The 56358-nt window shown below is 61.9% G+C and carries 54 protein-coding genes and 5 tRNA genes (2 of these 59 running past the window's edge); 21 read left to right on the top strand and 38 right to left on the bottom strand.

Features of this window, described 5'->3' with window-relative positions; genetic code table 11:
* Position 1, bottom strand: partial view of an ATP-binding protein gene (locus tag BLS51_RS15485; RefSeq protein WP_090184105.1) — a 1-nt sliver only. Its footprint begins 1559 nt before the window's first position; a 1-nt sliver of its 1560-nt coding sequence is all that appears in the window; its start codon straddles the left edge of the window (only 1 of its three bases is visible, at position 1); the stop codon falls past the left edge of the window.
* Between the two features lie 149 nt (positions 2–150).
* On the opposite strand from BLS51_RS15485, the gene BLS51_RS15490 reads away from it, so the two are divergent.
* Positions 151–235 (top strand) — tRNA-Leu (locus BLS51_RS15490).
* A 67-nt stretch (positions 236–302) separates the two neighbouring features.
* Here BLS51_RS15490 and BLS51_RS15495 read toward each other — a convergent pair.
* Entirely contained in the window at positions 303–1049 is a 747-nt protein-coding gene (locus BLS51_RS15495) for a substrate-binding periplasmic protein (RefSeq protein ID WP_090184102.1), read from the bottom strand.
* Positions 1050–1225: 176 nt separating this feature from the next.
* Here BLS51_RS15495 and BLS51_RS15500 point away from each other — a divergent pair.
* Positions 1226–1310: transfer RNA gene (locus BLS51_RS15500), tRNA-Leu, on the top strand.
* A 25-nt stretch (positions 1311–1335) separates the two neighbouring features.
* A tRNA-Leu gene (locus tag BLS51_RS15505) sits at positions 1336–1420 on the top strand.
* Positions 1421–1491: 71 nt separating this feature from the next.
* Here BLS51_RS15505 and BLS51_RS15510 read toward each other — a convergent pair.
* Positions 1492–2340 carry an SDR family oxidoreductase gene (locus BLS51_RS15510; RefSeq protein WP_090184099.1) on the bottom strand — a complete coding sequence of 283 codons (849 nt, stop codon included), beginning with the start codon at positions 2338–2340 and terminating at the stop codon, positions 1492–1494.
* A gap of 93 nt (positions 2341–2433) precedes the next feature.
* On the opposite strand from BLS51_RS15510, the gene BLS51_RS15515 reads away from it, so the two are divergent.
* From BLS51_RS15515 to BLS51_RS15545, 7 genes are all read left to right on the top strand, one after another.
* Positions 2434–2844, top strand: coding sequence for a winged helix-turn-helix transcriptional regulator (locus BLS51_RS15515; protein WP_090184095.1), 411 nt, complete (start codon positions 2434–2436; stop codon positions 2842–2844).
* 70 nt (positions 2845–2914) lie between these two features.
* Positions 2915–5119, top strand: a complete 2205-nt coding sequence (locus BLS51_RS15520) for an ATP-binding protein (RefSeq protein WP_090184092.1) — start codon at positions 2915–2917, stop codon at positions 5117–5119.
* 95 nt (positions 5120–5214) lie between these two features.
* Positions 5215–6372 carry a GGDEF domain-containing protein gene (locus BLS51_RS15525; protein ID WP_090184088.1) on the top strand — a complete coding sequence of 386 codons (1158 nt, stop codon included), beginning with the start codon at positions 5215–5217 and terminating at the stop codon, positions 6370–6372.
* Positions 6373–6375: 3 nt separating this feature from the next.
* Positions 6376–6585, top strand: coding sequence for a hypothetical protein (locus tag BLS51_RS15530; protein ID WP_090184085.1), 210 nt, complete (start codon positions 6376–6378; stop codon positions 6583–6585).
* A 72-nt stretch (positions 6586–6657) separates the two neighbouring features.
* Positions 6658–7209 (top strand): phasin family protein, encoded by a 552-nt coding sequence (locus BLS51_RS15535; RefSeq protein ID WP_090184081.1) that lies wholly within the window; start codon positions 6658–6660, stop codon positions 7207–7209.
* Positions 7210–7278: 69 nt separating this feature from the next.
* Positions 7279–8919 (top strand): VRR-NUC domain-containing protein, encoded by a 1641-nt coding sequence (locus BLS51_RS15540; protein WP_090184077.1) that lies wholly within the window; start codon positions 7279–7281, stop codon positions 8917–8919.
* Positions 8916–11243, top strand: a complete 2328-nt coding sequence (locus BLS51_RS15545; protein WP_090184073.1) for an ATP-dependent DNA helicase — start codon at positions 8916–8918, stop codon at positions 11241–11243. The genes BLS51_RS15540 and BLS51_RS15545 overlap by 4 nt, the downstream gene beginning before the upstream one ends.
* Here BLS51_RS15545 and BLS51_RS15550 read toward each other — a convergent pair.
* Together BLS51_RS15550 and BLS51_RS15555 are read right to left on the bottom strand one after the other, a co-directional pair.
* Positions 11212–11745 carry a hypothetical protein gene (locus tag BLS51_RS15550; protein WP_090184069.1) on the bottom strand — a complete coding sequence of 178 codons (534 nt, stop codon included), beginning with the start codon at positions 11743–11745 and terminating at the stop codon, positions 11212–11214. The two genes, BLS51_RS15545 and BLS51_RS15550, sit on opposite strands and share 32 nt — an antisense overlap.
* Before the next feature lie 10 nt (positions 11746–11755).
* Positions 11756–12910, bottom strand: coding sequence for a zinc-dependent alcohol dehydrogenase (locus tag BLS51_RS15555; protein ID WP_090184065.1), 1155 nt, complete (start codon positions 12908–12910; stop codon positions 11756–11758).
* Positions 12911–13222: 312 nt separating this feature from the next.
* Between BLS51_RS15555 and BLS51_RS15560 the strand changes: the two genes are divergently transcribed.
* Positions 13223–13678, top strand: coding sequence for a nuclear transport factor 2 family protein (locus tag BLS51_RS15560; protein ID WP_090184062.1), 456 nt, complete (start codon positions 13223–13225; stop codon positions 13676–13678).
* Here BLS51_RS15560 and BLS51_RS15565 read toward each other — a convergent pair.
* The 7 genes from BLS51_RS15565 to BLS51_RS15590 form a co-directional block, all read right to left on the bottom strand.
* Entirely contained in the window at positions 13672–14403 is a 732-nt protein-coding gene (locus tag BLS51_RS15565; protein WP_090184058.1) for a LytR/AlgR family response regulator transcription factor, read from the bottom strand. The two genes, BLS51_RS15560 and BLS51_RS15565, sit on opposite strands and share 7 nt — an antisense overlap.
* A gap of 4 nt (positions 14404–14407) precedes the next feature.
* On the bottom strand, positions 14408–15487 hold the full coding sequence (locus BLS51_RS15570; RefSeq protein WP_090184055.1) for a sensor histidine kinase: 1080 nt from the start codon (positions 15485–15487) through the stop codon (positions 14408–14410).
* The gene (locus tag BLS51_RS15575; protein WP_090184052.1) at positions 15487–16203 is read right to left on the bottom strand and encodes a LiaI-LiaF-like domain-containing protein; all 717 of its coding nucleotides are present in this window, start codon (positions 16201–16203) and stop codon (positions 15487–15489) included. The genes BLS51_RS15570 and BLS51_RS15575 overlap by 1 nt, the downstream gene beginning before the upstream one ends.
* Entirely contained in the window at positions 16200–16580 is a 381-nt protein-coding gene (locus BLS51_RS15580) for a LiaF transmembrane domain-containing protein (protein ID WP_090184049.1), read from the bottom strand. Before BLS51_RS15580 ends, BLS51_RS15575 begins: the two co-directional genes overlap by 4 nt.
* Positions 16581–16711: 131 nt before the next feature.
* Positions 16712–16870 carry a hypothetical protein gene (locus tag BLS51_RS29720; RefSeq protein WP_175472591.1) on the bottom strand — a complete coding sequence of 53 codons (159 nt, stop codon included), beginning with the start codon at positions 16868–16870 and terminating at the stop codon, positions 16712–16714.
* A gap of 153 nt (positions 16871–17023) precedes the next feature.
* Positions 17024–17905 (bottom strand): LysR family transcriptional regulator, encoded by an 882-nt coding sequence (locus tag BLS51_RS15585; protein WP_090184045.1) that lies wholly within the window; start codon positions 17903–17905, stop codon positions 17024–17026.
* 13 nt (positions 17906–17918) lie between these two features.
* A complete protein-coding gene (locus BLS51_RS15590) occupies positions 17919–18536 on the bottom strand; it encodes a PAQR family membrane homeostasis protein TrhA (RefSeq protein ID WP_090184675.1) in 618 nt (205 codons plus the stop codon).
* 254 nt (positions 18537–18790) lie between these two features.
* Between BLS51_RS15590 and BLS51_RS15595 the strand changes: the two genes are divergently transcribed.
* The 3 genes from BLS51_RS15595 to BLS51_RS15605 are packed head-to-tail and all read left to right on the top strand — an operon-like array spanning position 18791 to position 22936.
* Positions 18791–19180: a BlaI/MecI/CopY family transcriptional regulator gene (locus BLS51_RS15595; RefSeq protein ID WP_090184043.1), complete on the top strand. Its 390-nt coding sequence runs from the start codon at positions 18791–18793 to the stop codon at positions 19178–19180.
* A complete protein-coding gene (locus BLS51_RS15600; RefSeq protein WP_229207588.1) occupies positions 19164–20810 on the top strand; it encodes a M23/M56 family metallopeptidase in 1647 nt (548 codons plus the stop codon). Before BLS51_RS15595 ends, BLS51_RS15600 begins: the two co-directional genes overlap by 17 nt.
* Positions 20811–20812: 2 nt before the next feature.
* On the top strand, positions 20813–22936 hold the full coding sequence (locus BLS51_RS15605; protein WP_090184039.1) for a TonB-dependent receptor plug domain-containing protein: 2124 nt from the start codon (positions 20813–20815) through the stop codon (positions 22934–22936).
* Here BLS51_RS15605 and BLS51_RS15610 read toward each other — a convergent pair whose 3' ends face one another.
* A complete protein-coding gene (locus tag BLS51_RS15610) occupies positions 22937–23317 on the bottom strand; it encodes a hypothetical protein (RefSeq protein WP_139168709.1) in 381 nt (126 codons plus the stop codon).
* A 121-nt stretch (positions 23318–23438) separates the two neighbouring features.
* Between BLS51_RS15610 and BLS51_RS15615 the strand changes: the two genes are divergently transcribed.
* Entirely contained in the window at positions 23439–24545 is a 1107-nt protein-coding gene (locus tag BLS51_RS15615) for a patatin-like phospholipase family protein (protein ID WP_229207587.1), read from the top strand.
* On the opposite strand, the gene BLS51_RS15620 is transcribed toward BLS51_RS15615, so the two are convergent.
* On the bottom strand, positions 24542–26236 hold the full coding sequence (locus BLS51_RS15620) for an FAD-dependent oxidoreductase (protein ID WP_090184029.1): 1695 nt from the start codon (positions 26234–26236) through the stop codon (positions 24542–24544). The genes BLS51_RS15615 and BLS51_RS15620 overlap by 4 nt on opposite strands.
* Positions 26237–26313: 77 nt before the next feature.
* Positions 26314–26643 carry a hypothetical protein gene (locus tag BLS51_RS15625; protein WP_090184025.1) on the bottom strand — a complete coding sequence of 110 codons (330 nt, stop codon included), beginning with the start codon at positions 26641–26643 and terminating at the stop codon, positions 26314–26316.
* A gap of 113 nt (positions 26644–26756) precedes the next feature.
* Between BLS51_RS15625 and BLS51_RS15630 the strand changes: the two genes are divergently transcribed.
* Positions 26757–27833, top strand: coding sequence for a type II asparaginase (locus BLS51_RS15630; protein ID WP_090184021.1), 1077 nt, complete (start codon positions 26757–26759; stop codon positions 27831–27833).
* A gap of 2 nt (positions 27834–27835) precedes the next feature.
* Here the strand turns inward: BLS51_RS15630 and BLS51_RS15635 are convergent, their stop codons facing one another.
* On the bottom strand, positions 27836–28459 hold the full coding sequence (locus tag BLS51_RS15635; RefSeq protein ID WP_090184017.1) for a flavin reductase family protein: 624 nt from the start codon (positions 28457–28459) through the stop codon (positions 27836–27838).
* A gap of 109 nt (positions 28460–28568) precedes the next feature.
* Between BLS51_RS15635 and BLS51_RS15640 the strand changes: the two genes are divergently transcribed.
* Positions 28569–29018, top strand: coding sequence for a GNAT family N-acetyltransferase (locus tag BLS51_RS15640; RefSeq protein WP_090184014.1), 450 nt, complete (start codon positions 28569–28571; stop codon positions 29016–29018).
* On the opposite strand, the gene BLS51_RS15645 is transcribed toward BLS51_RS15640, so the two are convergent.
* Complete coding sequence (locus BLS51_RS15645) at positions 29007–29861, bottom strand: type 1 glutamine amidotransferase domain-containing protein (protein ID WP_090184011.1); 855 nt, start codon at positions 29859–29861, stop codon at positions 29007–29009. The two genes, BLS51_RS15640 and BLS51_RS15645, sit on opposite strands and share 12 nt — an antisense overlap.
* Before the next feature lie 97 nt (positions 29862–29958).
* On the opposite strand from BLS51_RS15645, the gene BLS51_RS15650 reads away from it, so the two are divergent.
* Together BLS51_RS15650 and BLS51_RS15655 are read left to right on the top strand one after the other, a co-directional pair.
* Complete coding sequence (locus tag BLS51_RS15650; RefSeq protein ID WP_090184007.1) at positions 29959–30858, top strand: LysR family transcriptional regulator; 900 nt, start codon at positions 29959–29961, stop codon at positions 30856–30858.
* Positions 30859–31008: 150 nt separating this feature from the next.
* Positions 31009–32961, top strand: coding sequence for a CocE/NonD family hydrolase (locus BLS51_RS15655; protein ID WP_090184004.1), 1953 nt, complete (start codon positions 31009–31011; stop codon positions 32959–32961).
* A gap of 294 nt (positions 32962–33255) precedes the next feature.
* Here BLS51_RS15655 and BLS51_RS15660 read toward each other — a convergent pair whose 3' ends face one another.
* The 3 genes from BLS51_RS15660 to BLS51_RS15670 form a co-directional block, all read right to left on the bottom strand.
* Entirely contained in the window at positions 33256–34893 is a 1638-nt protein-coding gene (locus BLS51_RS15660) for a methyl-accepting chemotaxis protein (RefSeq protein ID WP_090184000.1), read from the bottom strand.
* Positions 34894–35117: 224 nt separating this feature from the next.
* A complete protein-coding gene (locus tag BLS51_RS15665) occupies positions 35118–35426 on the bottom strand; it encodes a type II toxin-antitoxin system RelE/ParE family toxin (protein ID WP_090183996.1) in 309 nt (102 codons plus the stop codon).
* Positions 35423–35698 (bottom strand): ribbon-helix-helix domain-containing protein, encoded by a 276-nt coding sequence (locus BLS51_RS15670; protein WP_090183992.1) that lies wholly within the window; start codon positions 35696–35698, stop codon positions 35423–35425. The genes BLS51_RS15665 and BLS51_RS15670 overlap by 4 nt, the downstream gene beginning before the upstream one ends.
* 117 nt (positions 35699–35815) lie before the next feature.
* Between BLS51_RS15670 and BLS51_RS15675 the strand changes: the two genes are divergently transcribed.
* Positions 35816–36121, top strand: a complete 306-nt coding sequence (locus tag BLS51_RS15675; protein ID WP_090183985.1) for a hypothetical protein — start codon at positions 35816–35818, stop codon at positions 36119–36121.
* A 47-nt stretch (positions 36122–36168) separates the two neighbouring features.
* On the opposite strand, the gene BLS51_RS15680 is transcribed toward BLS51_RS15675, so the two are convergent.
* The 6 genes from BLS51_RS15680 to BLS51_RS15705 all read right to left on the bottom strand — a co-directional run bounded on the left by BLS51_RS15680 (position 36169) and on the right by BLS51_RS15705 (position 41510).
* A tRNA-Arg gene (locus BLS51_RS15680) sits at positions 36169–36245 on the bottom strand.
* 71 nt (positions 36246–36316) lie between these two features.
* Positions 36317–36393, bottom strand: a tRNA-Pro gene (locus tag BLS51_RS15685).
* A 65-nt stretch (positions 36394–36458) separates the two neighbouring features.
* The gene (gene glmM, locus BLS51_RS15690) at positions 36459–37808 is read right to left on the bottom strand and encodes a phosphoglucosamine mutase (RefSeq protein ID WP_090183980.1); all 1350 of its coding nucleotides are present in this window, start codon (positions 37806–37808) and stop codon (positions 36459–36461) included.
* Positions 37809–37831: 23 nt separating this feature from the next.
* Positions 37832–38671 (bottom strand): dihydropteroate synthase, encoded by an 840-nt coding sequence (gene folP, locus BLS51_RS15695; protein ID WP_090183978.1) that lies wholly within the window; start codon positions 38669–38671, stop codon positions 37832–37834.
* A 65-nt stretch (positions 38672–38736) separates the two neighbouring features.
* Positions 38737–40620 (bottom strand): ATP-dependent zinc metalloprotease FtsH, encoded by a 1884-nt coding sequence (gene ftsH / locus BLS51_RS15700; protein WP_090183975.1) that lies wholly within the window; start codon positions 40618–40620, stop codon positions 38737–38739.
* A 194-nt stretch (positions 40621–40814) separates the two neighbouring features.
* On the bottom strand, positions 40815–41510 hold the full coding sequence (locus tag BLS51_RS15705; RefSeq protein WP_090183972.1) for an RlmE family RNA methyltransferase: 696 nt from the start codon (positions 41508–41510) through the stop codon (positions 40815–40817).
* 43 nt (positions 41511–41553) lie between these two features.
* Between BLS51_RS15705 and BLS51_RS15710 the strand changes: the two genes are divergently transcribed.
* A complete protein-coding gene (locus BLS51_RS15710; RefSeq protein ID WP_090183968.1) occupies positions 41554–42018 on the top strand; it encodes a YhbY family RNA-binding protein in 465 nt (154 codons plus the stop codon).
* 33 nt (positions 42019–42051) lie between these two features.
* Here the strand turns inward: BLS51_RS15710 and BLS51_RS15715 are convergent, their stop codons facing one another.
* The 12 genes from BLS51_RS15715 to BLS51_RS15770 all read right to left on the bottom strand — a co-directional run.
* Complete coding sequence (locus BLS51_RS15715; RefSeq protein WP_090183963.1) at positions 42052–42531, bottom strand: DUF4149 domain-containing protein; 480 nt, start codon at positions 42529–42531, stop codon at positions 42052–42054.
* Positions 42531–43007 (bottom strand): transcription elongation factor GreA, encoded by a 477-nt coding sequence (greA, locus tag BLS51_RS15720; protein ID WP_090183959.1) that lies wholly within the window; start codon positions 43005–43007, stop codon positions 42531–42533. Before greA ends, BLS51_RS15715 begins: the two co-directional genes overlap by 1 nt.
* 100 nt (positions 43008–43107) lie before the next feature.
* Positions 43108–46326 (bottom strand): carbamoyl-phosphate synthase large subunit, encoded by a 3219-nt coding sequence (gene carB, locus BLS51_RS15725; RefSeq protein ID WP_090183956.1) that lies wholly within the window; start codon positions 46324–46326, stop codon positions 43108–43110.
* The gene (gene carA / locus BLS51_RS15730; protein ID WP_090183953.1) at positions 46327–47496 is read right to left on the bottom strand and encodes a glutamine-hydrolyzing carbamoyl-phosphate synthase small subunit; all 1170 of its coding nucleotides are present in this window, start codon (positions 47494–47496) and stop codon (positions 46327–46329) included. It lies immediately after the preceding gene.
* A 210-nt stretch (positions 47497–47706) separates the two neighbouring features.
* A complete protein-coding gene (locus tag BLS51_RS15735; protein ID WP_090183946.1) occupies positions 47707–48117 on the bottom strand; it encodes a GlcG/HbpS family heme-binding protein in 411 nt (136 codons plus the stop codon).
* A gap of 9 nt (positions 48118–48126) precedes the next feature.
* Complete coding sequence (locus BLS51_RS15740; RefSeq protein WP_090183942.1) at positions 48127–49050, bottom strand: patatin-like phospholipase family protein; 924 nt, start codon at positions 49048–49050, stop codon at positions 48127–48129.
* A 54-nt stretch (positions 49051–49104) separates the two neighbouring features.
* Positions 49105–51300: a glycoside hydrolase family 36 protein gene (locus BLS51_RS15745; RefSeq protein WP_090183938.1), complete on the bottom strand. Its 2196-nt coding sequence runs from the start codon at positions 51298–51300 to the stop codon at positions 49105–49107.
* 9 nt (positions 51301–51309) lie between these two features.
* Positions 51310–52398: an amidohydrolase family protein gene (locus BLS51_RS15750; RefSeq protein WP_090183934.1), complete on the bottom strand. Its 1089-nt coding sequence runs from the start codon at positions 52396–52398 to the stop codon at positions 51310–51312.
* A gap of 11 nt (positions 52399–52409) precedes the next feature.
* Positions 52410–53375: an N-acetylglucosamine kinase gene (locus tag BLS51_RS15755; RefSeq protein WP_090183930.1), complete on the bottom strand. Its 966-nt coding sequence runs from the start codon at positions 53373–53375 to the stop codon at positions 52410–52412.
* Complete coding sequence (locus BLS51_RS15760) at positions 53359–54543, bottom strand: SIS domain-containing protein (RefSeq protein ID WP_229207586.1); 1185 nt, start codon at positions 54541–54543, stop codon at positions 53359–53361. Before BLS51_RS15760 ends, BLS51_RS15755 begins: the two co-directional genes overlap by 17 nt.
* Positions 54537–55844 carry a D-tagatose-bisphosphate aldolase, class II, non-catalytic subunit gene (locus tag BLS51_RS15765; protein ID WP_090183922.1) on the bottom strand — a complete coding sequence of 436 codons (1308 nt, stop codon included), beginning with the start codon at positions 55842–55844 and terminating at the stop codon, positions 54537–54539. Before BLS51_RS15765 ends, BLS51_RS15760 begins: the two co-directional genes overlap by 7 nt.
* Before the next feature lie 2 nt (positions 55845–55846).
* Positions 55847–56358, bottom strand: partial view of an EamA family transporter gene (locus BLS51_RS15770; RefSeq protein ID WP_090183918.1) — the 3' portion only. Its footprint extends 406 nt past the window's final position; 512 of the gene's 918 nt are visible here — the last part of the coding sequence; its start codon lies beyond the right edge, outside the window; the stop codon is at positions 55847–55849.

The raw sequence follows: 56358 nt of genomic DNA on the forward strand, positions 1-56358 counted from the left end.
TCGCCTGCTCCAGTCTGATTGAAGTGACAGGAATCAAGCTTACGAAAGTGTCCCGCAACAGGCAAGCACCAAAAACACTTGCGAAAAACAAGTTATTGCCGTACTATGCTGGCCTCTGACGCACACAACGCGACAGAGCAAGCAGTAAATGCCCACGTGGCGGAATTGGTAGACGCGCATGGTTCAGGTCCATGTGCCGCAAGGTGTGGGGGTTCGAGTCCCTCCGTGGGCACCAAAAATTCCGTAAAGAAGCCGTCTGGCTGAGCGCATGCAAGTTCGCGCTCATGCCCAGACGGCTTTTTTCATTTCAGAACCTGCAAATACTCATCGTATTTCCCGCTATCCCGCAAGCGCCTCAGTCCCTTGTTGAACAAGGCCAGATAGCGTGGATTATCCTTGTTCAGCTTATTCAGCATCAGATGGTAGTGGGTGATGTTGTACGGATTCGGGTCCCAGGTGACCAGTTCGGCCTGCTCCGGCGTCAGCACATTGCGCATAATGGCCCGGCCCACATCCAGGTTGGCCGGAAACACATCCAGCCGCCCCGCCGCCAGCTTGCGGAAGTTCGCCTCATCGGTCACAGCCGTGCGGTCCATGCTGATGTACGGGTATTTGTCGAAGGCGTATTCGTAGCCCGCCGTACCACCCATGCGCACGCCCGCCAGCTGCGCATAGCCCTGCCAGCGGAACGGGTAGCTCTTCAGATGAAACAGCACTGACTGGCCGTCGAATACCACATCGCTGAAAATAAAGCGGCGCTGGCGATCGCTGTCGCGGCCCGACGTGCTCCACAAGATCGAACCGTGCGCATAGCCGGTGGCCGCCTCCGCATAGGCGCGCCCAAAGGGCCGGAACACATAGCGCACTTCCACGCCCTCCAGCGCAAACGCCTCGCTGACGATGCGCGACAGCGGTCCGTTATGCGGCAGCTGCTGCGACGTGTAAGGCACCCACTCGCTATTGGTCAGCGTGATGACTTCAGCGGCGCGCGCCCCAGCAGACAGCATCAACAGGCTGGCCGCAGCCAGTGCGAAGGAGAAAACGAACATTGAACGGTAAGTACGATGTTGATAGAAACCTCATTATGATTCAACTTGTCGTACAAGCTGCAATGAAATAATTTCACAAAAGCAGCAAAATGCTATTGACGGTTGTGTCCCCACCCCTTAAGATGCGTGCCTTCTGTTGCAGAACACGCAGCAGAAAGTAGCAGCAAGACATCAGCGCCCACGTGGCGGAATTGGTAGACGCGCATGGTTCAGGTCCATGTGCCGCAAGGTGTAGGGGTTCGAGTCCCTTCGTGGGCACCATGCGCTGATGATTGAAGTTACAAATGCCCACGTGGCGGAATTGGTAGACGCGCATGGTTCAGGTCCATGTGCCGCAAGGTGTGGGGGTTCGAGTCCCTCCGTGGGCACCAAAAATTCCGTGAAAAAGCCGTCTGGCTGAGCGCGCTCAAGATCGCGCTCATGTCCAGACGGCTTTTTTGTTTTACAGCGCCGCTTTCACTGCCGCAGCCAGCGAGATGGTCGGGCGACCGATCAGTTTGCCCAGGACTTTGCTGTCGTCGAACAGCGCGCCCCTGGCGGCCTGGGCGTCCGAATCAGCGATCAGTTCGGCCAGCGGTGCCGGCAGACCGATTTGCAGCAGCATGGCCAGGTAGTCTTGCTGTGGCAGGTTGTGGAACGGGATGTCCTTGCCGGTCTGGCGCGATACTTCGGCTGCCAGCTCTGCCAGCGTAAAGGCCTCGTCGCCCGCCAGTTCATACACCTGCTCCACCGCGCCCGTGCTGGCCAGCACCACCGCTGCGGCTTCCGCGTAGTCGGCGCGCGCTGCGGCGGCGATCCGGCCCTCGCCGGCGCCACCCGCCAGCGCGCCATGCGCGATCGCGCCGCCCAGCGCAGCAGTGTAGTTTTCCACATACCAGCCATTGCGCAGCAGGGTGTACGGCACGCCGGCGGCGCGCACCGCGTCTTCGGTGGCGCAATGCTCGGCGGCCAGCGACAGCGTCGACGTATCTGCATGCAGCAAACTGGTGTAGGCCAGCAGGCCAACCCTGGCGCGGGCGGCAGCGTCGATCACATTGCGGTGCTGCGGCACGCGGTTGCCCAAGTCGTTCGACGAAATCAGCAACACCTTGGTCGCGCCTTCGAAAGCCTTATCCAGCGACGCTGGATCATTGTAGTCGGCATGGCGCACCAGCACGCCCTGATCCGCCAGATCGGCCACCTTGCCTGGATCGCGCACAGCGGCGACGATCTGTTCGGCCGGCACGCGCTTCAGCAGTTCAGTGATGACGAGGCGGCCCAGTTGGCCGGAAGCGGCAGTAACGATAATCATGGAGTTCTCCTTAAAAGTGGATGAACCCATCATATAGGCTATACTTACGAATTGTAAGTACGCACATTTTAGTAAGTACCCAAGGAGCTCAGCATGACCAGCAAATCCCTGCGCAAAACCATCCAGCAGCTCAACCAGGACCCGCAACGCGCCCAGGTAATGGCTGCCGACTGCCCTTCCCGCGCCGTCCTCGGCCATATCACCAGCCGCTGGGGCGTGCTGGTGCTGGTGATGCTGCTTGAGCGCACCCACCGCTTCAGCGAACTGCGCCGCGCTGTCGGCGGCGTCAGCGAAAAGATGCTGGCGCAAACGCTGGACGCCCTCGCCCATGATGGCCTGGTGCTGCGCGTCGCCCACCAGGTGGTGCCGCCGCACGTCGAGTACAGCCTGACGCCGCTGGGCCGCGAAGCCGCCATCCGGCTGGAAGTGCTGGTCGACTGGATCGAAGAGAATTTCCCGCTGATTAAGCAAGCTCAGGACGCTGCCGCACTGAAGGCCGCATAAGCCCCTCCCGCGCGCGGCCATCTTGTAATACACTAAAGTTCACGCCGCACTGCGGAGCTGCCGCAAGCCTATGATGCCGCCGTATTCGTCCGATCAGCCGCACACCATCCTGATTGCCGCCAGCACGGCATATGATGCCGCTGCGCTCCGGCGCATGCTGGCACGCCACGGCTTCGAAGTCGAAGTGGTCAGCCGTGGCGATGAAGCGCTGGCCGCCGTCCGCAGCGGCAATGTCGCGCTGGCCTTGCTGGACGTCGCGCTGGCCGGCAGCGCCAGCCTGGAACTGTGCCCTCGCTTGCAGCAAGCCAGCAACCATCCGCTGCCGGTGTTCCTGCTGTCCACCCATCCGGGCGAAGACGAACGCCTGCGCGCCCAGGAGGCCGGCGCCACCGCCTACCTGCCGATGAGCTTCAACCGCGAAGACCTGGCGGAAAAAATCCTGCTGCACCTGCAAGTGATCTCGCCGGCGCCGGTGCTGGCCGGCATGCCGACCATGGCGACGCTGGAAGTCAATTACCACACCATGCTGGCTGGTTCGCCGGACGCCATCCTGCTGATGCAGCGCGGCAGCCACCGCATCCTCGACATCAATCTGCGCACGCGCCAGCTGTTCGGCATGACCGAAACCGAGCTGATCCAGACCGACCTGCTGTCGCTGTGCCCGCTGGTACAGCCGGACGGCCAGCCCACGGAACACGTCGTCGGCGTCGATATCGAACGCGTGATGTCCGGAGAGGCGCAAATGTTTGAACTGGAAATGCGCCACAGCTCCGGCCGCCCGATCTCGTGCGAGGTGCGCATGGTGCCGCTGACCACCGCCGAACACCGGCTGATGCATGTGCGCATCGTCGACGTTACGCCACGCAAGCTGGCGGCGGCGCTGCGTGATGGCAAGAACGACCTGCTGGAAATGATCGCCCGGGGCGCCCCGCTGCCCGCAACGCTGGACAAGCTGGTGCGCCTGATCGAAGCCCAGCTGGAAGGCGGCCACTGCACCGTGATGCTGCTCAACGCCGACGGCGTCACCGTCCACAGCGCCGCCGGCCCAACCATGCCACGCGACTACCTGGCAGCGCTGAACGGCCTGCCGATCGGCCCGGCGGCCGGCTCCTGCGGCACCGCCATGTTCCGCAAGCAGACGGTGATTGTCAGCGACATCCTCAACGATCCGCTGTGGGCGCCGTATCGCAACGCCGCCGTCCACTACGGCCTGCGCGCCTGCTGGTCGATGCCGATCCTGCTCGACAAAGACACCGTGCTAGGCTCGTTCGCCATGTACTACCGCGAGGTACGCGAACCCAACGAGGATGACCGCCGCCTGATCCACACCGCCAGCCACCTGGCCGGCATCGCCGTCGGCCGCACCCGGCGCGAGGAGGAGCTGCAACGCCACCGCGAGCACCTGGAGGAACTGGTGGCGGCGCGCACCGCCGAACTGCGCCGGGCCAAGGAGGACGCCGAGCACGTCAACGAAGAACTGAGCACCGCGCTGGACAACCTCAGCATGACGCAGGAAGAGCTGGTACGGCGCGACAAGCTGGCGGCGCTGGGCGCGCTGGTGGCCGGCGTCGCCCACGAGTTGAATACGCCGATCGGCAACGCCCTGACCATGGCCAGCAGCATGGGCGAGCGCACCGCCGAGCTGCGCCACGACCTCGACAGCGGGCTGCGCAAGTCAGTGCTGGAAAGCTATCTGTCGCAGGCCGCCAGCGCCGACGAAGTGGTGCTGCGCAACCTGAACCGCGCTGCGGCACTGGTCGATGGCTTCAAGCGCATCGCCGTCGATGGCGGCGACGGCCAGCGCAGCCGCTTCATGCTGGGCGACGTAGTGGCACAGCTGATGCAATCGGTACAGGCCGAGGTGCGCCAGCGCGAACTGGAACTGATCGAGGATGTCGAGCACTGGCTGGAAATGGACAGCTACCCCGGCCCGCTGACGCAGGCGCTGCACAACCTGATCGAAAACAGCCTGGTGCACGGTTTTGGCGGCCGCAACGACGGCCAAGGCAGCATTACGCTGTCCGCGCACGACAGCGGCAACGGCGAAATCGCCATCACGCTGAGTGACACCGGCGCCGGCATCGATCCCGCCAACCTGCCGCGCATCTACGATCCTTTCTTCACCACGCGCATGGGATCGGGCGGCTCTGGCCTCGGTTTGTATATAACACACAACATCGTCACCGGCGTGCTGGGCGGCCGCATCGAGGCGGCAAGCACGCAGGGACGCGGCACCAGCTTCATGCTGCGTCTGCCAAAGGTCGCACCACTGTAGCATCGGCGAACTTTTTTCCGCTCCGCAACTGTTGCAGTCGTATAATTACCGTAACAGACCGGCAAGGCAGCCGGCCGATTGCGGAGACTTGCTTCATGCCACCTGACCCTGTTTCGTCCAGGACAATCAAAGTTGCGCCGCTGCGCTGCGAATTCTGCGACATCACGACGGAAAACGATTTCCTTCAACACCAGCTGCGCATGACGCAAGGCCAGTTGCGCGTCACCTTCCTGTTCTGCGCGCTGTTCTACCTGTGCTTTGCGCTGACCGACCTGATCTGGCTGGGCTATGAGCTGAAAACCTGTTTGCTGGTCGGCGCCCGCGTGGCGGTGGCGGCCACGGTACTGACCTGTCTGGCGCTGCTCAAGCGGCGGCCTGACTCCATCCCGTTCACGCGGGTAGCGGCCAATATCGTCGAAGTAGCCGGCGCTGCCGGTTTCCTGCTGATCGCCGCGCTGCGGCCGACCGAGTTCTCGCTGCACGCAATTTCGATGTCCATCGTCATCATCGTGCTGTACATCTACATTCCCAACCGCCTGATCTATGCGGCGGCCATCGCGGCCGGCGCCACCGTGGTGTTCATCTGCCTGGCTTGGCGGCTGGGTGACGTAGGCGGCATCGAACTGCCGACCATGGCGGCGCTGCTGGCGCTGACGAATCTGTTCGGCTACGTGGCGGCGCGGCGCTACCAGATCCTGTGGCGCGAGGAATACAGCGCGCAGATGGTGCTGAAAAACCTGTCGGTGCGCGATCCGCTGACCGGCTGCTACAACCGCCGCCACCTGCACGAACAGCTGCTGGAAACGGAAATATCGCGTGCCCAGCGCTACCGGCTCAGCCTGACGGTCATCATGTGCGACCTCGACCACTTCAAGGCGGTCAACGATACTTACGGCCACCACGGCGGCGACGTGGTGCTGCAACGCTTCGCCGCGCTACTGCAATCGATGACGCGGGACAATATCGACAGCGTGGTACGTTACGGCGGCGAAGAGTTCCTGCTGATCCTGCCGGAAACCGACCTGGCCGGCGGCCAGTTGCTGGCCGAGCGGCTGCGGCAGACGCTGGCCACCACGCCAGTCGAGCACGCCGGCCAGCGCATCACTGTGACGGCCAGCTTCGGCGTCGCCAGCGTGGATTTTGCCAGCCCGGCGCGCACCGCCCACATTAACATGATCGCCGCCGCCGACGATTTGCTGTACGCTGCGAAAAACAGCGGCCGCAACCGCGTCTGCGCCCAACAACTGGTTTAAGGCATGAAAACGTTGAAAGTAAAATGCGCGCTGGCATTGGCGCTGATCCTCGGCTGCGTGCAGTTGGCTGCCGCGCCGGCGCCATGGTGGAAATGGCGCAGCAAGATCGATGGCACGCTGATCTGCTCGCAAACGCCGCTGGGGCCGGGCTGGGACAAGGCCTATGGGCCGTTCCGCGACGCGCGTTGCGAGAAGCTCATCGTTGTTAGATAATAAAACGCATAAGAACACGGTTGAACCGGAATCGCTGCAAGCTGTATCCCCCATCAATCATGAGGAGACTGTATGTTCACGAATCCCGAGCAATTTGCCAATGCCACCAAAACGCTGTTTGAATTTCAACTCGAAACCTTCAACACGCTGACCAGCAAAACCGTGCAGGGGGTGGAACAAGTGATTGCCCTCAACATGGCCACCGCCAAGTCGCAACTGCAAGGCGGCCTGGCTGCCGGCAAGGAGATCAGCCAGGCAACCGATCCGAAAGCCGCGCTGAAGGCCGCCGCCGAGCAGATCCAGCCAGGCGTGGCCAACGCCACCACCTACCATCAGCAGCTGGGCGACATCATTGCCGACATCCGCCAGGAGTTCACCCGCGCCGCTGACGCCCATGTGGTGGAGGCCAAAAACAATCTGAGCGCGCTGATCCACGACGTCACCAAAAACGTTCCACCCGGCTCGGAGAACGCGGTGCAGATCGTCAAAACCGCCATCGACAACGCCTTTGCCGGCTACGAGCAAGTGACCAAGGCCACCAAGCAGGCGGTCCAGGCGGTCGAAGCCGAGATCGCCAAAGCCAACGCCCTGGTGTCCCAGCAAGCTGCGCCCGCCAAGAAATAACTGTGCAAGCGGGACGTAACGCGATACACTGTACATAAATACAGTTAATCTCGCGTTCGTCCCGTTGCAATGATCAAAGTCCTGGAAAATCCGTTCTACTACCTGGAGAATTTTCACCAGGTACTGGCGTGGATCGGCGAACGCTACGACGATTTGCTGAACGCCGATGAGCGCCATTTCCTCACCACCTTCCCCGCCCTGCCACAATCCTCGCGCGCGCTGTTCGTGCGCATGGTAATGCGCAAGGGGACGGTATTTCGCGCCAGCAAACTGGTGTACGCGGAAATCGGCAGCACGCACGAGGCGGCGCGGCCGCTGGCGGAACTGGGCCTGATCGAGGAAGATCCGCAACTCTGCCTGGAAGAATTGTTCGACCTGCTGCAGAAGCCGGAAATCGTCAAGGTGTTCCAGCTGGGCGCACACGTCAAGCATCTGCGCAAGGCCGATCAGCTGGAGGCGCTGCGCGAGGAATACAGCGCCGGACACCGCTTCTCCGGCTGGTACGCCAACTCCGGCGACCATGTCTACCGCAACCTGACGCAGGAATTGTGCGACCGCCTGCGCCTGATTTTCTTCGGCAACTACCATCAGGACTGGACCGAGTTCGTGCTATCCGACCTCGGCATCTACCAGTACGAAAAAGTCGAGTTCTCGCCGGCCGCGCGTGGTTTCCGCAGCCGCCGCGATATTGACGATTTCCTCGCCATTCACCGTTGCCACGAGCGCTTTGCCGAAGGCGAAGAGCCGGCTGCGGTGATCGCCGACCTGCCCTCCTGTGCCGCAGACAACGAATGGCTGCGCAGCCGCCGCAGCAAACTGGTGTTCGCCATCGCCCAGCATGTCGAAAAACTGGCCGACTGGCCGGCCGCCCACGCGCTGTACGCCGATTGCGATTATCCGGGCGCCCGCGCACGCGCCATCCGCGTACTGGAAAAGAACGCCCAGCCGCGCGAAGCTTTCGAATTGCTGCAAACCGCGATGCTGGCGCCGGAAAGCGAGGCCGAGCGCCAACAGCTGCTGCGCATGGCGCCGCGCCTGGCGCGCAAGCTGGGCCACGTCAAGCCGGCGCCGGTGTCGCTGGCGCAGGCAGAGCGCATCGATCTGAGCCTGCCGCCGCCGGAAGAAGCCAGCTACGTCGAGTTTGTCGTCCGCGATCACCTGAGCCGTGACGACGCGCCGGTCTACTACGTCGAGAACTCGCTGATGAATTCCTTGTTCGGCCTGCTGTGCTGGGAAGCGGTGTTCTCGCCGATCCCAGGCGCTTTCTTCCATCCGTATCATCGCGGCCCGGCCGATCTGCACAGCGCCGATTTCCAGCGCCGCCGCGCGCTGCAATTCAGCACCGCGCTGTCGCAGCTGGACGGCGAGCATTACCGCGCCACCATCCGCGCCAACTATGCCGCCAAGTACGGCCTGCAGTCGCCCTTCCTGTACTGGGAGGCGATCGATGAAGACTTGCTCGACCTGGCGCTGGACTGCATCCCGCCGCTGCACCTGAAGCGCGCGTTCGAGCGCATCCTGCTCGACATCAAGGCCAATCGCAGCGGCTTTCCGGACCTGATCCAGTTCTGGCCGGCCGAACGCCGCTACAATATGATCGAAGTAAAGGGACCGGGCGACCGCCTGCAGGACAACCAGCTGCGCTGGATCGCATACTGCGCAGCACACCAGATGCCGATCTCGGTCTGCTACCTTCAGTGGGCAGCATGACGCAGGCCGCCCGCTATACCGTCGCCGTCCGCGCACTGTGCGAGTTCACCGCCAAGACCGGCGACCTCGACCTGCGCTTCACGCCCTCGCCCACCGCGCAGGAAGGCATTGCCGGCCATGGCGTGGTGACGTCGCGCCGCGATGACGATTACCAGACCGAGATCGCGCTGTCCGGCGACTTCGGCCCGCTGCACGTGCGCGGCCGCGCCGACGGCTACGACAGCCGCACCAACCGCCTGGAAGAAATCAAGACCTATCGCGGCGATTTGAAGAAGATGCCGGACAACCAGCGCGCGCTGCACTGGGCGCAGGTGAAAATCTACGGCCACTTGTTGTGCCAGGACCAAAGCCTGCAAACGATCCGCCTGGCGCTGGTCTATTTCGACATCGGCAGCCAGAAGGAAACCGTGCTGCACGAGGACCACACGGCCGCCGGCCTGCAAGCCTACTTCGAACAACAATGCACGCTGTTCCTGCAATGGGCGCAACAGGAAATGGCCCATCGCGCCGAACGCGACCAGCAATTGAAGGCGATGCGCTTCCCCTACGGCGATTTCCGTCCGGGCCAGCGCCAGCTGGCGGAAGCCATGTACCGCGCCAGCAACCGCCAGGTCTGCCTGCTGGCGCAAGCGCCCACCGGCATCGGCAAGACTGTCGGCAGCCTGTTCCCGATGCTGAAAGCCAGCGCCGAACACGGCGTCGACAAGATTTTCTTCCTTGCCGCAAAAACTTCGGGCCGGCAGATGGCGCTGGACGCGGTTGACCTGATACGCGAAGGTGCGCCGCTGCTGCCGCTGCGCACATTGGAACTGGCGGCCAAGACCACCGCCTGCGTTAACCCGGACAAGGCCTGTCACGGCGATTCCTGTCCACTGGCGCAGGGCTTTTACGACCGCTTGCCGGCCGCGCGCGATTCCGCACTGGCCATCATGGCGCCGTCGGCCAACGGCAGCGCGCCGCCAGCGCTGGACCGCGATACGCTGCGCACCATCGCCCTCGCCCACAACGTTTGCCCGTACTACCTGGGCAGCGAGATGGCGCGCTGGTGCGACATCGCCATCGGCGACTACAACTACTACTTCGACAGCAGCGCCATGCTGTACAGCCTGACGCAGCTCAACGACTGGAAAGTCAATGTGCTGGTGGATGAAGCGCACAATATGGTGTCGCGCGCGCGCAAGATGTATTCGGCCGACATGGAGCACGACAGCCTGCGCCTGCTGCGCAAGATCGTCCCTGACGAACTGAAAAAGCCGCTGGACCGCGTGCACAAGCAATGGAACCAGCTGGAAAAGGACCAGGCGTCCGAATACCAGTCCTACGCCGAGCTGCCGGAGAAATTCATGGGCGCCTTGCAGACCGCGTCCACCGCCATCTCCGACTATATGGCCGACCATCCTGGCTACGTCGAGACAGACCTGCAAAGCTTCTACTTCAACGCGCTGATGTTCACGCGGCTGGCGGAGACTTTCGGCGACCACGCGCTGTTCGATATCGAAAAGGCGGCCGGCGCGCGCGCCAGCAACAGCAACTCGGTGCTCTGCATCCGCAACATCGTGCCGGCGCCTTACCTGAAGCCGCGCTTTGACAGCACGCACACGACCGCACTGTTCTCGGCCACGCTCAGTCCCTGGAACTACTTCGGCGACATGCTCGGCATGCCGGAGACGACCGCCTGGGTGGATGTGGAATCGCCGTTCGTCGCCGAACAGCTGTCGGTGCAGGTGGCATCGCATATCTCGACGCGCTATGCGCACCGTCAGCAATCGCTACGCCCCATCGCGGAACTGATGGGCCGGCAGTACGCCACGCAGCGTGGCAACTACCTCGCCTTCTTCAGCAGCTTCGATTACATGGAGAAAGCGGCCAAGCAGTTCAGCGAACTGTATCCGGACGTGCCGGTATGGCGCCAGTCGCGCCGCATGGACGAGGCGGAACGCGCGCAGTTCCTCGACCGCTTCACACTGGACAGCGAGGGCATCGGCTTCGCTGTGCTGGGCGGTTCGTTTGGCGAAGGCGTGGACCTGCCGGGCGCGCGCCTGATCGGCGCGTTCGTCGCCACGCTTGGCCTGCCGCAAATTAATCCGGTCAACGAGCAGATACGCGCGCGCATGGAAACCATCTTCGGCGCCGGCTATGACTACACCTACACTTATCCGGGCATGCAGAAAGTGGTGCAGGCGGCCGGCCGCGTGATCCGCACCACCTCCGACCGTGGCACGGTCTACCTGATCGACGACCGATTCGGCCGTCCGGAAATCCAGGAGCTGATGCCGGCGTGGTGGAAGATCGCTACCGCGTCAGCCGCGCATTCCGGCGCTTGAGCAGGTAGCAAGCCAGTCCGGCCAGCGCCGATGCCACCACCACTTTGCGCACCAGTCCCGCCTTGTTGTGCTGCCATTCGGCGCGAATGCCCATTTCGGCAAAGATGTTCGGCACCCTGCCCTGGCCAAGATCCTGGCCCAGGCCTTCGATGACATTGACGCGGTCTGCCATCTGCAACATCAGCCAATGGCGGATATCGTTCTCGCTCAACTTGTAGGCGCCGCCGCGCAGCTTGCCGCTTAGTCCCGACGGTGGCGCGCTGCTGCCGAACAGCGGCGTCACGCCCGGCCGTTCGATCGAGTGGAACACCTGCACATTCAAAGGCTGGTCCTGCGGCCGTTCGGTGCTGGCGCCCTCCAGCCGGGGCGGTGTGCGCTCCATCGGATAGGCTGGACGGTTTTCGCGCTCCAGGTCCACGCCCCAGCCAGGAATGTGGGCGTAGTCTTTTTCATCCAGGCTGTTGGCGCGGCGGTGCTGGCCACTGTGGTCTCGTGTCTCCATGCGTTTCTCCTTATAGCGCAGCGCGCGGTGGCACCAGCACGGTCTTGATGCAGTGATCCAGCTTGCTGGAAAAGATGTGGTAGGCGTCTGCGACTTCTTCCAGCGGCACGCGGTGCGTGATGATCTGCTTGGGATCGATGCGACCAGCCTGGATGTGTTCAATCAGGCGCGGCAAGTGACGCTTGACGCTGGCCTGGTTCATGCGCAACGTCAGCCCTTTGTTGATCGCGTTCCCGATCGGCAAGGCGTTGAAGGTCGGGCCGTAGACGCCAACGATGGATACGTGCCCGCCCTTGCGCACGGAGTTGATGGCCCAGTGCAACACGGTGGCCGAACCAGCCTGCCATTTGAGATAACGTCCGGTCAGCGTCTGCATGGCGTTGCCAACTGCCTCGCAGCCGACGCAATCGATGCAGACATCGGCGCCCAGCCAGTCGGTCATCTTCTTGATGTGCACCGCCATGTCGTCCACTTCGCGGAAATCGATGACTTCACATTGCGCATACTTGCGCACGAAGTCCAGCCGGTATTCCACATGGTCGACCACGATCACGCGGCCAGCGCCCAGCAGCCACGCTGACTTGGCGGCAAAGATCCCGACCGGTCCGGCACCAAACACCACCACCGTATCGCCACGCCGTATGCTGCCCATCTCGGCGGCCTGATAGCCGGTGGGCAGAGCATCGGTCAGCAGTACCGCATCGTCCGGGTCCATGTCCGGCGGCAGCACAGTGGGACCAACATCCGCCATCGGCACGCGCACGTATTCGGCCTGGCCACCGTCGTAGCCCCCGGTAGAGTGCGAATAGCCGTAGATGCCGCCGACCGCACTGGCTTCCGGATTCGTGTTGTGGCAATTGCTGTAGAGCTCACGCTGGCAAAAGTAGCACGCCCCGCAAAAGATATTGAACGGCACCAGCACGTGATCGCCGACCTTCAGATTTTGCACACCGGGGCCGACCTGCTCGACCACGCCGGTGAACTCGTGGCCGAAGGTCATGCCCACACGCGTGTCCGGCATCATGCCATGGTAGAGATGCAGATCGGAACCACAAATACACGACCGTGTGACGCGCACGATGGCGTCGTTCGGATGCTCGATCTGCGGCTCAGGTTTCTGATCCGCCCTTACGCGGTAAGGCCCCCTGTAATTCATCGCTAGCATGATGTGGCGCTCCTGAATCGGAAAAGGTGAAACCATTGTACGCGCCGATCAGCGTTAAACCTGCGCGTAAATTCAGCCGTGCGCGCCAATTTACTCTGCTGCCTGAACAGTGGAAATTCCAGCGCAAGATGTTCGGCGGCGCGTGGCGGTGGCTCCATCATCTTCACTTCGACACCAGTGCGCCGGCCGCAGTTTCCATTAATCGGACTTAAACGCGATTCATCGCCCGCATTGCGCGATTCGTCGGAAAGGCCGGGCGCTGGCCGGCGAATCGCGTAAGCTCATCGGTATTGCAATCTTGGGGAGGCGGTCATGAAGAAGCTGGGAATCTTGTTGTTTGCACTGACGGGAATGGCACATGCGGCGGACGACGCCCTCACCGCCACTGTGGCAAAGCTGGACGCGGAGATGTTCAACGCCTTCAACACCTGCGACAAGCCGGGGCAGCTGGATAAATACGCCAGCTACTTCGATCCAAAGATCGAGTTCTATCACGACAACGGCGGCGTCACCTGGGAGCGCGACGTCATGATCGCCCAGACCGCCAAAAACGTCTGCGGCAAATACCGCCGCGAACTGGTGCCAGGAAGCCTGAAAGTAATACCGGTGAAGGACTTCGGCGCCATCGCCACCGGCTCACACACCTTCTGCCAGTTCGGCAGCAATAAGTGCGAAGGCATCGCTGAATTCACCCTCGTCTGGCGCCTGCGCGACGGCGTCTGGCAAGTCACCCGCGCCCTCAGCTACGGCCATCGCGCCAATCAGTGAATGACGGCACGGATTTTCTGGTAGCCGCTGCGGCTGATCGGTAGGCGGCTACCGTCTTTGAGCGCGGCGACATGGCTATCCTTGGTGGCCTGCTCGATGCGATCGACGAAAGCGATGTTGACGATGTAGGAGCGGTGGATGCGCAGGAACTGCTGGCCATCCAGTTGCTCCTCCAGTTCCGACATGCGCTGGTTCTTCAGGTAGGACTTGCCTTCCGAGCGTATCTGCACGTAGTCATCCTGCGCTTCGATATACTCGATCTTGTCGGCGGTGATGACGTGGACCTTGGCGCCATCGCGTATCAGCACCCGAGCCAGCGGCTTGTTGCGACCGGTGGCTTCGCGCACCATCTTTTCGACCGTCTCACCGCTGGCGCCGAGATTGGCGCGTGCATGCGCCAGCGCCTGGTCGAAGCGCTGTTGGCTGAAAGGCTTCAGCAAATAATCCAGCGCGTGAAACTCGAACGCCTTGATCGCGTACTGGTCGAACGCGGTGGCAAAGATGTAGCGCGTCTTGTTGCCCGCCAGTTCGGCCACTTCAAATCCATCCAGCTTGGGCATCTGGATATCCAGGAACACCAGGTCCGGCGAAAGTTCAGTGATCGCCTTGACCGCCTCGAAGCCGTTGGCGCATTCGGCCACCACCTCCACATCCGCGTGCTCGGACAGGTATTCGCGCACCACGCCGCGCGCCAGCATTTCATCGTCCACGATGATGATACGCATTGCTCTACTCTCCTTGTGCGCTTGTTTGCGCGGGCATCGTGATGTCCACGCCAAAGCTGTTTTCCTTGCGGCCCCAATGGATGCCGGCTTCGTGTTTGTAGGCGCCGGATAGACGCTGGCGCACGTTGCTAAGGCCTATGCCATGGCCTTCGCTGCGGATCGACGCGATATCTTCGTCGACCGGATTGCTGACGCTGATGTGCAGGATCGAGCCGGCACGCCGCGCGCTGATGCTCACCGTGCCGCCTTCAGGCATATTGCAGATGCCGTGCTTGACGGCGTTTTCCACCAGCGGCTGGATAATCATCGGCGGCACCAGGCACTGCGCCGCATCCTCGCCGATATCCTCTTCCACCTGCAGCCGCTCGCCGAAGCGCACCTGCTCGATTGCCAGGAAGTGGCGTATCAATACCATCTCCTCGCCCAGCGTGACCTTCTTGTGCGCTTCCATGCCCAGGCTCTGGCGGAAGAAGCTCGCCAGTTCCAGCGTCATGCGCCGTGCTGCTTTCGGGTCCTGCGAGGTCAACGCGCTGATTGAATTCAGGCTGTTGAACAGGAAGTGCGGATCGATCTGCGTGCGCAGCATGCGCAGCTCGGCCTCCTGTGCCATCAGCATCGATTCCAGCTCGCGCTGCTCGGCGTTCTTGGCACGGACAAATTCAATCACCAGATAATGCAGCGCCGCCGCAAAGCCATACAACAGCACGCCCAGCACCACGATCAGCACCGACAGTTGCGGCGTGATCGCAATCCCACTCCACTCGATATCCAGCGCCAGGCACAGCGCATTCCACAGGTTCCCGATAATTAGCCACAGGAAGCCCGAGGCCAGCGCCGCCACCGTCAGCACCAGTGCAATCTGCCCCGGTTGGCGGCTGCCCAGCGGATAGGCGCGGCACAGGTAGAACGCCGAATAGCCGGTGGCAAATGCATATTCCAGGTTCACTGGTATCGAGAACAGCATGGCGTTGGCCAGCGGCGTGTCGCTGGCCAACCAGATCACACCACCCAACGCCGCGCCAAGGAAAAGCCACACCAGCAGGTACAGAACCAGTCCGCGCCGGGTGGAAGACAGCTCCAGCATCAGTTGCGCACTTCCACGCCGCCCATGATGACGTAGCCGCGCAAGATCAGGCGTTTCGGCACGGCGCCGGCGGCAGGCGGCACGGTCTTCTCTTCAAAGCCGCCCATAATCGGCGTCCCTTCCAGCACCACCACCCAGTCGATCGGCACCTTGACGGTGATGCCGCCGCAGAAGGCGAACAGGTTGAGCACGGCGTCGCCGTTGATCGAGGCCTGGCGCAAATCAAGGTCGCTGCCGCCCATGATGGCGGTGATCTCGCCGCCACGGAAATCCTGCGACAGGATGCGGTTCTTGTGGGCGCCCATGATAGCCGTGATGTTGACCACCGAGTCGCTGCCATCCTTGTCCAGCGTGAAGCCTTCCTGCTCCAGCGTCTTGCGACGCGTAACGGACTTGAACACCACCGCCACGCCGGCGCCGATCAACAGCAGCGGCCACAAGGTGCGCCAGTCAATATGGAGGAAGCCGAGCGACTTCAGCATGATCAGCGAGCCAAACAAGATCATGAAGCCGCCGACGAACAGGCCGGACTGGGTGCGCGTTTGCAGCACTTTCAGGATGCCGACAGCAATCAGCACGGTCGGCACGATGTGGACGCGCAGGTCCAGGTCGAGCCAGCCCAGGTTATCCAGCAAAAACAGCATGCCGATGCCGATGACGAACAAGCCAATAATCATTTGCGTGGCGGGACTGCGCTCGCGGCGGCGGGTATTCATGCTTGCTCCTTGGTCGATGGCGGGAAGATATTGTCCAACAGGGGGCGCAGCATCATGCCGACGCCCCAGGCGACCAGCAGCGCCGGCCAGGTGTCGCCGAAGCCCAGGCCCCAGATGTGATTGAAGGAGACGTACCACCAGCCGGCGAAGAAGATCTCCCACCAGCCTTCGGTGAAGCGGCGCGAGCTGGTCGGAGGAATGATTTTGGTGATGCCGCTGATGACCACCAGCCAAGGCCAGTAGCGCCAGAAGTGCGCCGGATTCAGGTCGATGTCGAGGATATCGAGTTGCGCCAGCAGGATGACCGTGCCGGCGATGATCAGCGCCAGGCCCCAGACAAGCTGTTTGCGCCAGCGGTATGCAGTTTCTACGTTCATCTTAGTCCCCCAAGTCGGTATGCATAGAACAATACCGGGGAATGGGAGACGAGGAAACCGCTATTCGGCGAACGGCGGAAATGCGCCGGTGAATGGCGAAGAAGTCGGCCAATAGCGTGGCCGGGACGTGGTCAGTTGCGGCCGTTGCCGACTTTCTGGTCGAAGGCCGTCAGGCCCCAGCCAAGTTGGCGACGGATTTCGTCCGGCGTCGGCGGCGGTTTCACCTCGTGCGAACGGCGTTCCAGGTAGGCACGTACCAGGTATTTCGAGGGCTGAGTAGTTTGCGTCATGATGACCTCCATGCGGCGGCAACATCGTTGATCTGGTGCCGATACTTGAGGCTACCGGCTTACCTGCTGCCGAGCACTGACTGCTCCAAGCACGCAAGACCAGTGTAACGCCGCTCGGGGCGGGCCTCTGTACGGGCCCGCACACTGCACCAATCAGAGTTTTTGCTGCAAAAACTCCAGGAAGCAGCTGATGCGCTGCGCCAGCTGGGTGTTGCGGTAGTAGACCGCGTGGATCTGCTGGCGGTAGCCGGTATAGTCGGCTTCCAGGATCTTGACCAGGCGGCCGGCTTCGACATCGGCGCGGGTCATGAAGTCCGCCAGGCAGACGATGCCCTGGCCGGCCAGCGCCAGCTGGCGCAAGGTCTCGCCGCTGGAGGCGGACATCGTCGGCGTCACCGGCAAGCTGTTGCCGGCCGCATGGCGCAGCGGCCACTGGTTGCCCAGCTCATACTGCATAAAGCCAAGCAGCGAGTGCTGCGCCAGTTCTTCCGGCGTGGCCGGCGTGCCATGCGCCGCCAGATAGCCGGGGCTGGCCAGCACGTATAGCGGGCTGGAAGTCAGCGCGCGCGCGTGCAGCGTCGAATCATTCAGCGCGCCGATGCGGATGGCGATGTCGGTGCGGTGTTCGATCAGGTCGGTGATCTGGTCGTTGCTGCTTAATTCGAGGCGGATTTCCGGATACATGGCGCGGAACTCGGCCATGTGCGGCACCACGCAATGCAGCATGAACGGCGAGGCCGCGTCCACGCACAGGCGGCCGGCCGGTTTCTGACGGCGGATACGGATGGTTTCTTCCGCCTCTTCCATCGCGCCAAGGATGGCGCGGGCTTTTTCGAGGAACAGCGCGCCCTCTTCGGTCAGCTCCATGCGGCGCGTGGTGCGCGTCAGCAGCGAGGTGGCCAGCTTGTCTTCGAGCCGCGACAGCGCACGGCTGACGCCGGAGGTGGTCTGTCCCAGGTGGACCGAGGCGGCGCTCAGGGTGCCGCTGTCGATCACGGTGATGAAGGTTTTTAAATCGTCCGAATTGATTTCCACGGGTGTTCCATCCTTACGCCACGTACAGCAGCACCGCGCCGAAATGGCAGGCGCTGCCGCCCAACACAAACAAATGCCAGACACCGTGCCCATAGCGCCATTTGTGATCGGTGACGAAGAAGGCAATGCCCACCGTATAAACCAGTCCCCCGATCGCCAGCCACATGAAGCCATCCCAGCCCAGCGCGTCGATCAGCGGACCGGCGCCGATCACCCCGACCCAGCCCATCGCCACGTAGATCAGCAGCGACAGCACGCGCGCGCCCTTGGCGAACAGCAGTTCCTGCACGATGCCGATGATCGCCAGTCCCCACACCACGCCGAACAGCGTCCAGCCCCATGGCCCGCGCAGGCTGACGAGCGTGAATGGCGTGTAGCTGCCGGCGATCAGCAGATAGATGGCGCAATAGTCCATCTGCCGCAGCACGTCCTTGGCGCGGCCGCGCAGGCTGTGATACAGCGTGGACGTCAGGTACAAGGCCAGCAAGGTGGCGGCGTAGATGCTGCAGCTGACCACTTTCCAGGTGTCGCCGCTGCGGGCGGCCTGGATGATGAGCAACGTGCCGCCGATAGCAGCCAGCGCGGCGCCCACGGTGTGCGTGATGCTGTTAAAGCGCTCTCCGTAGTACATATCGAATTCCAATGCAGTGGTGGCTGCGGCTGGGATAGCAGCGGCCAACGGCATTGTATAGCGCTTAGACTGTTCTCGCCGCTATCCACACTTTCGTTGCTTGTTGTCAATTAGCAAAAACTCATCGTAGCAGATTTGGAATTTATTAAAAGCAATGTTACAAAATGATATAACTAAAGTGGATAGCGCTTGAGGGTTGACGCGATTGCGACATATGTCGCATAATCATCCCATTAGTCGCACAGGAGTACTACATGTCGGGTTTGATTCCTTCGGTCAGTGAACTGACTTTGCTGAAAGTGCTGTGGAAGCAGCAGCCATTGAGCGCACGCGAGATTCATGACGCGGCTGCCGATGAGCTGGACTGGTCGTTTTCCTCCACCCGCAAGACGCTGGACCGCATGCTGGAAAAGCAGATGATCGGCCTGCAGGCGGTACACGGCATCAATGTCTATAGCGCAAAGCTGGAGAAAGTGGGCACGCTGGCAGCGTTTGCCCACGATTTCGGCCGCCGCGTGATGGAGATGGATGCGCCGCTGCCGGTCGCCATGTTCACCGGCAGCAAGCTGGTCGACCAGCAGGAGTTGACGCAGCTGGAACAGATGCTCAACGACTGGCCGGCGGACGATGATGGGCACAGCTGAGATGATGATGGCGGCCTGGCTGCTGTCGGCAAAGTGGCTGCTGGCCAGCGCCGGGTCTGTGGCCGTCGGCCTGCTGGCGTGGCTGTTGCTGAGCGGCGCGGCGCAAGCATGGCCAGCGCTGCGCACGCGCCGTGGTGTGTGGCTGGCAGCGCAAGCCGTAATCGCCGCAGCCGCCCTGCTCCCCCTGCTGCCGCGCAGTCCCCACGTCGCACCGCAGATTGAACTCGCCATGGCGCCAGCCATCCCCACCACCGCTGTACCGCATGTGACCGGGGCCGAGGCGGCAACGCACGGCTCTACGGAGCTGGAACGCGCCAATGCGGCTGCACCAGCGCACGACACGCCGCCGTTGGCACATGCCGACACCGACGCTTCAGGTTCCGCCGCTCTCGATAACACTGCCAGCCTCGCTGCACAAGCTCCGACGCCGCGCCTCGCCCGCACGCTGCCGTTGCTGGCCGCGATCTGGCTGCTGGCCTATGTTGCTGGCCTGGCGTGGTCAATCGCCAAACTGCTGCGTGCGCGCCGCTTGTGGCGCGGGCTGCTGACAAGCGCACAGCGCTTCACGCCGGCCGAGCTGCAAGCAAATCCTGCATTCACGCCTGAACAGCGCCATCAGATCACACAGCGCGGCCTGACTGTCATGCGCACCGACGCTGCCGTCTCACCGATGCTGATCGGCGTGTTGCGCCCGGTCCTGCTGCTGCCCGCCCACCTGGACGCGCTCACCCGGGAACAGCAGCAAATGATCGTCGCCCACGAACTGCATCACTGGCGTGTCCGCGACCCACTGTGCCTGGCCATCGCCGCCACGCTGCAGACGGTTTTCTGGTTCAATCCGGTCCTGCGCTGGATGGCAAAGCAAATGGAATGGGCGCTGGAACTGCAATGCGATCAGCATGTCCTGACAGGACGTCCGCAACACCAGCGCAAGCAATATGCCGCTTCATTGCTCCAGCAATGGACAGCACCGATGGGCGTGGCGGCGTTTAACGGCGCCACCATCACCGCGCGGATTCGTCACATGCAGAAAAGCAGCTTGCCAACGCTCAGCACCGCCGCCACCTGGATCACCGCCTCCGTGTTGACCAGCGTATTGGTCGCCGGCGTCATGCTGCAACCGGCGCTGGCACTCACCGCGCCCCCGATGGCGGTAGCGGCGCCATTGCCGGCCGCTGAGGCTTGGCGCGCGCCGCTCGACAAGGTCCGCGTTACCAGCTTCTACGGCGTCAAGCGCAGCGTACCGCGCACGCCGCACAAAGGCATCGATTTCGGCGCGGCCAAAGGTACGCCCGTACACGCCACCGCCGGCGGCACCGTCATCGCCGCCGGCCCGATCGCCGAAAACGACGGCAAATACGGCAACACCGTCATCATCGAGCACGGCGCGCAGCGCTCGCTGTACGCGCACCTGAACAGCGTCAGCGTCAAACCCGGCCAGCGGGTACAGGCCGGCCAGTTGATCGGCGCAGTCGGTGAAACCGGCCTCGCCACGGGCCCGCACCTGCATCTTGAAGTCCGGCAGAACGGCCAGAACATCGATCCGGCCACCATGTTCACCAACCTCGACGCCTACGCCACCGCGCGCGCCCTCAAGGTCCGCCGCCAGCAACTACCCTCGAAGGAATAGCCATGCCAGTACCACGTATCACCAGCAGCCTGCTGCTGGCGGTGACCGCTTGCGCCTACGCATCCGAAACACCGGAGCCGCCACAGGTCCAGATCAAGGCCAGCCGCGACGACTTGCGCCAGCGTGAAACCACCACCGCCATCGTCATCCACCACGCCGACATCGTGCGCCAGGGCGACCAGACGCTGGCCGATGTGCTCAAGCGCCTGCCCGGCGTCAGCATTCGCGGCACGCCCGGCCAGGGCGGCGGCATCCAGATGCGCGGCCTGGGCAATGGCTACACGCAGATCCTGCTGAACGGCGAACCTGTCGCCACCGGCTTCTCGCTGGACAGCATCGCGCCGGAAACCATCGAACGCATCGAAATCCTGCGCAGCGCCACGGCGGAACTGAGCAACCAGGCGGTGGCCGGCGCCATCAACATCATCCTGAAGAAAGCCGCGACAAAAGGCCAGCGCTCGGTCAGCGCCAGTCTCGCGCGCCAGGCCGGCGCCAGCACGCCATCGGTCAGCGGACAAATCTCCGACCAGGACGGCGCCTTCTCGTACAGCCTCGCCGCGACGCTGACGCGCAAGCAAAACCGCAAGCCCTTTACCGACTGGCAGGAGCAACGCACGCCCGATGGCACACTCGCGCTGCTGCGCCGCACACCGCAAACGGAAAATGGCCGCACCGATTCGCTGACATTGACGCCGCGCCTGAACTGGAAGCTCGACGGCGGCGATACCCTGAGCTGGCAAAGCTTCGCCTACCTGCGCCGCATGGACAACCTGACCGTCGCTGATGAACAAGCGCTGCTCGGCGAGCATAGCGAATACCCGCACAACACGGCCAACTTCGTCGCCAACTTCGTTATGCTGCGCAGCGACCTGAATTGGACGCATCGCCTGGACAATGGCGACAAACTGGAAATGAAACTCGGCGCCAGCACCAATCGCCGCACCGGCACTTTCGATTTTCACGGCATGGATGCCGATGGCGCGCCGAAAAGCCGTCACCACGTGGATTCAGGGCCGGTGGAGAACACCGTCACCAGCACCGGTACCTATCGCCATCCAGTCGGCGAGACGCATGCGATTGCACTCGGATGGGATGTCAGCCATGGCGTTCGGCGCGAGGACCGCGACGAGACGCTATTCGATGCGGCCGGCGTGCAAATCAGCGCCAACAACGCCGATTATTCCGCGACCGTGAACCGTTTGGCGGTGTTCGCGCAGGATGAATGGCAAGTCACCAAGCGCTATTCGCTGTATCTGGGATTGCGCCACGAGCGGCTGGACACCGTCAGCCGTGCGGCCGCCGCCAATGCGCCGGACAAGCTGGACAGCAGCTCGGCAGTCTGGAGCCCTTCGCTGCAATCACGCTATGAGCTGGAGAACAAGGATGTGCTCCGGCTGGCGCTCAGCCGCACATACAAGGCGCCGCAACTGGTGCGGCTGGTGCCACGCCGCTACACCAAGGATAACAACAACAATCAGACCAATCCGGATGAACAAGGCAACCCGCTGCTGCGGCCGGAGCTGGCCTGGGGCCTGGATGCGGCGTACGAACATTATCTCGGCGATGGCGCGCTGCTCAGCGCCAGCGTCTACGCGCGCCGCATTCGCGATGTGACGCAATGGCGCTTGTTCGAACAGGATGGCATCTGGGTGACGGCGCCGTTCAACGACGGCAAGGCCAGCTCGCACGGCGTGGAGCTGGAAGCGAAACTGCCGCTGACGAAGGCGCTGGACCTGCGCGCCAACCTGGCGCGCAACTGGTCGCGCGTGAACAATGTGCCGGGACCGTACAACCGGCTGGAATCGCAGACGCCAGCCACCGCCAACATCGGCCTCGACTATCGCTGGTCACGGTGGGCGCTGGGCGGCAACCTGAATTACCAGGCCGGCGAGCGCGAACGCCAGTCAGCAGAAACGCTGAGCAGCACCAGCCCGAAACGGGAACTGGATCTGTACGCCGTGTGGAAATGGCAAGCCAGAACGCAGTTGCGTCTGTCCGCCAGCAATCTGCTGCGTCAGCAAGCGACGGAGAACTACAGCTACACCGACGCCAAGGGCGCCGTGCGCACCCAGCGCCTGACGCCAGGCTACGCCACCCTGCGTCTGATGCTGGAACATCAGCTGTAATTAGTGGACGTTGCGGGCGATGTAATACGTGGCGCCGACGAGGCCGGAGCCCGCCGCTGTCATCCATATCATCAGGCGCCAGGTCTGTGCTTCTATCGCTTTGTGGAGTGCTGTACGGACGGACTCAACTTCTGTACGGACGGACTCAACTTTCGCCTCGGTGGCGTAATACGTCATTCTCTCGTTGAGCGCCTTAAGCTCCGCCTGCATAACGCCGGTGGTAACGCGAAGTTCATTTTGTCCGTCGCGCAGCACAGCCACCTCCCGCGCCAGTGCTTGCTGTCCCTCCTGCATCAGCTTCAGCGTCGCCAGCATGGACTCATTCTGTATCTGCATTTGTGCCTGCATAACAGCCGTGCGCGTTAGCAAGGTCTGCAGCATTTCGCCCGTCGATGTGCCATGTCCGTCCATGCTTCACATAGTTTGCCTCAGGTGAAGATACGTCAAGCGGAACGGCGATCAGATGTCGAATAGCTCAAACTTCGTGATATCGTTGCGTTCTATGACGCAAGATTCGTATAAACCATATAAACGTTGCATGGTGCTGGGCGGTGGCGGCTTCCGCTTCGGCATCTATATCGGCATGTATGCCGCGCTGCGACAAGCCGGCAAGGCGCCTGATGTGCTGCTGGCCAGCTGCGGTGGCGCGATTGCCGCCGCCATCATCCACAACCTGCCTGATCCGGAAACACAGCGTCTTTGGCTGTCATCCGAAGAGATGTACGGCTTCTGGTGCAGCCTGCGGTCCACCGACCGTGCTGCGCTGGCCGGCACCTTGATGCGTGCGGCCGGGCGCAAGCTGTCCACCGCCCGCGCACCAGTGGTTCCTGACCTGTTCAACGATTACCTGTTCGAGATTCCGCCACAACTGCCTTTGCCTTCAGCGGTCGAGACGCCCGAAGTCGAGGTCGCCATCATCGCTGGCAAGCTGCTGTTCGGGCCTGAAGACGTCGGCCAGCGGCGCGGTCAGCGCAAGCTGTATGCGGAAACCATCTTCTGCAACGAACGCACCGCCAACGCGCTGCACGGCATGGACTCGCCACTGGCAGACGAACGCTGGGGCCAGCACGCCATCGCGCAGGCGATGCTGACCGACAGCACGGCAAGCGTCAACGAAGCCGCCCGCCTTTCCATCGCCGACATGATCTACTTCCGCAGCGCCCCCTATCGCGGCGACGAGTACATCGGCGGCGTGCTGGACCTGTTCCCGGTCGAAATCGCCCGCAGGCTGGGCAAGGAAGTCATCATGGAATTCAAGGAAGCCTTCGACCAGGTATTCTCGATTCCCGCCTGGCGCTCGGTGCTGGGCGTGGACGGCAACGCGCGTCTGCGCTACGCCAACTCACACCTGGCCGACATGCGCATCGACTCGTCCGACGTTTCGGTGGTGCTGGAAAAGCAGCAGCTACAGCAAAAGCTGGACTGGCTGCGCAACCGCATCGAACTGCAAATGCCGCCGAGCTACGACGTCTTCGCCCAGCACATGCGCGACCAGTGGCAGTACGGCTACGAGCGCGCACAGGAAGCGCTGGCGCGGCCGCCGCGCCAGCAGCCGCCAGTCCGCCGTGCCAACAAGTACAGCAAACCGCTGAGCAGCATCGAGCCTTAAAGGAAGTCCGACGCCAGCGCCTGGTGCAGCGAGGCCACCGCCGCCGAGCCTTCGCCTACCGCCGCCGCCACCCGCTTGACCGAGCCGCTGCGCACATCGCCAACCGCGAAGATGCGCGGACGGCTGGTTTCCAGGAAGTGGCGCGAACGTTCCAGCGGCCACTCGGCGGCCGGCACATCCGGCCCGGTCAGCACAAACTGCTTGGCGTCCAGCGTCACGCAATCCCCCAGCCAGGCGGTGCTTGGCTCCGCGCCGAGGAACAGGAACAGATGACGCGCCGGCGCCTCGCGCGGTTCGCCGCCCTGGCTTTGCCAGCAGATGCTTTCCAGCCGCTCGCCGCCGCGCAGCTCGACGATCTGCTTATGCGTGTGCAGCGTGATTTTCGGCGAGGCTTCGATGCGCTGGATCAGGTAGCGTGACATGCTGGCCGCCAGCCCGCTGGAACGCACGACGATGTGCACGTGTTTGGCGTGTGCCGACAGAAACACCGCCGCTTGTCCCGCCGAATTGCCACCGCCGACAATCACCACTTCCTCGTTGGCGCAAAAGTTCGCCTCCATGAACGAGGCGCTGTAGTAGACGCCCTTGCCTTCGAAGCGCTCCAGTCCCGGCAAGGCCGGCTTGCGGTAGCGCGCGCCGCTGGCGATGACGATCGAGCGCGCGCGCAGCTTCTCGCCGCTGTCGATATCGATGGCGTATTCCTGCTCGCTGCAATGAACCGCGCTGACCTTGACCGGCACCGCCACCTCGGCGCCAAACTTGCGCGCCTGCGACAGCCCGCGTCCCGCCAGCGCCTGTCCCGACACGCCGGTCGGGAAGCCGAAGTAATTCTCGATCTTGGAGCTGGCGCCAGCCTGGCCGCCGGGCGCCTTCGCATCCAGCACCGCCACCGTCAAGCCTTCCGATGCCGCGTACACCGCAGCAGCCAGCCCCGCTGGACCAGCGCCGACCACCACCACGTCGAACAGGCGGCCGTCGATGCTATCGGGGCTGATGCCAATGCCGTCCGCCAGCTGGCGCAGGGTCGGCTTGCGCAGCACGTCGCCGGACAGCGTGACCACCGCCGGAATATCCTGCAGCGTAATGCCGAAGCGCTCCATCAGCTTGTGCGCCTCTTCATCGTGCGCGTTCTCGGTATCGAAGTAAGCAGCCGGCTGGCCGTTACGATTGAGGAAATGGCGCAGCACCAGCGTCTCTTGCGAATCGCGTGCGCCGAAGATCACCACGCCGCCGCCGGTTTGGTCCTGCATGTAGGCGACGCGGCGCAGGATGTAGGCGCGCATGATGGTTTCGCTCAGCTCTGCCTCCGAAATCACCAGCGTGCGTAGCGCCTCCTCGCTGATGACGATCAGCTCACTGTCCGCCACCACGCGCGCGGTGGCGACAGCGGCGCGGCCGGCCAGCGCGCCCATCTCGCCGGTGAACATGCCTGGCCCATGTGTGCCCAGCATGCTGGCGCCCAGCACCGAGCCGCGCTCGATTTCGATCGCGCCGGAGATAATCACATACATCGGAATATGGCGGTCACCCTGGCGGAACAGCACCGTACCGGCACTGAAGTGCTGTCGTTCGCCGTAGCGCAGCAGCACGTCGAACTGCGCTTCGCTGAGTGTGGGGAAAATCTGATGGCGGCGGTTGCCGATGTCGGACGACGCCAGATGCGGGGCGGTGCCCCCGGTGTGCTGTTCCATGCCGTATCCTCGTTGAGTGATGCGGCCATCATAGCGCTAAACAGGCAGCGCGGTCGCCTACCCTTGTGGCAGGATCGTCAGCGGCATAGCTGCTGCCACTGCGCCTCGAATTCGTCCGGCGTTACATCTTGCGCCAGCAGCGTCAGGTCGCGCGCCACCGAGATGTAGCGCTGAAAGCCGATGTAGGCGCCAAAGGCATCCTTGGCGTTGACTTCGCCGCACGGCGCGCCGCCCTTGCCGATGAACTGGTTGCGGAACTGCGCATGCGCCGGCTCCAGCACCTTTTCCCTGACATATTTTTCGCCCTGGCTGTTCAACAGCGCCATATCCTCGCGCTGCTTCTGCTCGGCCGACTTGCCGCAGGCCGCCAGCGCCAGCATCAACGCTGTCGTGATTAGCAATCTCATATGTTTTTCTCTTTTATATCCTACATCCTGACTTAACGCGGCAACACCGCGCGTTGTTGACACACGGGCGATTTGTTAATATCCCATGCTTTACAGCTTGATCAGGAGACAATATGTCCAACCCAATTTCCGCCCGCTGGTTCAAAGCACTGCTGGCGTGCGCAATGTTGCTGAGTTCCTATGCCGGGGCAGCGGAAAAACTGGCCCACGTGACCATCCTGGCCACCGGCGGCACCATTGCCGGCAGCGGCGCCACCAGCACCACCACGGTCGGCTACACCGCCGCCACCGTTGGCGTGGACCGCCTGATCGCCGCCGTGCCGGAACTGGCCAAGGTTGCCGACGTCAAAGGCGAGCAGGTGTTCCAGATCGCCAGCGAAAACATGAGCAACGAGCACTGGCTGACGCTGGCCAAGCGCGTCAACACCCTGCTGGCGCAGCCTGACGTTGACGGTATTGTCATCACACACGGCACCGACACGCTGGAAGAAACCGCCTACTTCCTGGACCTGACCGTCAAGAGCAAAAAACCGGTGGTGCTGGTCGGCGCCATGCGTCCGGGCACCGCGCTGTCGGCTGACGGCCCGATCAATCTGTACAACGCTGTGCTGCTGGCCGCCAGCAAAGACGCCATCGGCAAAGGCGTGCTGGTGGCGCTGAACGACCAGATCCACGCCGCCCGCGATGTCACCAAAACCAATACCTCGACGCCGGACAGCTTCAAGACCCCGGAACTGGGCCTGCTCGGCTACATCCAGGGCAACAAGCCATATTTCTATCGCCAGTCGACCCGCAAGCACACCGCCGACAGCGAGTTCGACATCAGCAAGCTGACCGCGCTGCCACAGGTCGACATCGTCTACGGCTACGCCAATGTTAGCCCAGTTGCGCTGAACGCGCTGGTGGGCGCCGGTGCCAAGGGCATCATCCACGCCGGCGTTGGCGATGGCAGCCTGGCCAGCTCGGTCAAGGCCGGCCTGGTGGCCGCGCGCAAGCAAGGTGTGCTGATTGTGCGTGCCAGCCGCGTCGGCCAGGGCATCGTCGCCCGCAACGGCGAAGCCAACGACGATGAACTGGACTTCGTTGCCGCCGATACGCTGAACCCGCAAAAAGCCCGCATCCTGCTGATGCTGGCGCTGACCAAGACCAGCGACAGCAAGCAGATCCAGCAAATGTTCTACACCTATTGAGTCTACGGATAGCTGGGCCGCGTCATGCGGAACAGGCTGTCCGGCGTGATTTCGAAGTAATCGGCCGGGCCGCCGCCACGCAGGATGGTGTGCGAGCCGGCCGTATCATAAATGCCATCGCGCAGAAGCTCACGCGCGATGTGCACGCCCACCACTTCCCCTAATATCAGCCAGCTATTGGTTTCCACGCCGGACGCGCCGTGCAGGCGGATGATCTGGCTGCGCTTGCATTCAAACGCCACCGGGCTCTCCGCCACGCGCGGCACCGAGACGATGTTGGAAGGTTGCGGCGTCAGGCCGGCCAGCTGGAACTCGTCCACCTCTGGCGGCGCGGCGGCGCAGCTGGCATTCATCGCCTCGGCCAGCGGGCGGGTGGCGAGGTTCCACACGAATTCACCGGTTTCCTCGATATTCACCAGCGTGTCCTTGCGGCCCAGGCTGGCAAAGCCAATCAGTGGCGGCGTGTAATTGAACGCATTAAAGAAGCTATAAGGTGCGAGGTTCAACATACCGCTGGCGGAACGGGTGGAAATCCAGCCGATCGGGCGCGGCCCGACGATGGCGTTGAATGGATCATGCGGCAAGCCGTGGCCTTGTGCCGGCTGGTAGAAGTAGGGGTCGCTCATGCCTCATTGTCGCACAAGCTGTTAATGAAACAATTTATACAAAAAGAACACTTGCACCTTCGACGCAGGGGTCGCAGTATACGGGTATCACCTACTTGAAACACGTAAGATGGAACTCGATCTGCAATTTCGCTTGCTGAAAGCCCCGCCCGCCACCAAAGTCCTGATGGCGTTTCGCCGCGACGCGGACAGCGAAGGGGCGCTGCCACGGCCGAAGGCGGCTGACGCGCGCGGCACGGTGCAATGGGTGGCGGTCGAGCTGAATAAAAAGCAGATCGGCATCGCCCGCCTGGAGTTGGCGCCGCCGGAGTTTTGCTTTGTGTCGGAGCTGATAATACTGAGTCAATACCGCGGTCAGGGCATCGGCCACTGGATCATGAAGCGCATTGAACAATACTGCGCGGGCGCCGGCATCAAGCGCCTGCTGCTGGAGGCAGGCGAAGGCACCGACAATTTCTACAAATCGCAGGCCTTCGTTTCCGACCCGCTGATGCCGCGTTTGCTGCGCAAGGACATCAATCCCTTCCAGCGCAAGATCTTCTCTCCATTATTCCACTGACCAGCGTTTCAGCCGCGCCAGCAGTTCGTCCGCCGCCGCGTTGGCCGATGCCGGATTCTGGCCGGTGATCAGTTCCCGGTCCACCACCACTTTCGGCTGCCAGTTGGCGGCGCTGCTATAGACACCGCCCGCACGTTCCAGCGCCGTCTGCGGCGTGAACTTCATCTCGCCACCTTTCAGCATGGGCTTGGCGGCTTCCTCTTCCGGATTGCTAATCACCGTCATCTTGTAGCCGGCGTAAATCCAGCCGGGCGCCTTGGCGGCTTTGCCGTTCTCCAGCGTTTTGGTGAACTGCTGCGGCTGCCCCAGCGTCGACAGCAGTGCGATGGGGCCGTGGCAGACCAGGACAGTCGGCTTGCCATCCTTGTGGAAAGCTGCCAGCAGGCGGCCCAGCGGTGCGCTATGCAGCAGGTCCTGCATCGGCGCATGGCCGCCCGGCACGTAGACCGCATCATAGCGGGCGTAGCCGGTTTGTTCTACGCGCGCCAGGCTGATCACCGGTGAACTGGTGGCCGAGGTCAGCTGCAGTTTATCCAGCAGCGCCAGGTGCTGCTGCATCTGCGCCTCGTCATTCCCGAAGTACATTTTGTCCACCGAGCTGCGATCGACGGTCGGCGCCTTGCCCAGCGGCGTGGCGAACGTGACAGTGTGGCCGGCGTCGATCAGCTTTTTCACTGGCTGCATCAGTTCGTTGGCGTAGAAGCCGGTGTCGAAGCTGCGGTTGTCGCGCAGAGCCAGCTGGGATTCATCAGACAGTACGACCAGCACGTTGGCGGCGCTGGCAGTCAAAGCGGCCAGGCCGAGGACGGCGCCGGAGACGGCGTTGCGGAGGGTGTGCTTCATGGTGTTGCTCCTTTGTTTTCAATAGCAACAGTGTATTCATGCTTGCGATGTGTTTAAATAACCGGAAATTCAAATCATCTGTTCTTGAAAGGTATGAATGGCACGGCAATTCGATCACATGGCGGACGTGGAAGCCTTTGTCACCATCATCGACAAGGGCACCATCAGCGCGGCGGCGGTCGCGCTCGGCACCACGCCCTCAGTGCTGAGCCGGGCGGTGGCGCGGCTGGAAGCGCGGCTTGGCGTGCAACTGATGCGCCGTACCACGCGCCGGCTCAGCATCACCGAGGCTGGCACTCTGTATCTGGATCAGGCGCGCAGCGCTTTCGGGCTGATCGCTGATGCCGAACGGGCGATTCAGGGCCAGGGCGGCGCATTGTCCGGCAAGGTGCGCATCAGTGTGCCCACCACTTATGGGCACTACCGCCTGCCTGCCCTGCTGCGGCCATTCATGGAACAGCATCCGCAGGTGACGATAGAACTCAGCATCAGCAACCGCAATGTCGATCTGGTGGCAGAAGGTTACGACATGGCCATCCGCCTCGGCGAGTTGGCCGACAGTGGCCTGGCCGCCAAGCGTCTCGGCGATGAGGCCGTGTGCCTGGTCGCCTCGCCAGCCTATGTGGCGCACGCCGGCATGCCGCGCGACCTCGACCAGTTGTCCCGGCACGCCTGCCTGCCCTTCATCCTGCCGAGCACCGGCCGCCAGGCGCCATGGCTGCTGCGGGTGGACGGCCAGGATCTCGACTGGCTGGCGCCCGCCCGCATGCTGGTAACGGACGATGTGCTGGGCGTGGTGACGCTGGCGCAGCAAGGCCTGGGCATCTGCCAGACCTATCACTTCATCGCCGAAGAGCGGCTGGCCAACGGGCAACTGACCGAGGTGCTGCCGGCGTTGCGCGGTCGCAGCCGGCCGTTTTCGCTGATTTATCCTCCGCACCGGCGCATGTCGGCCGCCAGCCGCGCGCTGATCGACTGTCTTCCCTCAGGTTGTTAACATTTTCTGTGGATAAGGTTGTTAAGAAGCATTCTCAGCGGCTTCTAAGCCTTTGTTTTCAATGAACAAAATCCCGCTGCGCAAATTTTTTGCAGCGAGAGTTATCCACTCCAGTACACTAGCTGATTAGCCACTTATCCCCTGGACTTCATGAAATTGCGATACACCGCCCTTGCCTTGTCGCTGCTGCTGGGCGCCACCAGCCTCCACGCCAGCGCCGCCGAGGCTGATGCGCCGAAATGGAGCTTGCGCGAGCACTACACCAAATACGAATTCAACATACCGATGCGCGACGGCATCAAGCTGTTCACCGCCGTCTACGTCCCGAAGGACGCCAGCAAACCCTATCCCTTCCTGATCCAGCGCACGCCATATAGCGCCGGCGTGCAGGCGACCGGCGAATTGCATTACGGCGTGGATTTCTACCCGGAGCACATCGGCCCGTCGCAACAGTTCGAGGACAGCGGCTACATCTTCGTCAAGCAAGATGTGCGCGGACGGTATATGTCCGAAGGCAAATGGCAGGAAATGACGCCGCACAGTAATCCCAAGCGCGCCAAAGGCGAAGGCAACGAGAGCGAAGACATGCACGACACCGTCGACTGGCTGCTGAAGAACGTGGCCAATAACAACGGCAAGGTCGGCATCCTGGGGATTTCCTATCCCGGCTTCTACACATCGGCAAGCATCATCGATTCTCACCCGGCCATCAAAGCAGCCTCGCCGCAGGCGCCGGTGACCGATCTGTACATGAATGACGACTCCTACCATGGCGGCGCCTTCATGCTGGCGGCAAACTTCGACTTCTACTCAGCCTTTGTCGAAGCCGAAAACCCGACGCCGCTGCCGAAAACCTGGGACCGCTTCGACTACGGCAGCGCCGATGGCTACGAATTCTTCCGCAAGCACCTGACGCTGACCAACATCCTGGGCACGATGACCGCCAAACAGCGCGCCCTGCTACAGCCCACCATCGAGCACAGCAGCTACGATCAATTCTGGCAAAGCCGCAACATCGCCCCGCACCTGAAAAACATCAAAGCCGCAGTGCTGACCGTCGGCGGCTGGTACGACGCCGAAGATCCGCAAGGCCCGCTGACCACTTACGCCAGTATCAAGCGCAACAATCCTGGCATCTACAACGGCCTGGTGATAGGACCGTGGGTGCATGGCGGCTGGGCGCGCGGCGAAGGCAAGCGCCTGGGCTACGTCGATTTCAACAGCAAGACAGGCGACTATTTCCGCACGCAGATCCAGTTCCCGTTCTTCGAGCAGCACCTGAAAGGCACGCCGAACAAGAACGCCACCGAAGTCCACGCCTTTGAAACCGGCACCAACGTCTGGCGCACCTACGCGGCCTGGCCGCCGAAACCGGCGCAATCGCGCACGCTATACCTCGGCCCGAACGGCACGCTGGGCTGGAAACAGCCGGCCGCTGGCGACGCTTATGACGAGTATGTCGCCGATCCGCGCAAACCGGTGCCGTTCACCGCCTATCCGGTCACTGGCGTGCCGAAGGAATACATGGTCGGCGACCAGCGCTTCGCATCCACCCGCCCGGACGTGCTGACCTACCAGAGTGAGCCGCTGGAGGAAGACGTTACCTTCGCAGGCCCGGTCAAGCCCAAGCTGTTTGTCTCGACGACCGGCACGGATGCGGACTGGGTGGTCAAGTTGATTGACGTGTATCCGGCGGAGTATCCCAGCAGCGATGAAGAGCGGCGCGGTGGCGACGTCGGCAAGCCGCAGCTGCCGATGGCAGGATATCAACAGCTGGTGCGCGGCGATCCACTGCGTGGCAAGTTCCGCAACAGCTTCGAAAAGCCGGAGCCATTCACGCCGGGCAAGGTGGAGCCGGTCAGCTATAGCATGACCGACATTAACCACACCTTCCGCCGTGGACACAGAATCATGGTGCAGATCCAGAGTTCGTGGTTCCCGCTGGTGGACTTGAATCCGCAGACTTTTGTGGATATTCCGAAGGCCAAGCCGGAGGACTTCCAGAAGGCGACACAACGGGTTTATCACGCGCCATCAATGTATTCCGGCATCGAAGTGCAGTTGTTAACAAATTCTGTGGATAAGCTTGTTAACAAGCGATAAGGCCAAGCATTAAGTAACTGTTTTATTGGAATAAAATAGAGCTGCGCATTTTCTGCGCAGCTCCCAGCGCCTGCCACGGCAAACATTCCCGCGATTCACAAAATCCGAAATAAAGAAGACAATCTGGCCGCGATAAACGCCTCACGCCAGTATGCCGCTCATGCCGGCAATACGGCTACTGAATATAGCGAATAATGCGGTCCTAGCCTGGTGCAGGAGTACAGGCTATCGGAGCATGCCAGAATTGAGTGTTTTTCGTGCTAATTTTTAGCATGAGTCCGCAGCAACGACCACTCACCCGCTGACTACACGCAAGCCTCCACGCGCATTCAGGCGGGCAGTCGGCGCCGTCTTGGGCGGTAGATGGGAAATGCTAGCGGCCGATGGATCTAATTTAAACTGATCGACGATTTCACTTAAATGCGCGGCCTGATCTTTTAATTCATGCGCAGCAGCGCTAGCCTCTTCAACCAATGCAGTATTCTGCTGCGTCATGCCATCCATTTGGCCAATGGCCTGACTGACTTCTTGAATACCCACGCTCTGCTCTTCACTGGCATGAGAAATCTCAGCCATAATCTCAGTCACACGGCGAACGCTTGCCACCACCTCATGCATCGTATTGCCGGCTTTATCAACCAAATCAGAACCTGCGTCGACTTTATTAACCGAATCATCAATTAAAACTTTAATTTCTTTTGCCGCCTGCGCGGCACGCTGAGCTAAAACCCGCACCTCGCTGGCCACCACCGCAAAACCCCGGCCTTGTTCACCGGCACGTGCCGCCTCAACAGCCGCATTCAAAGCCAGAATATTCGTCTGGAATGCAATGCCATCAATAACCGAAATAATCTCAACGATTTTCTTGGACGAGTCATTAATCGATTCCATCGTATCGGTAACCTGGCGCATAACCTCCCCGCCCTGCTCCGATACCTCCGATGCCGATTGCGACAACTGATTCGCTTGCTGCGCATTGCTGGCGTTTTGCTTCACGGTCGACGTCAATTCCTCCATCGCCGTCGCCACGCGTTCCAACGACTGCGCCTGCTGCTCGGTGCGCTGCGACAAATCGACATTTCCCTCGGCGATCTCGTTGGACGCATTGGTAATCGACTCAGTACCATGTCGCACCTCGCTAACAATGCCAGCCAGACTGTCGCGCATGCTCTTGATAGCAAATAGCAAACTATCCTTGTCGGAGGGCGCCAATTGCACGGTGACCGCCAGATCACCTTTGGCAATGCGGCTGGCAATTTCCGCCGCATAGGCAGGCTCGCCACCCAGTTGCTTCAGCAGCACGCGCTTGATCAAGCCGGCAATCACCAAGCTCAGCACGAAAGCCACGACAGCCAGCGCCGTCACCAGGCGCTGCGCACCGGACGCGTAGTCTTCCACCACGGTGGTGGCGGTCTCGGATTCCTTCTGCGCAGCCTTGACCAGCACACCCATGTCCTCGACGATGCGGCGGCGCAGCGGACTGCACTCATTGACCAGGAAGCGGCCATATTCTTCCATCTTGCCGGCTTCACGAAACTTGCGCGGACGCTTTAGTTCGTCCGCCATGGCGAGCAAGCCATCCTTCACCTTGGCGAACTGCGGATCATTGGCGTAGGCCGGCCCCATTTTCTCGACCGCCGCCAGGTAGATGGCCTTCTGCTCATCGACGATATTCAGCTCCTTGGCTGCCTGGGCGTCATCTTCAAAAATATACGCATTGCGGGCCGCCAGTCCGGTCTGCGCCAGTGCCTCGCGCGCCATGTAGAGCGGCTCCAGCTTGTCCGACGAAATGCGGTTTTCCTCGTGAAACGCCTTCGACAGCGACGACACGCGCACCACCGAAAATACCGCCAGCACCAGCATCAGCGCCGTCAGCATGCCAAAACCCAGCGATAGCTGGGTACCGATTTTTAATTTTTTGAACGAATCCATGTGACGCTCCAATGAGTGGCTAACAACCAGGCTCGCGGACGCAGGGCGAAGAAGGGAGAACGTGTCGGGGCGGGGACGAAAATCAGGTGACGAAAGCGCCGGCTAGGATATGGGCGGCGCCTCGATGCATTGAGCAGTTAGCGCAACTATGCAACAAAAAATTCTTTAAATCAACAAAAATAAAACTACCAACATGCTATGTGTGGCTTTGGACGGCACTCAACTCATTTCAAGGCTGCAGTAAAATTCCGCCCACCGTAGAAGATGCCAATAATTGTGACGAGGTCTAAAGCGTCATCAACGGCAAATGCGATGACTGTGCTTTTCTTAAAGTTGGTAAGACGCAGACCGGAGCGAATATCCTCCCGCAGCCTTCCCCTGTAAGGAAAACGCTCGAATGTCACGCAATAATCAACGATAGCTTCCGTATATCGCAGCGCGGTCTCGTGCGAGACTCTCTCCGCAATATAATGGTAAAGCTCAGTAAGCTGAACTTCTGCTTCCGGTGCGAAGACGACCGTGTATTTTTTCACTTTTCCCTGGCTGCTTTTTGCTCAGCAACCAGCCTGGATCGGACAGCATCGACACTGACAGCGCGCGATGGATCGGCTTTTATGGCATCAAGCGCAGGGGCTACCTGCTCCCTCAACCACGTTTCCATCATGCGATCACGCGCCAGCAACACGCGCAAACCGTCACGAATGACTTCGCTCTCAGTCGCATACTCACCCGCCGCCACCTTGGCTTTGACCGCGTCCGCCATCTCCAACGGCAAGGTAATGCTGAATTGTTGAGTAGTGCGCATGATTTTGCTCCAGGATTAATGGGATTAAATCCTACTCTGATCTGAATATACTGGCTAGATTTTTTAGTGGCTTGACTGCCGTCATCCCGGCGTGTTGATCTCCGATAGAATAGCGGAATGTCAAAACCCCCTAAATTCCCCGGCCCGCTGACAGCGCGTGGTGCCGTCCTGGCGGTGTTACTGTCTGACGCTGACCAGACCGGTGCTGAGCCGCTGCAAGGCCGAACATCGCTTGCCGCCATCGTCAAAACACTGAAACGCAAATACCATTGGCCCATCGAGTCCAGCAGCTTCCCTTCCAATGCTGGCGATGGCCGCGCCACGTGGGCGACGGTGTACAGTCTTCCGGCACCAGTGGTGGCAAAAGCGTTGGACAGCGGCGGCAGGGAGTGGCTGGAGCGCCGGGCAGGTGCACGGGCGTGAAGTAGCAGTATTGCCGGTGGCGGGGCGCAGGAACGACATTGATTTTATGGCCTGCCCAGCTGGGTTCGAACCAGCGACCCTCAGCTTAGAAGGCTGATGCTCTATCCAACTGAGCTATGGGCAGAGAAGACGCCGCAGGAATCTGCGGCGGAAATGAAAAACGGGCTGTCTTTCGACAACCCGTTTCCGAATTTTTGGTCGGAGTACAAGGATTCGAACCTTGGACCCCCTGGTCCCAAACCAGGTGCGCTACCGGGCTGCGCTACACTCCGAAGACCAGTATTCTACTAGCACTTCCGCAGAACGTCAATCAAAGCGACTGATTTATATTTCAACATCAGGCAGCAAGCTGGCTTTCCACTTTGTCGGCAATGCGGCGTGCCATCGATTGTGCGGCGTCGGCATCGCGCGCCTCGACCATCACGCGGATCAGCGGCTCGGTGCCGGAAGCGCGAATCAGCACGCGGCCGCTGTCGCCCAGTTCGGCCTCGACCTTGTCTTTCTCGGCCACCATGGCGGCGTTCTTGGTCCAGTCGAAGCCTGGCGCCACGCGCACGTTGATCAGCGTTTGCGGGAAAATGGTCAGGTCGGCACAGCATTCTTCCAGCGACTTGCCAGCGCGCTTCAGCGCCGACAGCACTTGCAGCGCGGAGATGATGCCGTCGCCGGTGGTGTGCTTGTCCAGCGCCAGCAGGTGGCCGGAGCCTTCGCCGCCGAGTATCCAGCCCTTGTCCTGCATGACTTCCAGCACGTAGCGGTCGCCCACCTTGGCGCGGGCGAAGCCGATGCCCTTCTCTTTCAGCGCGACTTCGACCGCCATATTGGTCATCAGCGTGCCGACGGCGCCGGCCACCGGGCCGGTGGCCAGGCGGTCCATCACCATCAGGTACAGCAGCTCGTCGCCGTTGTACAGACGGCCGTTGTGGTCACACATGATGAGGCGGTCGGCGTCGCCGTCGAGCGCGATGCCGAGGTCGGCGCCATGCGCCTGCACGGCGGCGGCCATGGCTTTCGGCGCGGTGGCGCCGTGTTCCAGGTTGATGTTGAAACCGTCCGGCTTGTTGCCGATGGCGATCACTTCCGCGCCCAGTTCATGGAACACGTGCGGCGCGATGTTGTAGGCGGCACCATGGGCGCAATCGACCACGACTTTAAGACCACGCAAGTCCAGTTCGTTCGGGAAGGTGCTCTTGCAGAATTCGATATAGCGGCCCTGGGCGTCGTCCAGGCGCTTGGCGCGGCCCAGTTTTTCCGAGGGCACGCAGTTCATCGGCTGGTCCAGCGCCGCTTCGATGTCCAGTTCCACCGCATCCGGCAGCTTGGTGCCCTGGGCGGAGAAGAACTTGATGCCGTTGTCCTGGAACGGGTTGTGCGAAGCCGAAATAACCACGCCGGCCGACAGGCGCAGCGCGCGCGTCAGGTAGGCGATGGCCGGCGTCGGCATCGGGCCGGCCAGCATGACGTCAACGCCGGCGGCCGAGAAGCCGGCTTCCAGCGCCGCTTCCAGCATGTAGCCGGAGATGCGCGTGTCTTTGCCGATCAGCACAGTCGGGCGGCCGGCGCCGCTGCGCTTGCTGGCCAGGACTTTGCCGGCCGCGTAGCCGAGGCGCATGACGAAGTCAGGAGTGATCGGTGCTTCGCCTACCAAACCGCGAATGCCATCGGTGCCAAAATATTTACGTGCCATTGTGTATGCTCTTTAAGTCGTTATTATTGTGCCGCGTGCCAGACCTTCAGCGCGTCGACCGTCTCCGCGACGTCGTGCACGCGCACGATCAGCGCGCCTTGCGCCACCGCCGCCAGCGCACCGCCCACACTGCCGGCCATGCGTTGCTCGACCGGCTTGCCGGTCACCGCGCCCACCATCGACTTGCGCGACAGGCCCGCCAGCAGCGGCAGGTTCAGCGCATTAATCAGGCGCGAAGTGGCCTTCAGCAAGGCGTAATTATGCTCCACAGTCTTGCCAAAACCAAAGCCAGGATCGATGCAAAGTCGACGTGGATCAATTCCTGCCGCCATCAGCGCTTCCGCACGCTCGCGCAGGAAGCTGATGACCTCGCCCACTACGTCGTTGTACGACGGCGCCAGCTGCATGTGTTGCGGATCGCTTTGCATGTGCATGATGCACAGCGCGCAATCGCTGTCGCGCACCGCGTCGATCGCGCCCGGCGCGCGGAAGCCGTTGATATCGTTGATCATGTCGACGCCGGCGATGATGGCTTCGCGCATCACCTGCGGCTTGTAGGTGTCGACCGAGATGGCCGGACCGAGGTCGCGCAGCGCGTACAGCACCGGCATCACGCGCTGCAGCTCGTCTTCCAGCGACACCGCCGGCGAGCCGGGCCGGGTGGATTCGCCGCCAACATCGATGATGTCGACGCCATCCTGGATCATCTGCTCGGCGTGCGACAGCGCAAACTCCAGCGACTGGTAGTTGCCGCCATCCGAGAACGAATCCGGCGTCACATTGAGAATGCCCATCACGCGCGTGCACACGCCCTGCCCCCGCCACGGGAAATTAAAACGGCCAAACTGTAAGGTAGATTGCATGAGGAACTGAAATGAAAAAGGGCGAGGATTGCTCCTCACCCTTGTCGTGGATGCCGTGCCGCCGATCAGGCTGGCGCGGTCACGCTAGGCGATACACCGCTACCGCCATCGCTCGGAGGCTGTTTGCGGATCGACACGCCGGCTTTCGGTGGACGCGGCTCCAGGCCGGCCATGATGTCGTTGATCTGGTCTGCGTCGATGGTTTCCCAATCCAGCAGCGCCTTGGTCATGACTTCCACCTTGTCGCGGTTTTCTTCCAGCAGGCGGCGCGCCAGCGCATATTGCGTGTCCAGGATGTTACGGATTTCCGCATCGACTTTTTGCTGCGTGGCTTCCGAGATGGTCTTGTTGCTACCGCCCATGAAACCGTCGTTCTGCGAGTCTTCGTAGACCATCACGCCCAGCGCATCCGACATGCCGAACTTGGTGACCATCGAGCGGGCCAGCTTGGTGGCGCGCGAGAAGTCGTTCGAGGCGCCGGTCGACATCTGGCCGACGAAGATTTCTTCAGCGATACGGCCGCCGAACAGGATGGAAATTTCTTCCAGCATCTTGTCCTTGTAGCCCGAGATATTGTCGTGCTCCGGCAACTGCCAGGTCAGGCCCAGCGCCCAGCCACGCGGCATGATGGTCACTTTGTGCACCGGATCAGCTTTCGGCAGCAGCTTGGCGACCACCGCGTGACCGGATTCGTGGTAAGCGGTGTTGCGGCGCTCATCTTCACGAATGACCATCGATTTACGCTCAGGACCCATGTAGATCTTGTCCTTGGCATCTTCGAAGTCCTGCATGTCGACCAGACGCTTCGAGCGGCGCGCGGCAAACAGCGCAGCCTCATTGACCAGGTTGGCCAGGTCGGCGCCCGAGAAGCCCGGCGTGCCGCGTGCCAGGATATCGGCCTTGACGTCGGTGCCGATCGGCACTTTGCGCATATGGACGTTGAGGATCTGTTCACGGCCACGGATGTCCGGCAGGCCGACAGTCACTTGACGGTCGAAACGGCCCGGACGCAGCAGCGCCTTGTCCAGCACGTCGGCACGGTTGGTGGCGGCGATGACGATCACGCCGGACTGGGCTTCAAAGCCGTCCATTTCCACCAGCAGCTGATTCAGCGTCTGTTCGCGCTCGTCGTTGCCGCCGCCCATGCCGGCGCCACGATGGCGGCCGACCGCGTCGATCTCGTCGATGAAGATGATGCACGGCGAATGCTTCTTGGCGTTCTCGAACATGTCGCGCACGCGGCTTGCACCGACGCCGACGAACATTTCCACGAAGTCCGAACCGGAAATCGAGAAGAACGGCACTTTGGCTTCACCAGCAATGGCGCGCGCCAGCAGGGTTTTACCGGTGCCTGGAGGACCAACCATCAGCACGCCGCGTGGAATGCGGCCGCCCAGTTTCTGGAACTTGCTTGGATCTTTGAGGAAGTCGACGATCTCGGCGACTTCTTCCTTGGCTTCGTCGCAGCCGGCCACGTCGGCCAGCGTGACGGTGTTATTGGCTTCATCCATCATGCGCGCCTTCGACTTGCCGAAGGAGAACGCGCCGCCCTTGCCGCCGCCCTGCATCTGTCGCATGAAGAAGATCCACACGCCGATCAGCAGCAGCATCGGGAACCAGGAAACGAAAATCTGCGACAGGAACGATGGTTCCTCTGGCGGTTTGACATCGAAGCGGATGCCATTGTCGCGCAGGTCGCCGATCAGGCCGCGGTCGAGCATGGTAGCGGTGGTGCGGACCTTGGTGTCGTCACTGCGGGTGGCGATGATGTTGCCGCCCTCGATGGTCACATCCTTGATGCGCTTGGCTTTCACGTCGTCCAGCAAATCGGAGTAGGCGATCGGTTTCGCGCCGCCCGTGACGCCATGGCTATCAAACTGCTTGTACAGCATAAGCAGGAGCAGTACGACGACTACCCAGATGGCTGATTTGGAAAACATGTTATTCACGAAAACTCCTTGGATGCGAGACGCATCGATAAACCTGGCTGAACTTCGATTTTACTCGCAATGGGCAGGCGTTGCCAGAAACCTGCCGTGCGCCCATCAAAAACCGGCGAAAAAGCACATTATTTGACCAAAATCAGGCTGCAATCAAGGCAAAAAGGCACTCCCGGTTCGATATAAGGGTTATTCACCCAATATCAAGGGCGCCAGCCATCAGAATCCAGTGGTTGTGCTGAAGCCATGCCGCCATCGGACGGATTTTTCAGTCCTCGGCCCAAAAGGAATATTTCGGAGGACTTGTCGCGGCTGGCTTTAGGTTTCTTTTGAATCACTGTTTTAAATTCGGCACGGAATTTATGCACGATATCGTTAAAGCCCATGTCTTTAAAACATTTGACCAGCAATGCGCCTTCCGGTTTCAGGTGGGCCTGGGAAAACTCAATCGCCAGGTCGATCAGGTGCTCCATGCGGGCGGCATCGGAATCGTGGATGCCGGACAGATTGGGCGCCATATCCGATAACACCAGGTCAACTTTCTGCCCGTGCACGACGGCTTCCAGCTGCTGGATCACGTCCGCCTCGCGGAAATCGCCCTGGATGAAATGGAAATCGGCGATCGGCGCCATCGGCAGCATATCGAGTCCGATCAGCGTGCCATTGATGCCGCCGCCCTCCTTGCCGGCCAGCTTGCGGCGGGCATATTGGCCCCAGCTGCCGGGCGTACAGCCGAGGTCGACGATGACCTGGCCGGGCTTGATCAGCTTCTCGTCCTCATCGATCTCTTTCAGCTTGAAAGCCGCACGGGCGCGATAGCCCTCTTTCTGGGCCAATTTCACGTAAGGATCGTTAATATGGTCGTGAATCCAGTTTTTGTTTAATTTGTTCTTAGCCATTCGCGTAGAATACTGCCTTTAAGGAACCTACTAAAATAATTTTATGATCAAACTTACCCCCGCCGAGCGCAGTGCCCTGCGCGCCGAAGCCCATGGCCTGAATCCGATCGTCATGATCGGCGCCGACGGTCTGACTGCCAACGTTCTCAAGGAAATCTCGCTGGGCCTGGACTCCCACGGCCTGATCAAGGTCCGTGTATTCGGTGACGACCGCGAAGCCCGCATCGCGATGTACGAAACCATCTGCGAGCAGTTGAAGGCAGCGCCAGTGCAGCACATCGGCAAGCTGCTGGTGCTGTACCGTCCGAAAGTCGAAACGGAAAAAGCCCGCAGCAGCGCCGGCAAGGGCATGCGCGAAGTCACCATCGTCAAAGCCAGCGCCAGCGGCACCAAGCGTCCGTCGGTCACCAAAGTGCTGCTGAAGGGGAATGAACGCGTCACCCAGGGCGGCAACATCAAGCGCGCCAAGGCACGCCAGAAATCGACCAAAAAGACCGTACTGGGCTAATCAACAAGGGGGCGCATCGGCGCCCCCTTTATTTTATTGCTTCACCACCAGCCATGCGGCCAGCAGGCTCTGGATCAGATAGATCGTGCTGGATATCCCGTGCAGGATGCCGAATTCGTTCTTCGCGGCACCATCCATCACCCCGCCCGGCCCCGCCGCTGCACGCAGCGACGCCATCATCGGCTGCAGGCCGAAATGCGACACCAGCGTGCATGCCAGCATCACCACCACGATAATCAGCAGCGTACGGCGCGACTTGGCCGCCATATTGGCTGCCGGCCCGGCAAAGATGCCGCCGGTGCTGGTCTGGGTCGCGCCCAGCAGCACCAGCATCACCAGCGCGCAGGCGATCGACAGCCAGGCCTGGTTGGTGAACAGGTTGCCGGCAATGGTGCCGGCCAGCACGCGATCACTCAGCGTGGCGAACAGGGTCGGCGCGGCCAGATAGCCCACCGCCCATAAACTGCCGGCCCACAGGGTCGCGACCAGCAAACGTGTGCGGGCGAGTAGCATCAGATGTAACGCACTTCCAGGATTTCGTATTCGCGCGGACCAGACGGCGCCTGCACTTCCACCACGTCGCCGGCCGACTTGCCGATCAGCGCGCGGGCGATCGGCGAGGTCACCGATACCTTGCTCAGTTTCAGGTCGGCTTCGTCGATGCCGACGATCTGGTAGCTGACCTTGGCGCCCGATTCCAGGTCTTCCAGGTCCACGGTGGCGGCAAACACCACGCGGCCTTCAGCGTCCAGCGTGGTGGGATCGATGATTTGCGCGGCGCTGAGCTTGCCTTCCAGTTCCGCGATCCGGCCTTCCACGAATGCCTGGCGCTCCTTGGCGGCATCGTACTCGGCGTTTTCCGACAGGTCGCCATGCGAGCGCGCTTCGGCAATCGCGTCGATCACGATACGGCGCTCTTTGGTCTTCAACTGGTGCAGCTCGTCTTTCAGGAGCTCGGCGCCGAATTTGGTCAGTGGAACTGAAGTCATGTTGTCTATTTACTCTGTTTTTACAATGGAAAACCACAGAGGCCGCGCCTAACTGCCAGCGCGAGCTCTGTGGTCCGGGTACTACCTAAACCTATAAGGCTTAGTGTAAGGTTTTATGCAGCCCTTGTAAATCGTACACTTGCAATTCGTCGAGATGACGGATGCCTTCGACCGCCGCTTCGGCACCGGCGATGGTGGTGTACGTGGTCACGCGCGAGGCCAGCGACGAGGTGCGGATGGCACGCGAGTCAACAATCGCGTTGCGCTTCTCTTCCACCGTGTTGATGACCAGGACAATTTCGTGGTTCTTGATCATGTCAACGATGTGCGGACGACCCTCAACCACCTTGTTGACCGCAGTGACCGGGATGCCCGCTGCCGAGATCACCGCCGCCGTGCCCTTGGTCGCAGCCAGCGTGAAGCCCATGTCGACCAGGTCGCGCGCCACTTTGACGGCGCGCGGCTTGTCGGAAGCTTTCACCGACAGGAATACCTTGCCCGATTTCGGCAGCTTGACGCCGGCGCCCAGCTGCGACTTGACGAAGGCTTCACCGAAGGTCTTGCCCACGCCCATGACTTCACCGGTCGATTTCATCTCAGGGCCGAGGATGGTGTCGACGCCAGGGAATTTGACGAACGGGAACACGGCTTCCTTGACGCTGTAGTAAGGCGGCACCACTTCCTTGGTGATGCCCTGGTCCGCCAGCTTCTGGCCAACCATGCAGCGCGCGGCGATCTTGGCCAGCTGCAAGCCGGTGGCTTTCGACACATACGGCACGGTACGCGAAGCGCGCGGGTTCACTTCCAGCACGTAGACCACGTCCTGGCCGTCCTGTTTCTGGATCGCGAACTGCACATTCATCAGGCCGACCACGTTCAGGCCCTTGGCCATCAGCGAGGTCTGACGCTTCAGCTCATCGATGGTTTCCTGCGACAGCGAATACGGTGGCAGCGAGCAGGCCGAGTCGCCCGAGTGGACGCCAGCCTGTTCGATGTGTTCCATCACACCGCCGATGAAGGTGGTGTCGCCGTCCGAGATGCAGTCGACGTCACACTCGATGGCGTCGTTCAGGAAGCGGTCCAGCAGCACCGGCGAATCATTCGATACCTTGACCGCTTCGCGCATGTAACGCTCCAGGTCGCGCTGCTCGTGGACGATTTCCATCGCACGGCCGCCCAGCACGTAGGAAGGACGCACCACCAGCGGGTAGCCGATTTCCTGTGCCAGCGCCAGCGCGTCTGCTTCGGTGCGCGCGGTGCGGTTAGGCGGCTGACGCAGACCCAGGTCTTGCAGCAGCTTCTGGAAACGCTCGCGGTCTTCAGCGGCGTCGATCATGTCCGGCGAGGTGCCGACGATCGGCACGCCGTTGGCTTCCAGGTCCAGCGCCAGTTTCAATGGCGTCTGGCCGCCGTACTGCACGATCACGCCAACCGGTTTTTCCAGTTCGACGATTTCCAGCACGTCTTCCAGCGTCAGCGACTCGAAGTACAGGCGATCCGAGGTATCGTAGTCGGTCGACACGGTCTCCGGATTGCAGTTGACCATGATGGTCTCGTAGCCGTCTTCGCGCATTGCCAGCGCGGCGTGCACGCAGCAGTAGTCGAATTCGATACCCTGGCCGATACGGTTCGGGCCACCGCCCAGCACCATGATCTTTTTCTTGTCGGTCGGATTGGACTCGCACTCTTCATCGTAGGTCGAGTACATATACGCGGTGTTGGTGGCGAATTCCGCCGCGCAGGTGTCGACGCGCTTGTACACCGGACGGATGTCCAGCGAGTGACGGTATTTGCGCACCTCGGCCGGCGTGGTTTGCAGCAGGAAGGCCAGGCGGCGATCCGAGAAACCCTTCTGTTTCAGCTTGTACAGCGTGGTCTTGTCCAGCTGTTCCAGCTTCTGCGTATCCATCCACAGTTCCAGGTCGACGATCTCTTTAATCTGGATCAGGAACCATGGGTCGATCTTGGTCAGCTGGTGCACTTCTTCCATCGTGAAGCCCTGGGCGAAAGCATCGCCCACGTACCAGATGCGCTCCGGACCTGGCTCGCCCAGTTCCTCTTCGATCTTTTCGCGGTCCTTGGTTTTTTCGTTCAGGCCATCGACGCCCACTTCCAGGCCGCGCAGCGCTTTCTGGAACGATTCCTGGAAGGTGCGGCCAATCGCCATCACTTCACCGACAGATTTCATCTGCGTGGTCAGGTGGTGGTCGGCGGTCGGGAACTTCTCGAAGGTGAAACGCGGGATCTTGGTGACGACGTAGTCGATCGATGGCTCGAACGAAGCTGGCGTTGCGCCGCCGGTGATCTCGTTGCGCAGCTCATCCAGCGTGAAGCCCACGGCCAGCTTGGCCGCCACTTTGGCGATCGGGAAGCCGGTGGCTTTCGACGCCAGCGCCGACGAACGCGAAACACGCGGGTTCATCTCGATGACGATCATGCGGCCGTCTTTCGGGTTGATCGAGAACTGCACGTTGGAACCGCCGGTGTCGACGCCGATTTCACGCAGCACCGCCAGCGAGGCGTTACGCATGATCTGGTATTCCTTGTCGGTCAGCGTTTGTGCTGGCGCCACGGTGATCGAGTCACCGGTGTGCACGCCCATCGGGTCCAGGTTTTCGATCGAGCAGATGATGATGCAGTTGTCCGCCTTGTCGCGCACCACTTCCATCTCGTACTCTTTCCAGCCCAGCAGCGATTCTTCAATCAGCAGCTCATTGGTTGGCGAGGCTTCCAGGCCGCGTTTGCAGATCGCTTCGAATTCTTCTTCGTTGTAAGCGATGCCGCCGCCGCTGCCGCCCATGGTGAACGATGGACGGATGATGGTCGGGAAGCCAACCGTTTTCTGCACCGCCCACGATTCTTCCAGCGAGTGCGCCACGCCGGAACGTGCCGAACCCAGGCCGATCTTGGTCATCGCGTCCTTGAACTTGGAACGGTCTTCGGCCTTGTCGATGGCCTCCGGCGTCGCGCCGATCAGCTCAACCTTGTACTTGTCCAGCACGCCGTTGCGGTGCAGGTCCAGCGCGCAGTTCAGCGCGGTCTGGCCGCCCATGGTTGGCAGGATCGCGTCCGGCTTTTCCTTGGCGATGATTTTTTCCACGACTTGCCAGGTGATCGGCTCGATGTAGGTGACATCGGCCATTTCCGGGTCGGTCATGATGGTCGCAGGGTTGCTGTTGACCAGGATGACTTTGTAGCCTTCTTCGCGCAGGGCTTTGCAGGCCTGGGCGCCGGAATAGTCGAACTCGCAGGCCTGGCCGATGATGATCGGGCCAGCGCCAATAATCAGGATGCTTTTAATATCAGAACGTTTTGGCATTTATTTTTTCTCCGTAGCTTCCATCAGGCCGATGAAGCGGTCAAACAGGTAAGCGACGTCAGTCGGGCCAGGCGATGCTTCAGGGTGGCCCTGGAAGCAGAAGGCTGGCGTGTCGGTGCGGGCGAAGCCCTGCAGCGAACCGTCGAACAGCGATACGTGGGTCACACGGCAGTTGGCCGGCAGCGTGGCCTGATCCACCGCGAAACCGTGGTTTTGCGAGGTGATCATCACGTGCTTGCTGTCCAGGTCTTGCACCGGGTGGTTGGCGCCGTGGTGGCCGAATTTCATTTTCAGCGTCTTGGCGCCGGAGGCCAGGCCCATGATCTGGTGGCCGAGGCAGATGCCGAACAGCGGCAGCTTCTTCTCCATGAACACCTTGGCGGCAGCAATCGCGTAGTCGCATGGCTCAGGGTCGCCAGGACCGTTGGACAGGAACACGCCGTCCGGATTCAGCGCCAGCACTTCTTCAGCGGTGGTTTGCGCCGGCACCACGGTGACTTTGCAGCCACGCGCGGTCAGCATGCGCAGGATGTTTTTCTTCACGCCGAAGTCGTAGGCGACCACGTGGAACTTCTGGTCGGCTTCGGCCAGCTTGCCGTAGCCCTCGCCCAGCGTCCATTCAGTTTCGGTGTACTCGTATTTTTCCTTGACGCTGACCACCTTGGCCAGGTCCATGCCGGCCAGGCCAGGGAAGGAACGCGCCAGGTCCAGCGCCTGCGACACCGACGGCTCGTTGCCCTGCGTGCCGGTGACGATGGCGCCGGATTGGGCGCCCTTCTCGCGCAGGATGCGGGTCAGCTTGCGGGTGTCGATACCGGCGATGGCGACGATATTCTCGGCCTTCAGGTAGTCGGCCAGCGACTGGGTGGAGCGGAAGTTCGACGCAATCAGCGGCAGGTCACGGATGATTAGACCGGCTGCGTGCACCTTGGTCGATTCGACGTCTTCGGTATTGATACCGTAGTTGCCGATGTGTGGATAGGTCAGCGTGACGATCTGGCGGCTGTAGGAAGGATCGGTGAGGATCTCCTGGTAGCCGGTCATGGAAGTGTTGAAGACCACTTCACCGGTTGTATGACCGGCAGCGCCGATCGAAAAACCTTTGAAAATGGTACCGTCAGCGAGGGCCAGTATGGCTGGAACGGCGGGGCCAGAAAAAAATGGCGGCAAGGGCAACTCCTGATAAAGTTACCGTAGCTGCGCCACGTCAGACGACCGTCAAGCAACCCTGGCCATGCAAGCGCCGGGGGTGAGGGTCAGATTGATGATGGATTGAGTGGTAGTCGCTACGGTAGAGATGTGATTTGGCTAAACCTTTGAATTATAACCAAATCCGCCCTGCTTGGCAAGGCCACCAGCGTTGCGCTGGCGGCCCTTTTTTTAATTCAGTGCTGCAATACCGGCTTTTGCAATTTGTGCATCTTCGACGGATTTGACGCCGGAGACGCCAACTGCGCCGATGATGTGGCCGTCAACGATGATCGGTACGCCGCCTTCCAGCATGCCGTCGGTCTGTGGCGACGGCGCGCTGAGGAAGGACACGCGGCCGTTGTTGATCATGTCTTCGTAGATTTTCGATTCGCGGCGACCGAGTGCCGACACGCGTGCCTTGGCCGGGGCGATGTGCGACGACAGCGCATTGGCGCCGTCCTGGCGTTGCAGCCACAGCAGGTGGCCGCCATCGTCGACGATGGCGATCACCACCGGCCAGTTGTTGGCGACCGCTTCCGCCTCGGCAGCAGCAGCGATTTTCTTGACGTCGGCAAGCGACAAATACGGCTTGGTTTGCATAACACTTCCTTATGGTCTACGTTTTGCTTCGAGTTTGAGCTTGATCTGCGCCATCGCCTGCGCGGCGGCCTGCTCGCCGGCCAGCACCGCCTGGTTGCGGCCATTGAAATCGTTGCCGGCCATATTGCCCAGCGGCGGCGTAATGACGATGTCCGCATCGCGCAACTCATATTCGTTGATGCGCTGCCCCATGATGGAGAAGGTCTGCATGATGACATCCAGCGAACTGACCGTGGCCTGCACATCCGCCTGCGTGGAGATATTGACGGCGATGACAAAGTCGGCGCCCATATCGCGTGCAAAGCGCACCGGCACCGGCGCCACCAGGCCGCCATCGACATAGGTATGGCCAGTGATCGCCACCGGCTGGAACACGCCTGGTACCGCCGACGACGCGCGCACCGCCATGCCGGTATTCCCCCGCTGGAACAGGATAGGCTTGCCGTCCTTCAGATCGGTGGCCACCGCGCCGAATGGAATCTTCAGCTTCTCCATCGGCTGGTTGTTGACCGCCTTGTTGACATAGGACTGCAGCGCCTCGCCTTTCAGCACGCCGGTATTCTTGCGGAACAGCGGCACCGCCCAGTCGGAAATCGATGCCTCGTCCATTTCCATCGCCAGCTTTTGCAGCTGGAAACCGGTATTGCCGGCCGCGTACAGCGCGCCGACCACGCTGCCGGCGCTGGTGCCGACCACGATGTCCGGATAAATGCCCTGCGCCTCCAGCGCCTTGATGACGCCGATGTGGGCAAAGCCGCGCGCCGCACCGCCGCCCAGGGCGAGGCCGATCTTGATCTTCTTCGGCGGCAGTGGCGCCGGTTCGGGCGCGGCCACGACGGCCGGCGTTTCGATGACAGGAGTGGTTTTGCAGCCGACGATCGCGGCTGCGGACAAAATGGCTAAACTGGCAAGGGCAAGACGGCGTGAGGTCATTGGGCTCTGGGATGATCGAACTAAGCGCCCAGATTGTACACCGCCTTGCTTACCCTAAGCTGAAGCGCTCACCCGCACCGCTTCCAGCAGCAGTGCGTGCTCAAAGCGCAGCGTCAGGCGATTGCGGCCGCCCTCCACTTCGCCGATGTCCCGTCCATCGACATAATCGCGCAGGCGCCAGCGGCCGGCACCCAGGCCGCGTATCTCCACCGGACCATCCCAGCGCGGCGCGTAGAACGCAAAATACATCTTGCCGTCCTTCTCGACTGCATGCGCCTCCGGCTTGTCGAAGCCGATGTCATACAGCTCGCCGCGGTACACGCCGTTGGCCAGCATCTTGTCACGGTAGATGCCGATCCATTTGCGCCACTGGACTTCGCGCTCAGGCGTCAACAGGAAGCTGTCCTTCGGCTTCGGGTCCACCGGCCAGGTGAACTTGGTCGACAGTACCGCGCCGATGCCGACCGTGGTGGCGAAATCGTCGCCGCCGTCACTCAACTCGACGTGATCGCCCGCATACGGCGCCGAGCGGCCCATCAGCGCCTTCAGCGTCTTGCCCTTGTGGCGCACCTGCCACGACGACAGCGGGTCAGCCGCCGGCGCCTGGTTCATGTACGGGAAATTATGGAAGGCGTAGGACGTGCCGCAGGGGCACAGCTCAATCACCGCATTCGGATTCACCTCGCGCGCGGTGTCGTACACCACCTTCCAGAAATCCTGCAACTTCTCGGCCGATTCCTCCGGGCGCGCGTGTTTGTGCGCCGGGTTGTAGCACGGCGCCACGCCGTTCAGATGCTGGCCGTCGATCTTGATGCCCTGGTAGCCCCACTCGCCGAAAATCTTGCGTATCCACTTGCGCGTCATCTCGATGGTTGGCTCGTAGGCCGGGCACAGGTAAAAGCTGTTCCACCAGCTGATCAGCTGCGGTGCGCCGTCGCGGTCCAGCAGCAGCATGTCGGTGTGATCGTGCAGCAGGTCCGAGCCGGGATCGACCGCCAGCGGCGTAATCCACAGCCGCGCCTTCAGGCCTGCATCCTTGATCGAGCGGACCAGGCCACGCATGTCCGCCTCGCCGTTGGGGAATTTTTTTGTGTCCAGCTTCCAGTCGCCCTCGTTGTTCTGCCAGCCATCGTCCAGCACTGCCCATTCCAGGCCCAGCTCCTTGGCCTTTTGCAGCGTGCCCACCATCAGCGGGATGGTGAAGTCGCGCTCATAGCCCCAGGCGCACCAGATCGGCTCATAGGATTCGGCCGGCGCATCCGGCGCACGCAGGCCGCGTTCAGCCATCAGTTGGCGATACTGGTCCAGCGCGGCGAAGTAATCGCCCTTGTGCAGCGCCAGGAAGGTGTCCATGGTGTCAAGCGTGTCGCCCGGCTGCAATGTAGTCTCGGCGTTGAATTCGACGGCGATGGATGCGCCGCCGCTCACCGCCTGCACCGGCAAGGCCACCAGGCGCGGCACCGTGTCCAGATGGCCAACCGCCAGACCGCAATCGCGATGCCAGACATCGGCCGCCGGCGTGCCGCTGCCATAGTCGGAAGCGTTCATGCCCATGAAGTTGCGCTGGTCGAAGCCCGCCACCAGCGGCTGCACCCAGTCGCGCCGGTCGGCGTGCGAAGCGCCTGAGAAGGTCCAGAATTCCGCATTGCGGCCTGCCGCAGGGCGCAATGTATGAGCGCTATTGACCCACTCGCCCACCGCCAGCGGCTTGCTGCCAGCGTTGCGGTAAGACGTGCGGATGACAGCAAAGCCGGGATGGCGCTCATAGAACGTCACCGCAACCGTTTTTTCGATGCCTTCGGCGGACTTACCGCTCAAACGGTGACGCACGCCAGGCCCGTGCGGGCCGTCCACCCGGTCCGCCGCCTGCGACGACAACGCAAAGCGTTCGATCCAGCGGCCGCTGGCAGCATTGGCCGCGTTGCTGCTGGCGGCAACCACGGCCGCATTGATGCCGGCGCCGTTCGCACCGCCGTTGGCGTTCGCACTGTTCAACAGGCGCAGACGCTCGCTCGGCGCGAACGCCGTGACGGCCGCAGCGCGCGGTCCCAAACGCGAGACGACGCGGCATTGCAGTTGACTGTCGAATTCCAGCGCCATGACGGCGTCGCCAATGCGCGCCACGTCCTTGCCCTTGGCCGCCGAAGCCGGCGTGACCGCCGCGCCGGCATCGACCACGGCGGAAGCTACGGCGCTACCGGCCAGCCATTGCAGCAGGTTGCGACGGCGTTGGTTGTGTTGATGTTCCATCTGTCTCCCTTATTTATGTGAGTGCCAGGCTTGCGGGAAAGCCTGTTCCGCGTTGAGGCGATACAGTTTGTCGACCACCTTGCGCGGCAGCGACAGGCCGCGCACCGGCTTGTCCAGTTCCGGCACATCAAAATTGTCGGCGGTGACGAAATAGCGCCAGTCGCGGCGCCAGACGGTATCCATGTCGGTGACGAAATCGGCATCGCTCTGCTCCGCCGACTGCGACAGGTCCGAACCGTACATCAGCCGATCCTGATATCGGATGAAGAAAGCGCGCACGCGCTCACGGTCGCGCTGCGACTGATATTGCAGCTGGCCGATGCGCGCGGCGACATCCAGCTTGACGCCCGGATGCGTATCGAGAAAACGGCCGATGCGGTCCACATCGTATTCCAGCGACGCCAGATGTACGCCAGTGAAGCGCATCTTCGGATGCTGCGCCAGCAGACGGTCGCGCGCCGCCATCTGCTGCTCATAGCCCGGCATCTCGGGATGCAGGTACATATGATATGCAGGATGGTTCTTGAAATATTCGCGGTCGTTATTCACCGTCATCTGCTCGACCGGCAGCCAGCAGTTATGCGGCTCGCCCTGGTGGCCCAACACCATCACGCCGCGCTGCGTCAGCCCGTTGAACAGCGGCGCCAGGCGCGTGTCATCGATCATCACCAGCTTGCCCTGGCTGTCGCGCAAGCTCATGCCGATATTCTTCCAGACCTTGACGCCAACCGCGCCGTCCTTGCGCGCACCATCCAGGTCTTTCAGCGTTGCTTCCGTCCAGCCAGGCTGCTCGAAGCCGTCGGCGGCAAACGTCGCCACCCACGCCACCTGCTGTGGATGCTGGTGCGCCAGCGCGCTGGCCACCTTGCGCTGCTGGTCCAGCGGCGGGAAATCCGGATAATCGACGTTGATCGTCAGCGCGCGGAAGTTGTCCTTGCGCGCCAGCGCCAGCCAGGCATCCTGGCTCTTGCCATGCAGGTGCAGGTGAGCGTCGATCTTCGGCACGCTGGCGAAATCGGCCATGGTGTAAAGGTCGGCCGCGTGGGATGGCGTGGCCATCAAGGCCGCGAGAATGGTGGGTAGTAAGATCCAGCGCATGCATGTCTCCTTTATTGTTGGACGGCCAGGTACTCCAGTGCGGCGGCGCTCAACGGCGTACCGCCAGCACGCGCGGCATACAGCGCAGCGCCCAGTACCGGCGCCAGCTTCGGTGGCGCCAGCCGGTAAGAACTGCCGCGTGCCGCCAGCGCATCGGCAAACGGCACATGCAGCGGACCATCGACGCCAAACAGGCCTCCGGTGTAGGATACCGCCACACCCTGCCCTGCCGCCACGCCCAGCGCGCTACGCACCGCATCGACCAAAGCCGCCAATTCCTCGGCTGCCGCATCGATGATCGCCAGCGCCTGCGCATCGCCCTGCGCGGCGGCCTCGGATACCAGCCGGGACAAGGCGGCAATGCGGCTGCGCTCCGCGTTCAATTCGCCGTAGACCACCTGGCACAGATCCAGGTCCTGCTGCAACGCCAGCCGCTCGCGCACCAACTGGTATAGCGGGCCACGTGGCGCACGGCCATCGCTCATGCGCGAAAACAGCCGCAGGCCAGCGCGTGCGATCCAGTGCGCCGAGCCTTCATCGCTGAACAACTCGCCCCAGCCGCCGGCGCGCGCCTGCTTGCCGCCGAATTCGCCGTAGGCCATCGAGCCGGTGCCGGCAATCACGCTGATGCCATCTGCGCACGCCAGCGAGCCCGCCCAGCTGCACACCATGTCATTGCCACACAGGTAGCGGTCATGACCGAGCACCGCGCGCGGCAAGGCATCCAGCTGCGGCTGCACCACGCGGTCTTCTCCATAAGCTGGCAGGCCAAAGAAGGCAAAGCGGATGTCCGGCGTCGTGGCACCGGCAGCCGCGCAGACGGCGTCGTAACCGCGTGTCAGCATGGCAGCAACGCCTGCCATGCCGACTTCCAGATAATACGCGCTGCTTTCCTGGTGACGCGCCAGCACCCGGCCTGCGCTGTCGATCAGTGCGAAGGCAGTCTTGGTGCCGCCGCCATCAACCCCGAGGAACATGCAGCTCTCCCGCATACGGATAAATGGTCACGCCACGCACCACGCGGTTGACCGTGCCGGACGCGCTTGGCGTGTCCGGGCGGATGCCCTGCGCCAGCGATTGCAACAGCGCGAACGACTGGCAGAACAGGATGTACGGCAGCGCCAGCGCCAGGTCGGATACGTCCGCCGCAGCTTTCAGCACCACGCAATCCGTGCCCAGCTCCGGCGCGGCCTGGCCGCTCAACGCCAGCACGCGGCCGGCGCGGCCATCGTTGCGCAGTTCGCGCAGCAGGTCGAGGTCATAGCGGCGCGCCTGTGCGTCATTGGACAGCAATACCACCACCAGCGTCTCATCATCGACGATGGTTTTCGGACCGTGCCGGAAGCCCAGCGGCGAATCAAACAGTGCCACCACGCGGCCGTCGGTCAGCTCCAGCAGCTTCAGCGACGCTTCACGCGCCAGGCCGCGCAGCTCATTGCTGCCGAGGTAGACCACGCGCTTGAACTGTTGCGCCACCAGCGATTGCAGCAGCGGCAGCGCAGTCGCATGGACATCTTCGGCGGCGACCGACGGCGCACTTGCAGCACCGGCAGGCAGCACGCTGAACGCCAGCGCTGCCGCCAGCAGCATCGAGGTAAAGCTGGTGGTCATGGCGAAGCCCCGATCGTGCGTTTCATCCGGCAGCAGGATGGCGCAGGCATTGCTGCGCCCTTGCGCCATGCGATACAGCTCGCCGTCCGCATTACAGGTGATCACCAGGTGGTGCACATCCTTTACCAGCTGATCCGCCAGTTCGACTGCGGCGATGCTTTCCGGGCTGCTGCCGGAACGCGCGAACGACACCAGCAGCGTTGGCACAGCGGGCTGCAGGAAGCGCAGCGGGCCGGAGACGATATCAGTGGTCGGCACGGCTTCGGCGCGCAGACCCTGGCCCAGCATGGCCGGCGCCAGGCATTCGCCAACAAAGGCCGAGGTACCGGCGCCGGTCAGCACGATGCGCAGCTCGGGACGCCGCAGCAGCGGGCCGAGGAAGGCGTCGAGTGACGCGCGGCTGCGCTGAACCAGCGCATCGATCTGCGGCCAGACGGCCGGCTGCTGCGCGATCTCGCGCGCGGTCAGGCCACCGCCCGCTGCATCGAGGCCCATTGTGCTGAGTCCCAAAATATCCTTGTCTACCACTAGCATGTTTCCAACTCCTTTGTTGCGGCGCCTGCACAGGCATCCATGTACTGGCGCAGCACTTTGGCTACGCCCTCTTTAAGTAAATCCGCCGGCAGGTTGCGCACGCGTCCCTCGCGCACTGCCTCATATTGCGCCGGAAGGTACTGGCTAAGCAAGGTCAATGGCGGTGGCGTGCGCTCCAGGTTGGCCAGCAGTTGCGCCTGCGCCGCCTGGATGGCCGCATGCGGCCAGTAATAGCGTATGCGGTCGCTCAGGCTGTATTGCTGATCGAAACGCGCGCGTGCCGGGTCGTTGTCGTAATATTTGCGCCAGTATTCGGGTTCGGTGCGCATCACTTCCAGCACCACATTCTTGAAGTCCGAGCCCTGGCCGCCCATGCCCATGTTCATCTCTTGCTCAATGTCGGCCAGTGCCCACAGCGTCTCGCGCAGCGCAAAGGTCAGGCCGGGACCGACCTTGAGGATGGCGAAGTGGCCGGCCACCAATGCAGCCAGATTGGACGGCGTCTGGTAATCGGTCGAATGCGCTTCGTAGACCAGCGTTGGCTCATTCTCGATAAAGCGGCTCAATTCTGCGGCGCGCTGCGGCTGGAAGTCGATCACCTTGTGATGGTCGAATTCCACGCCCGGCTGCACCACCAGCCCAATCACACGCGGCCACGCCGCTTCCAGGCCGGCGGCGGCAAACGCCAGCCGATGCACCTTGATGGTCAGCCCGGCCGCACCGGGCGTGGTGACGCTTAATTCCTCCAGGTCTTCATGCGCGCCGCCCGGCACTGGCACTTCCGTGCCGACCACGTACACCGGCGCCTCGCCGCCAACCGCGCTCCATGCCCGCTCCGCCACCACGCAAAGACGCGCGGCACGTTCCGCCACCACCGCATCCGGCAGCGGCACCGGATCACCGGCGCAGGACATCGAGCAATCCAGGTGAATCTTGCGGAAGCCGGCCCGCACGTACTGGTCGATCAGCACCTCGGCCTTGGCCATGGCAGCATCCGCCGACTGGCCTTGCCAAGCGTTCGGTCCCAGATGATCGCCACCCAGCAGTACGCGCTCTCGCGCCAGGCCGCTGCGGTCAGCGATGCCATAAACGAAGTCGCGGAACACCGCCGGCGTCATGCCGGTATAACCGCCATCCTGGTTCACCTGGTTGGAGGTGGATTCGATCAAGACCGGCAACCCGCGTTCAAGCGCGGTCTCCATTGCCGCCTCGATCACCAGCGGATGCGCCGAGCATACCGAATGGATGCCGACAGGTTCGCCCGCCTTATGGCGGCGCACCAGATTCAAAAGATAGTCCATCGTCAGTTTCCTTGTGTAGGTTCGTCCGGTTGCAGCGCGAGGAACAGCGCCGCCGCCAGCGACAGGCCGATGCCCGCCAGCCGGAAGCCGGTCGGCACAGTCGACGCCAGCGCCATCGCGATCACCGTGGTCAGCAACGGCGCACCGGCGTTCACCAGCGGCGACACCATCAGCGCCTTGCCATGGCGGAAGGCATACACCAGCGTCAGTGCGCCGACCGCGTTCAATATCTGCGTGGCGGCGGCGAGCAGCGGTCCGGATGGACCGTAATTAATTGGTTGCGAAAAGTCCGTCATTGCCAGCGCAGCAGGGATGAACAGCAAGGCGCTCAGCGTCATGTAAAAGAAGATGCTTTCCGCGTCCATGCTGGCGTTGGCCAGCTTGATGAAGTAAGCCTGCAAGCCCCAGGCCACCAGCACGCCCAGCGCCAGCACAAACCACAGGCCGTACTGCTGTGGCGCACCGTCCGGCGTGTAGTCGAACAACGGCAGCGCACACACCGCCAGCACGATGC

This window comes from Duganella sp. OV510, assembly GCF_900100205.1.
Classification (GTDB): domain Bacteria; phylum Pseudomonadota; class Gammaproteobacteria; order Burkholderiales; family Burkholderiaceae_D; genus Rugamonas.

Bases quoted from the DNA above. Each gene is read 5' to 3' on its own strand.
- BLS51_RS15495 (WP_090184102.1), bottom strand. From the start codon at position 1,049: ATGTTCGTTTTCTCCTTCGCACTGGCTGCGGCCAGCCTGTTGATGCTG.
- BLS51_RS15510 (WP_090184099.1), bottom strand. From the start codon at position 2,340: ATGATTATCGTTACTGCCGCTTCCGGCCAACTGGGCCGCCTCGTCATC.
- BLS51_RS15515 (WP_090184095.1), top strand. From the start codon at position 2,434: ATGACCAGCAAATCCCTGCGCAAAACCATCCAGCAGCTCAACCAGGAC.
- BLS51_RS15520 (WP_090184092.1), top strand. From the start codon at position 2,915: ATGATGCCGCCGTATTCGTCCGATCAGCCGCACACCATCCTGATTGCC.
- BLS51_RS15525 (WP_090184088.1), top strand. From the start codon at position 5,215: ATGCCACCTGACCCTGTTTCGTCCAGGACAATCAAAGTTGCGCCGCTG.
- BLS51_RS15530 (WP_090184085.1), top strand. From the start codon at position 6,376: ATGAAAACGTTGAAAGTAAAATGCGCGCTGGCATTGGCGCTGATCCTC.
- BLS51_RS15535 (WP_090184081.1), top strand. From the start codon at position 6,658: ATGTTCACGAATCCCGAGCAATTTGCCAATGCCACCAAAACGCTGTTT.
- BLS51_RS15540 (WP_090184077.1), top strand. From the start codon at position 7,279: ATGATCAAAGTCCTGGAAAATCCGTTCTACTACCTGGAGAATTTTCAC.
- BLS51_RS15545 (WP_090184073.1), top strand. From the start codon at position 8,916: ATGACGCAGGCCGCCCGCTATACCGTCGCCGTCCGCGCACTGTGCGAG.
- BLS51_RS15550 (WP_090184069.1), bottom strand. From the start codon at position 11,745: ATGGAGACACGAGACCACAGTGGCCAGCACCGCCGCGCCAACAGCCTG.
- BLS51_RS15555 (WP_090184065.1), bottom strand. From the start codon at position 12,910: ATGCTAGCGATGAATTACAGGGGGCCTTACCGCGTAAGGGCGGATCAG.
- BLS51_RS15560 (WP_090184062.1), top strand. From the start codon at position 13,223: ATGAAGAAGCTGGGAATCTTGTTGTTTGCACTGACGGGAATGGCACAT.
- BLS51_RS15565 (WP_090184058.1), bottom strand. From the start codon at position 14,403: ATGCGTATCATCATCGTGGACGATGAAATGCTGGCGCGCGGCGTGGTG.
- BLS51_RS15570 (WP_090184055.1), bottom strand. From the start codon at position 15,487: ATGCTGGAGCTGTCTTCCACCCGGCGCGGACTGGTTCTGTACCTGCTG.
- BLS51_RS15575 (WP_090184052.1), bottom strand. From the start codon at position 16,203: ATGAATACCCGCCGCCGCGAGCGCAGTCCCGCCACGCAAATGATTATT.
- BLS51_RS15580 (WP_090184049.1), bottom strand. From the start codon at position 16,580: ATGAACGTAGAAACTGCATACCGCTGGCGCAAACAGCTTGTCTGGGGC.
- BLS51_RS29720 (WP_175472591.1), bottom strand. From the start codon at position 16,870: ATGACGCAAACTACTCAGCCCTCGAAATACCTGGTACGTGCCTACCTG.
- BLS51_RS15590 (WP_090184675.1), bottom strand. From the start codon at position 18,536: ATGTACTACGGAGAGCGCTTTAACAGCATCACGCACACCGTGGGCGCC.
- BLS51_RS15595 (WP_090184043.1), top strand. From the start codon at position 18,791: ATGTCGGGTTTGATTCCTTCGGTCAGTGAACTGACTTTGCTGAAAGTG.
- BLS51_RS15600 (WP_229207588.1), top strand. From the start codon at position 19,164: ATGATGGGCACAGCTGAGATGATGATGGCGGCCTGGCTGCTGTCGGCA.
- BLS51_RS15605 (WP_090184039.1), top strand. From the start codon at position 20,813: ATGCCAGTACCACGTATCACCAGCAGCCTGCTGCTGGCGGTGACCGCT.
- BLS51_RS15610 (WP_139168709.1), bottom strand. From the start codon at position 23,317: ATGCTGCAGACCTTGCTAACGCGCACGGCTGTTATGCAGGCACAAATG.
- BLS51_RS15615 (WP_229207587.1), top strand. From the start codon at position 23,439: ATGACGCAAGATTCGTATAAACCATATAAACGTTGCATGGTGCTGGGC.
- BLS51_RS15620 (WP_090184029.1), bottom strand. From the start codon at position 26,236: ATGGAACAGCACACCGGGGGCACCGCCCCGCATCTGGCGTCGTCCGAC.
- BLS51_RS15625 (WP_090184025.1), bottom strand. From the start codon at position 26,643: ATGAGATTGCTAATCACGACAGCGTTGATGCTGGCGCTGGCGGCCTGC.
- BLS51_RS15630 (WP_090184021.1), top strand. From the start codon at position 26,757: ATGTCCAACCCAATTTCCGCCCGCTGGTTCAAAGCACTGCTGGCGTGC.
- BLS51_RS15635 (WP_090184017.1), bottom strand. From the start codon at position 28,459: ATGAGCGACCCCTACTTCTACCAGCCGGCACAAGGCCACGGCTTGCCG.
- BLS51_RS15640 (WP_090184014.1), top strand. From the start codon at position 28,569: ATGGAACTCGATCTGCAATTTCGCTTGCTGAAAGCCCCGCCCGCCACC.
- BLS51_RS15645 (WP_090184011.1), bottom strand. From the start codon at position 29,861: ATGAAGCACACCCTCCGCAACGCCGTCTCCGGCGCCGTCCTCGGCCTG.
- BLS51_RS15650 (WP_090184007.1), top strand. From the start codon at position 29,959: ATGGCACGGCAATTCGATCACATGGCGGACGTGGAAGCCTTTGTCACC.
- BLS51_RS15655 (WP_090184004.1), top strand. From the start codon at position 31,009: ATGAAATTGCGATACACCGCCCTTGCCTTGTCGCTGCTGCTGGGCGCC.
- BLS51_RS15660 (WP_090184000.1), bottom strand. From the start codon at position 34,893: ATGGATTCGTTCAAAAAATTAAAAATCGGTACCCAGCTATCGCTGGGT.
- BLS51_RS15670 (WP_090183992.1), bottom strand. From the start codon at position 35,698: ATGCGCACTACTCAACAATTCAGCATTACCTTGCCGTTGGAGATGGCG.
- BLS51_RS15675 (WP_090183985.1), top strand. From the start codon at position 35,816: ATGTCAAAACCCCCTAAATTCCCCGGCCCGCTGACAGCGCGTGGTGCC.
- glmM (WP_090183980.1), bottom strand. From the start codon at position 37,808: ATGGCACGTAAATATTTTGGCACCGATGGCATTCGCGGTTTGGTAGGC.
- folP (WP_090183978.1), bottom strand. From the start codon at position 38,671: ATGCAATCTACCTTACAGTTTGGCCGTTTTAATTTCCCGTGGCGGGGG.
- BLS51_RS15705 (WP_090183972.1), bottom strand. From the start codon at position 41,510: ATGGCTAAGAACAAATTAAACAAAAACTGGATTCACGACCATATTAAC.
- BLS51_RS15710 (WP_090183968.1), top strand. From the start codon at position 41,554: ATGATCAAACTTACCCCCGCCGAGCGCAGTGCCCTGCGCGCCGAAGCC.
- BLS51_RS15715 (WP_090183963.1), bottom strand. From the start codon at position 42,531: ATGCTACTCGCCCGCACACGTTTGCTGGTCGCGACCCTGTGGGCCGGC.
- greA (WP_090183959.1), bottom strand. From the start codon at position 43,007: ATGACTTCAGTTCCACTGACCAAATTCGGCGCCGAGCTCCTGAAAGAC.
- carB (WP_090183956.1), bottom strand. From the start codon at position 46,326: ATGCCAAAACGTTCTGATATTAAAAGCATCCTGATTATTGGCGCTGGC.
- BLS51_RS15735 (WP_090183946.1), bottom strand. From the start codon at position 48,117: ATGCAAACCAAGCCGTATTTGTCGCTTGCCGACGTCAAGAAAATCGCT.
- BLS51_RS15740 (WP_090183942.1), bottom strand. From the start codon at position 49,050: ATGACCTCACGCCGTCTTGCCCTTGCCAGTTTAGCCATTTTGTCCGCA.
- BLS51_RS15745 (WP_090183938.1), bottom strand. From the start codon at position 51,300: ATGGAACATCAACACAACCAACGCCGTCGCAACCTGCTGCAATGGCTG.
- BLS51_RS15750 (WP_090183934.1), bottom strand. From the start codon at position 52,398: ATGCGCTGGATCTTACTACCCACCATTCTCGCGGCCTTGATGGCCACG.
- BLS51_RS15755 (WP_090183930.1), bottom strand. From the start codon at position 53,375: ATGTTCCTCGGGGTTGATGGCGGCGGCACCAAGACTGCCTTCGCACTG.
- BLS51_RS15760 (WP_229207586.1), bottom strand. From the start codon at position 54,543: ATGCTAGTGGTAGACAAGGATATTTTGGGACTCAGCACAATGGGCCTC.
- BLS51_RS15765 (WP_090183922.1), bottom strand. From the start codon at position 55,844: ATGGACTATCTTTTGAATCTGGTGCGCCGCCATAAGGCGGGCGAACCT.